The 57671-nt window shown below is 43.4% G+C and carries 49 protein-coding genes, 1 other RNA gene and 2 other annotated features (1 of these 52 only partly in view); of the genes, 48 read left to right on the top strand and 2 right to left on the bottom strand.

The genetic code is table 11. The features are described 5' to 3' along the window. The 23 genes from AB5170_RS03520 to pgeF form a co-directional block, all read left to right on the top strand. Positions 1–2078, top strand: partial view of a phage tail tape measure protein gene (locus AB5170_RS03520; protein WP_173769088.1) — the 3' end only. Its footprint begins 7150 nt before the window's first position; only the last 2078 of its 9228 coding nucleotides appear in the window; the start codon falls outside the window, past its left edge; its stop codon occupies positions 2076–2078. 134 nt (positions 2079–2212) lie between these two features. Continuing rightward, entirely contained in the window at positions 2213–3499 is a 1287-nt protein-coding gene (locus AB5170_RS03515; protein ID WP_173769089.1) for a tyrosine-type recombinase/integrase, read from the top strand. A gap of 184 nt (positions 3500–3683) precedes the next feature. Further along, positions 3684–3952: a binding site (T-box leader), on the top strand. A gap of 168 nt (positions 3953–4120) precedes the next feature. After that, a complete protein-coding gene (locus tag AB5170_RS03510) occupies positions 4121–5776 on the top strand; it encodes a 2-isopropylmalate synthase (RefSeq protein WP_368361614.1) in 1656 nt (551 codons plus the stop codon). 466 nt (positions 5777–6242) lie between these two features. Further along, the gene (locus AB5170_RS03505) at positions 6243–7172 is read left to right on the top strand and encodes a cell wall hydrolase (RefSeq protein WP_173715514.1); all 930 of its coding nucleotides are present in this window, start codon (positions 6243–6245) and stop codon (positions 7170–7172) included. A 218-nt stretch (positions 7173–7390) separates the two neighbouring features. Next, the gene (thrC, locus tag AB5170_RS03500; RefSeq protein ID WP_368361613.1) at positions 7391–8881 is read left to right on the top strand and encodes a threonine synthase; all 1491 of its coding nucleotides are present in this window, start codon (positions 7391–7393) and stop codon (positions 8879–8881) included. A gap of 74 nt (positions 8882–8955) precedes the next feature. Then, a non-coding RNA gene (gene ssrS, locus AB5170_RS03495) (6S RNA) lies at positions 8956–9133 on the top strand. A gap of 21 nt (positions 9134–9154) precedes the next feature. Next, positions 9155–10213, top strand: coding sequence for an aldose epimerase family protein (locus AB5170_RS03490; RefSeq protein WP_368361612.1), 1059 nt, complete (start codon positions 9155–9157; stop codon positions 10211–10213). Between the two features lie 132 nt (positions 10214–10345). Next, positions 10346–11527, top strand: coding sequence for a SpoIID/LytB domain-containing protein (locus tag AB5170_RS03485; protein WP_294423207.1), 1182 nt, complete (start codon positions 10346–10348; stop codon positions 11525–11527). A gap of 255 nt (positions 11528–11782) precedes the next feature. Next, positions 11783–12778, top strand: a complete 996-nt coding sequence (locus AB5170_RS03480) for a YihY/virulence factor BrkB family protein (protein WP_173719473.1) — start codon at positions 11783–11785, stop codon at positions 12776–12778. Positions 12779–12820: 42 nt separating this feature from the next. Further along, positions 12821–13040 (top strand) — a binding site (T-box leader). 249 nt (positions 13041–13289) lie between these two features. After that, positions 13290–14309, top strand: a complete 1020-nt coding sequence (gene pheS, locus AB5170_RS03475; protein ID WP_173719482.1) for a phenylalanine--tRNA ligase subunit alpha — start codon at positions 13290–13292, stop codon at positions 14307–14309. 90 nt (positions 14310–14399) lie between these two features. After that, the gene (gene pheT, locus AB5170_RS03470) at positions 14400–16817 is read left to right on the top strand and encodes a phenylalanine--tRNA ligase subunit beta (RefSeq protein ID WP_368361611.1); all 2418 of its coding nucleotides are present in this window, start codon (positions 14400–14402) and stop codon (positions 16815–16817) included. After that, a complete protein-coding gene (locus AB5170_RS03465) occupies positions 16817–17428 on the top strand; it encodes a histidine phosphatase family protein (protein WP_173770862.1) in 612 nt (203 codons plus the stop codon). Before pheT ends, AB5170_RS03465 begins: the two co-directional genes overlap by 1 nt. A 115-nt stretch (positions 17429–17543) precedes the next feature. Next, the gene (locus tag AB5170_RS03460; RefSeq protein ID WP_173715519.1) at positions 17544–17702 is read left to right on the top strand and encodes a hypothetical protein; all 159 of its coding nucleotides are present in this window, start codon (positions 17544–17546) and stop codon (positions 17700–17702) included. 75 nt (positions 17703–17777) lie between these two features. After that, the gene (locus AB5170_RS03455; protein ID WP_173715520.1) at positions 17778–19400 is read left to right on the top strand and encodes a MotA/TolQ/ExbB proton channel family protein; all 1623 of its coding nucleotides are present in this window, start codon (positions 17778–17780) and stop codon (positions 19398–19400) included. A 12-nt stretch (positions 19401–19412) separates the two neighbouring features. Next, on the top strand, positions 19413–20387 hold the full coding sequence (locus AB5170_RS03450; RefSeq protein WP_368361610.1) for an OmpA family protein: 975 nt from the start codon (positions 19413–19415) through the stop codon (positions 20385–20387). 300 nt (positions 20388–20687) lie between these two features. Continuing rightward, entirely contained in the window at positions 20688–21563 is an 876-nt protein-coding gene (locus AB5170_RS03445) for a methionyl aminopeptidase (protein ID WP_173769094.1), read from the top strand. Between the two features lie 176 nt (positions 21564–21739). Beyond that, on the top strand, positions 21740–22087 hold the full coding sequence (gene rplS, locus AB5170_RS03440; RefSeq protein WP_118578454.1) for a 50S ribosomal protein L19: 348 nt from the start codon (positions 21740–21742) through the stop codon (positions 22085–22087). 252 nt (positions 22088–22339) lie between these two features. Continuing rightward, positions 22340–22978 (top strand): signal peptidase I, encoded by a 639-nt coding sequence (gene lepB / locus AB5170_RS03435; protein WP_368361609.1) that lies wholly within the window; start codon positions 22340–22342, stop codon positions 22976–22978. Positions 22979–23079: 101 nt separating this feature from the next. Beyond that, the gene (gene ylqF / locus AB5170_RS03430) at positions 23080–23934 is read left to right on the top strand and encodes a ribosome biogenesis GTPase YlqF (protein ID WP_368361608.1); all 855 of its coding nucleotides are present in this window, start codon (positions 23080–23082) and stop codon (positions 23932–23934) included. Between the two features lies 1 nt (position 23935). Further along, positions 23936–24694 (top strand): ribonuclease HII, encoded by a 759-nt coding sequence (locus AB5170_RS03425; protein ID WP_173715523.1) that lies wholly within the window; start codon positions 23936–23938, stop codon positions 24692–24694. A 96-nt stretch (positions 24695–24790) separates the two neighbouring features. Next, entirely contained in the window at positions 24791–25153 is a 363-nt protein-coding gene (locus AB5170_RS03420; RefSeq protein ID WP_368361607.1) for a YraN family protein, read from the top strand. 12 nt (positions 25154–25165) lie between these two features. Next, a complete protein-coding gene (locus AB5170_RS03415; protein WP_306467810.1) occupies positions 25166–25327 on the top strand; it encodes a DUF6783 domain-containing protein in 162 nt (53 codons plus the stop codon). 52 nt (positions 25328–25379) lie between these two features. After that, positions 25380–26237 (top strand): peptidoglycan editing factor PgeF, encoded by an 858-nt coding sequence (pgeF, locus tag AB5170_RS03410; protein WP_195477498.1) that lies wholly within the window; start codon positions 25380–25382, stop codon positions 26235–26237. A gap of 113 nt (positions 26238–26350) precedes the next feature. On the opposite strand, the gene AB5170_RS03405 is transcribed toward pgeF, so the two are convergent. Continuing rightward, positions 26351–27520 carry a ribose-phosphate pyrophosphokinase gene (locus AB5170_RS03405; RefSeq protein WP_173719481.1) on the bottom strand — a complete coding sequence of 390 codons (1170 nt, stop codon included), beginning with the start codon at positions 27518–27520 and terminating at the stop codon, positions 26351–26353. Positions 27521–27892: 372 nt separating this feature from the next. Here AB5170_RS03405 and AB5170_RS03400 point away from each other — a divergent pair, with 372 nt between their 5' ends. The 4 genes from AB5170_RS03400 to AB5170_RS03385 are packed head-to-tail and all read left to right on the top strand — an operon-like array spanning position 27893 to position 32235. Next, positions 27893–29278, top strand: a complete 1386-nt coding sequence (locus AB5170_RS03400; protein WP_368361606.1) for a DUF512 domain-containing protein — start codon at positions 27893–27895, stop codon at positions 29276–29278. Beyond that, positions 29241–30566: a ribosome biogenesis GTPase Der gene (gene der, locus AB5170_RS03395; protein ID WP_118578448.1), complete on the top strand. Its 1326-nt coding sequence runs from the start codon at positions 29241–29243 to the stop codon at positions 30564–30566. The genes AB5170_RS03400 and der overlap by 38 nt, the downstream gene beginning before the upstream one ends. 2 nt (positions 30567–30568) lie before the next feature. After that, positions 30569–31216, top strand: a complete 648-nt coding sequence (gene plsY, locus AB5170_RS03390; protein WP_118578447.1) for a glycerol-3-phosphate 1-O-acyltransferase PlsY — start codon at positions 30569–30571, stop codon at positions 31214–31216. A gap of 14 nt (positions 31217–31230) precedes the next feature. Continuing rightward, complete coding sequence (locus tag AB5170_RS03385) at positions 31231–32235, top strand: NAD(P)H-dependent glycerol-3-phosphate dehydrogenase (RefSeq protein ID WP_148462604.1); 1005 nt, start codon at positions 31231–31233, stop codon at positions 32233–32235. Positions 32236–32390: 155 nt separating this feature from the next. Here AB5170_RS03385 and AB5170_RS03380 read toward each other — a convergent pair whose 3' ends face one another. Beyond that, positions 32391–33215, bottom strand: coding sequence for an aldo/keto reductase (locus tag AB5170_RS03380; protein ID WP_118578446.1), 825 nt, complete (start codon positions 33213–33215; stop codon positions 32391–32393). A 504-nt stretch (positions 33216–33719) separates the two neighbouring features. Between AB5170_RS03380 and AB5170_RS03375 the strand changes: the two genes are divergently transcribed. The 21 genes from AB5170_RS03375 to AB5170_RS03275 form a co-directional block, all read left to right on the top strand. Continuing rightward, positions 33720–34115, top strand: a complete 396-nt coding sequence (locus AB5170_RS03375) for a cobalt transporter (RefSeq protein ID WP_148462603.1) — start codon at positions 33720–33722, stop codon at positions 34113–34115. Between the two features lie 12 nt (positions 34116–34127). Beyond that, positions 34128–34310, top strand: coding sequence for a CooT family nickel-binding protein (locus AB5170_RS03370; protein WP_118578444.1), 183 nt, complete (start codon positions 34128–34130; stop codon positions 34308–34310). A gap of 190 nt (positions 34311–34500) precedes the next feature. After that, positions 34501–35433, top strand: coding sequence for a methylenetetrahydrofolate reductase (locus AB5170_RS03365; protein WP_173718658.1), 933 nt, complete (start codon positions 34501–34503; stop codon positions 35431–35433). Positions 35434–35475: 42 nt separating this feature from the next. Continuing rightward, entirely contained in the window at positions 35476–36246 is a 771-nt protein-coding gene (locus AB5170_RS03360) for an AAA family ATPase (protein ID WP_173770869.1), read from the top strand. Positions 36247–36432: 186 nt separating this feature from the next. After that, positions 36433–38325, top strand: a complete 1893-nt coding sequence (gene cooS / locus AB5170_RS03355; RefSeq protein WP_368361605.1) for an anaerobic carbon-monoxide dehydrogenase catalytic subunit — start codon at positions 36433–36435, stop codon at positions 38323–38325. A 24-nt stretch (positions 38326–38349) separates the two neighbouring features. Then, the gene (locus tag AB5170_RS03350; RefSeq protein ID WP_118578441.1) at positions 38350–39123 is read left to right on the top strand and encodes an AAA family ATPase; all 774 of its coding nucleotides are present in this window, start codon (positions 38350–38352) and stop codon (positions 39121–39123) included. Between the two features lie 18 nt (positions 39124–39141). Further along, positions 39142–41271 (top strand): acetyl-CoA decarbonylase/synthase complex subunit alpha/beta, encoded by a 2130-nt coding sequence (gene acsB / locus AB5170_RS03345; RefSeq protein ID WP_118578440.1) that lies wholly within the window; start codon positions 39142–39144, stop codon positions 41269–41271. A 256-nt stretch (positions 41272–41527) separates the two neighbouring features. Beyond that, on the top strand, positions 41528–43654 hold the full coding sequence (acsB, locus tag AB5170_RS03340) for an acetyl-CoA decarbonylase/synthase complex subunit alpha/beta (RefSeq protein ID WP_173769101.1): 2127 nt from the start codon (positions 41528–41530) through the stop codon (positions 43652–43654). Positions 43655–43703: 49 nt separating this feature from the next. After that, positions 43704–44645, top strand: a complete 942-nt coding sequence (gene acsD / locus AB5170_RS03335) for an acetyl-CoA decarbonylase/synthase complex subunit delta (RefSeq protein ID WP_118578438.1) — start codon at positions 43704–43706, stop codon at positions 44643–44645. Between the two features lie 24 nt (positions 44646–44669). Further along, on the top strand, positions 44670–46016 hold the full coding sequence (gene acsC / locus AB5170_RS03330) for an acetyl-CoA decarbonylase/synthase complex subunit gamma (RefSeq protein ID WP_118578437.1): 1347 nt from the start codon (positions 44670–44672) through the stop codon (positions 46014–46016). 76 nt (positions 46017–46092) lie between these two features. Beyond that, positions 46093–46878, top strand: coding sequence for a carbon monoxide dehydrogenase/acetyl-CoA synthase methytransferase subunit (acsE, locus tag AB5170_RS03325; protein WP_118578436.1), 786 nt, complete (start codon positions 46093–46095; stop codon positions 46876–46878). A 143-nt stretch (positions 46879–47021) separates the two neighbouring features. Then, positions 47022–48965 carry a corrinoid activation/regeneration protein AcsV gene (acsV, locus tag AB5170_RS03320; RefSeq protein ID WP_173769102.1) on the top strand — a complete coding sequence of 648 codons (1944 nt, stop codon included), beginning with the start codon at positions 47022–47024 and terminating at the stop codon, positions 48963–48965. Positions 48966–48973: 8 nt separating this feature from the next. Next, complete coding sequence (locus AB5170_RS03315) at positions 48974–49645, top strand: DUF3786 domain-containing protein (RefSeq protein ID WP_118578435.1); 672 nt, start codon at positions 48974–48976, stop codon at positions 49643–49645. A gap of 196 nt (positions 49646–49841) precedes the next feature. Then, positions 49842–51527, top strand: coding sequence for a formate--tetrahydrofolate ligase (locus tag AB5170_RS03310; RefSeq protein WP_118578434.1), 1686 nt, complete (start codon positions 49842–49844; stop codon positions 51525–51527). Positions 51528–51627: 100 nt separating this feature from the next. Further along, positions 51628–52257 (top strand): cyclodeaminase/cyclohydrolase family protein, encoded by a 630-nt coding sequence (locus tag AB5170_RS03305; RefSeq protein WP_368361604.1) that lies wholly within the window; start codon positions 51628–51630, stop codon positions 52255–52257. Between the two features lie 131 nt (positions 52258–52388). After that, positions 52389–53243 (top strand): bifunctional 5,10-methylenetetrahydrofolate dehydrogenase/5,10-methenyltetrahydrofolate cyclohydrolase, encoded by an 855-nt coding sequence (locus tag AB5170_RS03300; RefSeq protein ID WP_173715528.1) that lies wholly within the window; start codon positions 52389–52391, stop codon positions 53241–53243. A gap of 223 nt (positions 53244–53466) precedes the next feature. Then, positions 53467–53895 carry an MOSC domain-containing protein gene (locus AB5170_RS03295; protein WP_118578431.1) on the top strand — a complete coding sequence of 143 codons (429 nt, stop codon included), beginning with the start codon at positions 53467–53469 and terminating at the stop codon, positions 53893–53895. Further along, positions 53888–54862 carry a GTP 3',8-cyclase MoaA gene (moaA, locus tag AB5170_RS03290; RefSeq protein ID WP_173773226.1) on the top strand — a complete coding sequence of 325 codons (975 nt, stop codon included), beginning with the start codon at positions 53888–53890 and terminating at the stop codon, positions 54860–54862. The genes AB5170_RS03295 and moaA overlap by 8 nt, the downstream gene beginning before the upstream one ends. A gap of 293 nt (positions 54863–55155) precedes the next feature. Then, positions 55156–55635, top strand: a complete 480-nt coding sequence (locus tag AB5170_RS03285) for an NAD(P)H-dependent oxidoreductase subunit E (RefSeq protein WP_148462597.1) — start codon at positions 55156–55158, stop codon at positions 55633–55635. Then, a complete protein-coding gene (locus AB5170_RS03280; RefSeq protein ID WP_368361603.1) occupies positions 55632–57503 on the top strand; it encodes an NADH-ubiquinone oxidoreductase-F iron-sulfur binding region domain-containing protein in 1872 nt (623 codons plus the stop codon). The genes AB5170_RS03285 and AB5170_RS03280 overlap by 4 nt, the downstream gene beginning before the upstream one ends. 12 nt (positions 57504–57515) lie before the next feature. Then, on the top strand, positions 57516–57671 hold a 156-nt coding region (locus AB5170_RS03275), incomplete at its 3' end, for a 2Fe-2S iron-sulfur cluster-binding protein (protein ID WP_368365043.1).

Below are 57671 nucleotides of genomic sequence, written 5' to 3'. Positions count from 1 at the left end.
CTACGGCGAAATCTAACTACAATTCATCCAATTCTACATATAAATCCATGAAGTCTAATGTGAATACAGCGCTTAATGCTTATGATTCCGGTAATTCTCTTTCTTACATGAATGGTCTGGTTGACGAACAAGTATCTGGGAAGAAATCAGAACAGGAAGCAAGGAAGAAAGCAGTGGAACAGGCGAATGCTAATGTTACGACAGCAAAGAATCAGAAAACTGCAGCTGATAAGAAATTAGCTAATCTACAGAAAAAGTATAAAAATAGTAAGACACTGACAGCAGCACAGAAAAAGAAAATGGCAGCTGGTAAGGCGATTGATACAACTGGAATCACGGACACGAAACAGTTGAAGATTCTGAATGCCTACAATAATGCTCTTGCTGATTCCAAGAAAAAAGCAGAGAATGTAACGATTGCTACAGATGCATTAGCTACAGCAAATGAGAATCTAATGACCGCAGAAGTAGAATCTGCACAGGCTACCGTTGAAGCGATTTCTACGAAGTTTGATAATGCTAAGACCTACTATGAAGCACTTTTATCATATCAGGAACAATTGAGCAATGCACATGAAAAGAACATTGACCTTACAAAAGCTCACGGAGATTACGAAAAATCTTCTGACTATGATACAAAAATCAGTGATAAACAGGCAGAGAGAGCTATTAAACAGAATGAAGTTAATGAACTGACGAAGCAGTTAAATGATGGCGTTGCCGCAGGAACCATTGTTGAAAATTCTCAGGAATGGTTGGACATGACTACGCAGATCAAAGAAGCCGAAAATGCTGTGGCAGATTACGATAATACCATTGAGGAATTGAAGCAACAACAGATTGGTGTCTACTACGAGGAACAGTTTGAAAGAGCTGCGGAAAAGGTTGATAGATTCCGTGATAAATTAGATGGTCTGAAAGCATTGATATCTGACGATATGAAGATTGATAAGAACACAGGACTTCTTACAGAATCAGGTGCGTTGGCAATTACATTGGATGTTGATGATATCAATGCTTCCACAGAAAATCTGAAAACCTATATAAAGGAAAGACAGCAGATTATCAACGATTACAACGCTGGGAAGTTTGGTGAAGATGAATATAACCAGAAGTTGAAAGATATTGATGAAAATATCAAGAGCACCACTGCAAATATATATTCTTCCAGAAATTCCATTTTGGAGCTGGTGAAATCCCAGTCCCAGGCAGAATTGGATGTATTAAACAAGGTCATTGATAAGAGGAAAGAAGCTTTGTCAGCTAAGAAAAGCTATTATGACTATGACAAAACACTGAAGAACAAAACCAAGGATATTGAGGTGTTGGAAAGACAAATTGCAGCGTTGGAAGGATCCACTAGTGCTGAAGACAAAGCAAGAAAAGCAAAACTGCAAGAACAGCTGCAATCCGCAAAAGATGATCTGAATGATACAATCACAGATCATGCTTATAGTATGCAGACAGACGCACTTGACAAGTTGTCTACTGATATGAGTGAAGATCTGGATAAATGGATTAATACTATAAGCTCTAATATGGAAGAAATGACTACAGCTATTAATGATGCTGTGAAGAATGCAGGACTATCCACAGCCGGAACAATCAATGCTATTTCTTCAATATTAAGACATTACGGATTATCAGATAGTGAGATTTCACAGTCTGGCTTAAGTGATATTAAAGGTTATGCTTCCGGTACTGACTATGTTCCAAAATCTGGAATGTACAGAGTGAATGAGAAGGGTATGGAGTCTGTCTTTTCAAAGCAATACGGTACGCTCACTTTTCTGAGCCAGGGAGACAAAGTGTTTACAGCAGACTTCACGAAACAATTGTTAGATAACTCAACTATTGCTACACAAAAAAACATGCCTGATTATGCTGGAATGGCAAAAGCTATAGAAAAGAATATCCAAAATATTCAAAATCTAAGTGGGAACACTTATGTAAATAACTTCTATATTGATGGTGCGCAAGATACAGATTCTATTTTGAAAGAAATTGACAAACACTTGGACAAGAAAATCCAGGCACATGACAAGAAACAGGTAAGAGATTTCAGAAGTTTGCATTGAAGTGAAATGCTTCATGAGTGATTTTTGAATGATGTAATTTTTTTAGAATTATAATAAAGAGCTTTTAAGAAGAAATTACTGCAACTGGTAATGGCTTCTTGGAAGCTCTTTTTGAATATATTGAGGTAATTTTTATGGAAATAACAAATTGTGTAACACAGGAAACAACAAATGCAGCAGTAATGGGACTTGGATCAAATGAACAGGAAATGTTGAATTTTGCAATCAAAAATGGTATCATCAACTTACCACATTTGCAGGATCAAATTGAGATGATGAAGAATGCGGAAATTTTACAAAATCATCAATATAAGATATGGCAAGGAAATAATCAAAAGTGGTATACATATTTACCAGATGGCAAAGATGGACGTAAACAGGTGAAAAGGTCTACAAAGGCAGCCATTGAAAAAGCAGTGATTCAATATTACCGCCAAAATCCAAAAAAAGAAGAACGCAAGATCAAAACTTTTAAAGATGCTTATGAGCATTGGCGTAGTGTTCAAGATACTCTGGTTTGTCACAATACCGTATGCAAATATAATACAGACCGCAAAAGATATTTTGACAATACTTCATTTGTAAAAAAGAATATTCAGGACATGACGGAAGAAGACATAAAGGTTTTTATCGTAAAAACAGTCAAAGAAAAAGCACTATGCAAAAAGGCTTGTAAGACATTATTCAGTTATATTAAAAATACAATCTACAGTGCAAGAGTAAATAAAGCCATTGTTGGTGATCCTATGGAATTCTTACAGGCAAAACAGTTCTATCAATATTGTGTAGAGAAAGAAAAGCCTTTAGAGCAGAAAATTTTTTCTGATTTGGATTTGAACAGTCTACATGAGAGATTTGATCTTGACCATGAGAAAAAACCAGATTATATCCCTACATATGCAGTACAGTTAGCTTCTTTAACAGGGATGAGGGTTGGAGAAATTGTTGCGCTTAAATGGGAAGACATTAAGATGGATTACATTGTTATTAACAAGTCTGAAAAATACGATAGGATTACAAAAGAGTATTTCATTGACAAGACTAAAAATAAGAAAGACAGAGTTTTCCCAAAAACTAAAGAGATTGAGAAGCTGTTTAACACAGTAAAATATGTTGAACAGATAAATGGATTTTTGTGCGAATGGGTGTTCGCTGATAAAGACGGTAGGATTCATGCACCAAAAGTATCTTCTTGTATTAAGAACAAATGCAAGCAGCAAGGAATAAGGAACAGAGGAATTCATTCTTTTAGAAAAACAGTAAATTCTAAATTGAAATGTAATGGAGTTTCTACAACTGTTGCTGCTTCTTTACTTGGTCATACTGAAGAAGTAAATGAAAAATATTACACTTTTGATACAACAGACTTGAAATATAAGACAAAAATTATTGAAGATATTGAGGTAAAACAACAAAAGTAATCAAGGTAATCAAAAATATTTGATTATCAAACAAATAAAACACTTGATTTTTAAGGATTTATGGAGTATATTAAGAAAGTCATTTGGGGGCCGTGAGGTCGCAGGTTCAAATCCTGTTGCCCCGATTAGTCATTGACAAGTGACTTGAAAAATGTTAAGGTAATAACCACAAAGAACATATAAGAGAAATGCTTTGATAAGGAGTAGTACACAGGTACCAGAGCACAGAGAGTCATCGGGTGGTGTGAGATGACGGAAGGAAACTGTAGAACTCGCCTTGGAGCAGCTGTCTGAAATTACTTCGAATGATTAGAAGAAGCGAGAGTAGACACAGCCGGATTCCACCGTTACAGGGAAAGGATATAAGGAGTAATCCCGTATCCGATAAGTGTATGGATTCTATTCATGAAATAAGAGTGGTACCGCGTAAGATGTATGTCTTCCGTCTCTTGCACCTGTATGTGTGCAGAGCTGGAGGACTTTTTTTATGTGATAGTAATTCCATTGGAATTTAATACCACATAAAGCTGCTTTATCAGACTGAGCTCTGACCCAGCAGACAAAGAATCCTTCCGTCACAGAAAAGAGAAAAATTAAATTTACAATATGGAGGAATAAAAAATGATGAATGTAAGCAAATACAAAAAACAGTATTATCTTCCACCAGAAACCTGTATGGACTGGGCAAAAAAGGACTATATTGATAAGGCACCTGCATGGTGTTCTGTAGACCTTCGTGACGGAAATCAGGCACTTGTCATCCCAATGAGCCTGGAACAGAAGGTTGAGTTTTTCAAACTTCTTGTACAGATTGGGTTTAAAGAGATTGAAGTAGGATTTCCAGCTGCTTCCGAGACAGAGTATACGTTCCTTCGTACCCTGATCGATCGCAAACTGATTCCTGAAGATGTTACGATCCAGGTACTGACACAGGCAAGGGAGCATATTATCCGTAAAACCTTTGAAGCCGTAAAAGGTGCGCCCAAAGCTATTGTTCACGTATACAATTCCACATCTGTTGCACAGCGTGAACAGGTATTCAAGAAATCCAAAGAAGAGATTTTAAAGATTGCCGTAGAAGGTGCGAAATTATTAAAAGAACTGGCTGAACAGACAGAAGGAAACTTCCAGTTTGAGTATAGTCCGGAGAGCTTTACAGGAACTGAGCCGGAATATGCCCTTGAGGTCTGCAATGCGGTTATCGATGTATGGCAGCCGACTCCGGACAACAAATGTATCATCAACCTTCCGGTAACAGTGGAGCATTCCATGCCGCATGTATATGCGAGTCAGGTTGAATATATGTGCAAACATATGCTTCGCCGTGAAAATGTAATCGTTTCCTTACATCCTCACAATGACAGAGGTTGTGGTGTGGCAGATTCTGAAATGGGAATTCTTGCCGGAGCAGACCGCATCGAGGGAACTCTTTTTGGAAACGGAGAGCGTACTGGTAATGTTGATATTGTAACACTTGGAATGAACATGTATTCCCAGGGAGTAGATCCGAAGCTTGACTTCTCCGATATGCCTCACATCTGTGAAGTATATGAGCGTTGCACGGGAATGACAGTTGGAGAGAGAAGTCCATACAGTGGCGCACTTGTTTTTGCAGCATTTTCTGGTTCCCATCAGGATGCAATTGCCAAAGGCATGCACTGGATCGAGGAAAAAGATCCGAATCGCTGGACAGTTCCGTATCTGCCAATTGATCCGACAGATGTTGGACGTAATTATGATGCAGATGTTATCCGTATCAACAGCCAGTCTGGTAAAGGCGGCGTAGGCTACATTCTGGAAACAAAATACGGTCTGAACCTTCCGCCAAAAATGCGTGAGGCAATGGGTTACGCAGCCAAGGGTGTTTCCGATCACCTTCATAAAGAGCTTCATCCAGATGAAATTTTTGATCTGTTCAAAAAGACTTTTGAGAATGTGGGACAGCCGTACAGCATTAATGAAGTGCACTTCCAGCAGACAGGCGAGGGAATTACAACTAAAGTAACCTCTACATTTAATGGAAAAACAATTACTACAGAGGCTGTGGGAAATGGACGTCTCGACGCAGTGAGCAATGCCCTGAAGAAAGCATACGAATTGAAGTATTCTCTGGAAGTATACCAGGAACATGCGTTAGAGCGCAGCTCCAGTTCCAAGGCTATAGCATATGTTGGAATCAAGAAGCCTGACGGAACTATGGCATGGGGAGCCGGCGTAGACCCGGATATTATCCGTGCTTCCATTGATGCACTTGTAACAGCAATCAATAACCGCTGATAGATCTGTTTAAACCTTATTTATAATAAGAAGCATATTTGATAACAAAAAGACAAACCACCGCGAATCAGTTTATAAAAAAGACTGTGCGGTGGTTTGCTGTTTTGAAAGGTGTCAGCGTTTTTTGTCAGAATTCGGCGATAAAAAAGGTTTGACGAACAGAAAAAGAAAAGCTATAATGAAATCCATAAGAAGGGGAGAAACAACCATACCTAAGAATAAAAGGGGACAAATAGAAACAGGGTAAATTTATCAAAAATATTACATGATTTTTGAATGAATCATCCTATTTCTTTCTTGTCGCCTTTCTTTTTTTACCTGTTTTTAGAGAAAAAAGCTATAGAAAGCAAAAAAAACTTGACATTTGGGAGTTTATTAAATATAATTTTCCTATAAATTACAGAAATATTACAGAATAAATAATAAAAGAAATCAAAACATAACAGAAGTGCAAGGAAAGAAGAATATGAAATTAAAAAGAAGTTTACAACATGTAACAACTTGCAAGAGCGATGCCCAGAAAAAAAAGAATGGAAATGCTCTTGTACATAATTTTGTAGCTCTTAGCGCCTGCGCCACGTTGGCAATGATTTTGGCAGTTGGAACGAAGGTGGCGGAGTTTGGTCCACGGAGCCAGGTATATGCAGCTTCGGACAAAGAGAATAGATCCGCGGATGCCTGGACTGACCTTGGAAGTGTAGAGTATGATCTGCCTACCGGAATTGCCGGTATGGTAACCAGTGTTGCAGATACTCCTTCAGCAGGAACATCTGTAACAAGAATTGGAACTTCATGCGAGAGAGTCATGGTAGGCCAGCGCGTGAAGCAGATAAAAGGAAACGTGGATGAGCTGAATGTAGGGGACTCTATGGCTGATACAGTTGCGAGCCTTGATGCAGCTGCAGTATCCATGTCTGCAAATCCGAAGATCATGTCGGACACAGATTATGATAACCTGCTTCATATAGTAGAGGCAGAGGCGGGCACAGAGGACATTAAAGGTCGTGTACTGATTGCAAATGTAATTATGAACCGCCTTTCCCATGAGGAATTTCCAGATACCATTACAGGTGTTATTCTGGATCAGAGAAATGGAATTCCTCAGTTTTCACCTGTTTACGATGGTAAGTTTTATGAAGTAACGGTAACAGATGAGACCAGGGAAGCTGTGAAACAGGCATTAGAGGGAACTGACTATTCAGAAGGAGCTCTGTTCTTTGTTCAGCGTTCTGCTGCGGACAAAAAGAACGTGTCCTGGTTTGATAAGGATTTAAAAAAATTATTTAAATATGGTGTTCACGAGTTTTACACCTACCCGGATGAAGCTAAGTCACAGAACACTGAGAATGAAACCTCAGAAGATGACACAAATGTTGTTCAGATGGTGAAAAAATAATATTTTAATAACAGTAACATTCTGTAATAAAGAGATATAAGCCGCCAGGAAATTACAATTCCAGGTGGCTTTTTCAAATTGGGTGTTGATTTAGCACGGTGAAGTATGTATAATACCTGTAAAGTTAAAATATGATAACAAAGAGAGGATGACTGTCGGAAGGTTACAGATTCCGGAATGTGTACCTCATAACAATAAGCGAAAGGCAGGAATAACAAATGCAGGTAATGTACCAGAGCACCAGAGGAAAAGGAGAACCGGTAACCGCTTCCCAGGCTATTTTAAAGGGACTTTCTGAAGATGGAGGACTGTTTGTACCAACACAGATTCCGGCACTTGATGTTTCTATGGATGAACTTTCCAGAATGACTTATCAGGAAACTGCTTATCAGGTAATGAGCCGCCTTCTTACTGACTTTACAGAAGAAGAGCTGCGCACTTGTATCAACCGAGCATATGACAAGAAGTTTGACACAGATGTGATCGCACCTCTTAAGGAAGCTGACGGGGCATATTATCTGGAACTTTTCCATGGTCCTACAATTGCATTTAAAGACATGGCACTTTCCATTTTGCCATATCTTATGACGACTGCAGCAAGAAAGAATAATGTAAAAAATGAAATCGTTATCCTGACTGCGACCTCCGGAGATACTGGAAAAGCAGCACTTGCAGGTTTTGCCGATGTTCCGGGAACCAGGATTATTGTATTCTATCCGAAACATGGCGTAAGCCCGATCCAGGAGAAGCAGATGGTAACCCAGAAAGGTGCCAATACTTACGTTGTGGGTATCACAGGTAATTTTGACGATGCCCAGACAGCTGTAAAGAAAATGTTCAATGATAAAGAACTGGCAGCAGAGCTTTCCCAGGCTGGATTCCAATTCTCTTCTGCAAACTCCATTAACATTGGACGTCTTGTTCCCCAGATCGTTTATTATGTATATGCATATGCTGCGCTGGTGCGCCAGAACAAGATCGAAGCCGGACAGCAGATCAATATAGTAGTTCCTACAGGAAATTTTGGAAACATTCTGGCAGCATTTTATGCAAAACAGATGGGACTTCCGGTGAACAAGCTGATTTGTGCTTCTAATGAGAACAAGGTTCTGTTTGATTTCTTCTCCACAGGTACATACAATAGAAAGAGAGATTTTATCCTTACCAGTTCTCCATCTATGGATATTTTGATTTCCAGCAATCTGGAGCGCCTGATCTATCGCATTACAGGCGGAAATCCTGAGGAGTGTGCAAAACTTATGGAAAATCTTTCCAAGGGTGGTGAATACACTATTACACCTGAGATGAAAGCCCAGCTGAAGGATTTCTATGGAAACTACTGCTCCGAAGAAGAGACGAAGGAAGCTATCCGCGAAGTATATAAGACAAGTGATTATGTGATTGATACACATACTGCAGTTGCTGCTGGCGTATACAAAAAATATGTGAAAGATACCGGAGATAAGATTCCGGCAGTTATTGCTTCTACAGCAAGTCCATACAAGTTTACCAGAAGTGTTATGGATGCAATCTCCGAGGGACATGAGAATCTGGATGATTTCGGGCTTGTAGACGCACTTGAGAAGCTTTCCGGGGTGGCAGTTCCGAAGGCAGTCAACGATATCCGTACTGCACCAGTACTTCATGACCGGGTAGTAGATGCAGAAGATATGCCTGCAACTGTGAAAGAGATTCTAAAAATCAGTTAAAAATCAGTAAAAAGAATTTGTGCATTTTCTGTTGAAAAACAGTATATACTAGAGTATAATTATTTTTAGAAAAATGAATCCTGGGATGTGCGAGGCCCCTTTTATTTTTGAACCTACATTGACATCAAGGGAATCCAATATCGCAGTGCGGATGTCAGACCTCTCGTTGTGGTAGGCAGAAGTCCTGTTGAGGATACCCACCTAGCGGTTAGCTAGGCGTCAAAAGAAAGGGAACGGCATTCTGGGATTTTTTAGAACAGGGAGGCAGGTAATATGGGTGTTACAGCAAAGAAATTTGGAAACTTAACCTCTGGGGAAGAGATTACTTTATACCATCTGGAGAATAAATCCGGTGCATGTGCAGAAGTGATGGATTACGGTGCCATTCTTGTGAAGCTTTGCGTTCCGGACAAAGATGGGGAGCTTACAGATGTAGTTCTTGGTTATGACGATGTTCAGCAGTACGAAGTAAATGGCTGCTTCTTTGGTGCGATCATAGGAAGAAGCGGAAACCGTATCGCAGGTGCCAGATTTTCCCTTTATGGACAGGAATACCAGCTTGACAAGAATGAGAATGACAATAATCTTCACAGCGGTCCCAATGGCTTCGAGAAGAAGATTTGGACTGTTAAGAATACAGATTCTGACAAAAATGCCATTATTTTTTCCAGAATCAGCCCGGATGGCGAGAATGGATTCCCGGGAGAATTCCAGGTGTCTGTTACATATGAATTTACAGAGGACAATACCCTGCAGATTTACTATAGCGGAATCAGTGACAAGGCGACACTGGCAAATATGACCAACCATTCCTACTTCAACCTTACAGGGGAGGGAAGCGGCAAGGTTCTTGATACATATCTTACGATCCATGCCAGAGATTATAATCCGGTGGATGAGTTCTCTATTCCTACAGGCGAATATGCAGCAGTAGAGGGTACTCCTATGGATTTTAATAAGGCGAAAAAGATTGGCCAGGAAATCGAGGCAGACTTCCAGCAGCTGAAGTACACTGGCGGATATGACCACAATTATGTGACTGACAATTACGCGAAAGGCAGTCGGAGAACGGTTGCAGTTGCTTACAATGAGACCTCTGGTATTACGATGGATGTGATTTCGGATTGTCCATGTGTGCAGTTCTATGCCGGTAATTTTGTTATTGATGAGAAGGGTAAGAATGGACATGTTTACAACAAGCGTGAAGGCTTCTGCCTTGAGACACAGGTTGAACCAAATGCAGTAAATGTGGAAGCATTCCATTCACCAGTACTTGAAGCTGGTGAGAAGTATCAGTCTTTTACCGCATATAAATTTGACGTAAGAAAATAATTACAATACAGATATTTTTGTCTGGTTTTCTTCATATACTTTTGTATGAAGAAGACCAGATTTTTTTATGGATTGAATTATTTTCTGATTGTACTGCTGGGTTGGCTGCTTTTGTTTGGAAAAGCCGCAGAAATGAACAAGAGGAGTGAAGAAAGTGCCAAAAGGGAGCAGAAAGAAAAGAAAAAGGAAACTGACGAAAACAAGGTGCAACAACGAGAGCCTTCCATTCGCGTTCTGCTCACAGACTCGTCCTGGCAATCCTGTTATCACCAGTCAGTAACCATAGAACAAAAAGGAAAAGAACATACCTACACCCCGGATTCACAGGAGCTCCAGAATGATAGTCTGCTTCTGGACGGGGGAACTGATGGCATTGCGATTCCCTCTATTGAAAGAGCTCAGAATCCTCCTGTTTATTATGGAACTCTGGAAATTAAAAAGACAGCGCAGGGGCTGCTGATTATTAATGAATTGTCCCTGGAAGCTTATCTGGAAGCTGTAGTCCCAAGTGAAATGCCTGCATCCTATGAAGAACAGGCATTGATGGCCCAGGCAGTATGTGCCAGAACCTATGCAGTTTGCCAGATACAGGAAAACAGTCTGGAAAAATATGGGGCGGATGTAGATGACAGCGTGAATTATCAGGTTTACAACAATTTTGGGGCAGATAAAAGAACAAATAAAGCAGTACAGGATACAAAAGGTCAGATCCTATGCCAGAATGGAGAACCGATCACGGCTTATTATTTTTCTACATCAGCAGGTAGGACAAGCACAGATGAGATATGGGGAGCAGACAGGTCAGCAGCTTATCTGAAAAGTGTAGAATGTGATTTTGACCAGAATATGCCATGGAGCAGCTGGAGCGTGGAAATTCCCTGGGAAACTTTAGAGAAACGATCGGGAAATCTGGAAGGCAGCGGGGAATTTATAGGGCTTCAGGTTATTAAAAAGAATATCAGTGGTGCAGTTACGGGAATGGAGATTGTGACGGAAAATAAAAGTATACAGCTGGAAGGCGAATATGAAATACGGCAATTTCTTTCCCCGGCAGGGTGTTTGATTACAGAAAAAGATGGAAGTATTGTGAACGGCAGTAATCTTCTGCCAAGCGCCTATTTTGAACTGAACGTGAAATCCGGTAAGGCAGTACAGATTCAGGGGAAAGGGTATGGACACGGTGTGGGAATGAGCCAGAACGGGGCAAATGAAATGGCCAGGGAAGGCTATGGCTGGCAGGATATCCTAAATTATTTTTTTAAGGATATTACGTTGGAAGTGGTGGGGAATAACCTGTCAAAGCGGGAAACATGACATTTTGCAAGGTATTTTTGTGAACAAAGTTCACAGAAAACCCGAGAATTAAGTTTGCGCAGCAAACGCTGCTGTTTGTGCTTGTCACAGGAAGGTTCGTCTTTTTGTGCATCGCGAAGCGTTTACTGATTATGGAGTGAACAGTAATTGTTGTTGTGAACGGAAAGAACAGTAACACCAGGAAAAAGTAGACAGAAAGCATGTTTCGTGATATGATACAAAAAATGATTACGAAAATGTAACAGGAGCAATCATATGGATAAGAAGAAAGAAAAACAGAGCGTTCTCCAGCTTCTGTTCGGTTTTATGGACAGGGCAAATGGAGACCATGTGGGAGCTTATGCGGCACAGGCAGCATATTTCCTGATTATGTCTTTTATTCCGTTTATTCTGTTTCTCACGACTATAATTCGATATACACCTTTAACATACAATATGGTCAGCGAAACCATCCGGGCATTTGTGCCCCACAATATACAGAATTTTGTGCTTACCATTGTATCAGAAGTATATGGCAGAAGCACGGCGGTAGTTCCGATTTCTGCTATCATGGCATTGTGGTCTGCAGGAAAAGCCATGCAATCCCTTACGAACGGACTGAATAGCATTTATCACGTCCATGAGACCCGTAACTGGCTGATTACCAGAATGTATGCAGTTGTTTATACATTTCTGTTCAGCATTGCAATTATTGCAAGTCTTCTGCTTCTGGTTCTTGGAAATCAGATTCAGATTATGGCAGGAAAGTACGTTCCATTCCTTGGGAGAATTATCGGAAAGATCATTGGAGCCAGGACGGCGCTTGTATTTGCCGGACTGTTTCTGATCTTTCTGATTTTGTATAAAATGCTTCCAAACCGTAAAGCTACTTTTAAAAGTCAGGTGCCGGGAGCTCTTCTGATTGCAGCAGGGTGGTCCCTGTTTTCCTATTTCTTTTCTATTTATTTTGACATGTTTCCAGGCTTCAGCAATATGTATGGAAGCCTGACTGCGTTGATCATGGTGATGCTGTGGCTGTATATCTGTATGAATCTGCTGCTGTATGGAGCAGAGATCAACGCTTATTTTGAAAAACAGTTCAGAATGGCCCAGGCATCCATGAGGGAAATGCTCAGCCGCGAGCGCGATGAGGCGGAAAAAGAGCTTAATAAAGAGAAGAAAAAATATCTGGAAAAAGAGAATGAGAGAAAGAAAAAGACTGAGATGAAAGTTTCAGCTGAGAAAAAGAAGGAAGAGCAACAGACAAATTAACCTCTTGACAGATTCACTCTGATGTGGCATAGTTATAAAAGAGAAAAAGCCAGGAAGGTGTTTTTAGGAAATTATTTTCTTTCAGAGAGAGGAAGCCACCGGCTGTAAGCTTCCTTAAGTTCAGATAGTTTCTGAGTTTCGCACCGGAGCCGCGTTTCTGAAATTTCCAGTAGGAAGCGACGTGAAGCTGCGCGTTAAGCGGCGGGAGAGCCTGTATATACAGGAATCAGGGTGGTACCGCGGAATATGCTTCGTCCCTTTTGTTGGGGACGGAGCTTTTTTATTTTCACGAGCAAGAGTCAAAGTCCACGCTTGGGTGAGAACTTGGTGACTGCCGCGAAAATGTAGGAAATACGCAAAGCGGGTTTTTCGCATTGTAAAGTCCTTGGAGCGCGAGCGCTGAACAATCCGCTTTACGAAAGAAAAAATCTGCTATGTAGATATTTTCTTACCTTCCTTCCCCCCCCTCATCTGGCAGATTATAAAAATAAAGGAGAAATGAACCATGGATATGAAAGAAAGACTTCAGGAACTGGCTGAGAACGCCAGAGTACGGATTGAAGAATCCGAAGGCCTGGATAAATTAAATGATGTGCGTGTGGCATATCTTGGAAAAAAGGGAGAGCTTACCGCAATCTTAAAAGGAATGAAAGACGTTTCCCCGGAGGAGAGACCGAAGGTTGGCCAGCTTGTAAACGAGACCAGAGCTAAGATCGAAGGTCTTCTTGAAGAGTCCAGACAGAAACTGGAAGAAGCAGTCAGAGAAGAGAAGATGAAAGCAGAAGTAATCGATGTTACCCTACCTGCAAAGAAATCCAGAATCGGTCATCGTCATCCCAACAGCATTGCGTTGGAAGAGGTTGAGCGCATTTTTATTGGAATGGGCTATGAAGTTGTAGAAGGTCCGGAAGTTGAATATGCAGATTACAACTTTACCAAGCTGAATATTCCGGAGAATCATCCGGCAAGAGACGAGCAGGATACTTTCTTTATCAATGATTCCATACTTCTTCGTTCCCAGACATCTCCGGTTCAGGCACGTGCCATGGAAAAAGGAAAGCTGCCGATCCGTATGATCGCACCTGGAAGAGTATTCCGTTCGGATGAAGTAGATGCAACTCATTCTCCATCCTTCCATCAGATTGAAGGCCTTGTAATAGATAAGAATATTACGTTCGCAGACCTGAAAGGAACTCTTGAAGTATTTGCGAAAGAGCTTTTCGGACCAGAAACCAAAACAAAATTCAGACCACATCACTTCCCGTTTACAGAGCCAAGTGCAGAGGTTGATGTTTCCTGCTTCAAATGCGGCGGAAAAGGCTGCCGTTTCTGTAAAGGATCCGGCTGGATTGAAATCCTTGGCTGTGGAACAGTTCATCCCAATGTACTTCGCATGTGTGGAATTGATCCGGAGGAGTACACTGGTTTTGCATTCGGCGTAGGTCTTGAGCGTATTGCGCTTCTGAAATATGAGATTGATGATATGCGTCTGCTTTATGAGAACGACATCCGTTTCCTGAAGCAGTTCTGATTTCTGGGCATCGCGAAGCGTGTAACTGTGAAAGTACTGAGCAGTTACCTTTCATAATATAAATATTAGAGTGAGAAGAGGATTAAATAAATGAATACTTCATTATCTTGGATGAAAATGTATGTGCCGGATCTTGACGTAACCGCACAGGAATATACAGATGCAATGACATTGTCAGGTACAAAGGTAGAAGGCTTCACCAGGCTTGATGCTGACCTTGAAAAGATTGTAATCGGACAGATTGAGAAAATTGAGAAACATCCGGATGCAGATAAGCTGATCATCTGCCAGGTGAATATCGGATCTGAGGTGATCCAGATCGTTACGGGTGCTCCAAACGTAAAAGAGGGAGACAAGGTTCCGGTTGTTCTTGACGGAGGTCGTGTAGCAGGAGGACATGATGGAAAAATGACTCCTGGCGGAATCAGGATCAAAGCCGGAAAACTTCGCGGAGTACCGTCCAACGGCATGATGTGCTCCATCGAAGAACTGGGAAGCAACCGGGATATGTATCCGGAAGCCCCAGAATATGGAATTTATATATTCCCGGAAAACGCAGTTGTAGGTGAAAGCGCTATTAAGGCTCTTGGACTTGATGACGTTGTATTTGAATATGAGATCACATCCAACCGTGTTGACTGTTACGGTGTTCTTGGAATTGCAAGAGAAGCAGCAGCTACTTTTGGTAAGAAATTTTACCCTCCGGAAGTTAAAGAGACAGGAAATGATGAAAAAGCTTCTGATTACGTAAAGGTAACTGTAGAGAAACCGGAGCTTTGCCCACGTTATTGTGCAAGAGTTGTAAAAAATGTTAAGATCGGACCATCTCCGAAATGGATGCAGCGCTGTCTGGCTTCCAATGGAATCCGCCCGATCAACAATCTGGTAGATATCACCAACTATGTAATGGAAGAGTTTGGACAGCCAATGCATGCTTACGATCTCGATACGATTGCAAACCATGAAATTGTTGTACGCTGTGCGGGTAAAGATGAGAAATTTGTCACACTGGATGGTCAGGAACGTATTATGGACGAGAACGTCCTGATGATCTGCGATGGTGAGAAACCAGTTGGAATCGCAGGTATTATGGGCGGCGAGAACTCCATGATCACAGATGACGTACACACAGTTCTGTTTGAGGCAGCCTGCTTTGATGGAACAAACATCAGACTTTCTTCCAAGAGAATCGGACTTCGTACAGATGCTTCCGGCAAGTTTGAGAAAGGTCTTGACCCGAATAATGCAAAGGCTGCAATCGACAGAGCCTGCCAGCTGATGGAAGAGCTTGGTGCCGGTGAGGTTGTTGGCGGTATGGTCGATATCTGCAATAAGGTCAGCGAGCCATCCCGTGTAAAATTTGAGCCAGACCGTATCAACGGTCTTCTTGGAACAAAGCTTTCCAAAGAAGAGATGCTTGGCTATCTTGCAAAGATCGAACTCACCTATGATGAGGAGACAAATGAAATCGTAGCACCGACTTTCCGTCAGGATATCCACTGCATGGCAGATGTTGCAGAAGAAGTTGCACGTTTCTACGGATATGACAAGATTCCTACAACTTTGCCATCTGGTGAGGCTACTACGGGAAAAATGCCATTCAAGCTTCGCATTGAAAATATCGCAAGAGATATTGCAGAGTACTGCGGATTCTCAGAAGGCATGACTTACTCATTTGAGAGCCCGAAGGTATTTGACAAACTGAGAATTCCAGAAGATAATGTACTTCGTCAGGTGATCACCATCAGCAATCCTCTTGGCGAGGACTACAGCATTATGCGTACCAGTACACTGAATGGAATGCTTTCCTCCCTTGCAACTAACTATAACAGAAGAAATAAAGACGTTCGTCTTTATGAGCTTGGAAATATATATCTTCCGAAGGCGCTTCCACTTACCGAGCTTCCAGATGAAAGAACCATGTTTACACTTGGAATGTACGGAACCGGTGATTTCTTTGACATGAAGGGCGTTTGTGAGGAGTTCTTCGAAAAAATCGGTATGAAGAAAAAAATGGAGTATGATCCGGCAAGCGGAAAATCATTTCTTCATCCTGGAAGACAGGCCGATATGGTATATGAGGGAACCGTTGTAGGTTACCTTGGAGAGGTTCATCCGCTGGTTGCAGATAATTATGGAATTGGGGAGCGCGCATATATCGCAATGATCGATATCAAGAGCGTTCTCGAATTTGCAAATTTTGACCGCAAGTTTACCGGAATTGCAAAATATCCGGCAGTAACCCGTGACATCAGTATGCTGGTTCCGAAACAGGTGCTTGCAGGTCAGATCGAGGACATTCTTGCTCAGAGAGGCGGAAAGATCCTGGAGAGTTATCAGCTGTTTGATATCTACGAAGGAAGCCAGATCAAGGGTGGCTACAAGTCTATGGCTTATGCGCTTGTATTCCGTGATCACGACAAAACTCTGGAAGAAAGCGAAATTTCTGCAGCAATGAAGAAAATTTTAAATGGTCTGGAAGGACTTGGAATCGAGTTGAGAAGCTGATGCTTTTATATATTGTAAGACATGGTCTGACGCCCTGGAACCACCTTCATAAGGCTCAGGGTTCAGCAGATATTCCTCTTGCTCAGGAGGGAATTGATCTTGCCAGAAGAACAGGTGAGGCTCTGATGGATGTAAAGTTTGATATCTGTTTTACAAGTCCCCTTACCCGTGCGAGACAGACTGCCCGGTTGGTTCTGGGCGGTCGTGATATTCCTGTGATACCGGATAAAAGGATTCAGGAAATTAATTTCGGGGCTCTGGAAGGGCACATTATGAGAAATGGAAATACTATGGAATCCAACTGCGAAGAATTTGATCTGTTTTTTAAGGATCCTCTGAAATTTCCACGTCCGGAAAACGGAGAGAATATACAGGATGTCCTGGAGCGTACCAGAGAATTCTGGCTTGAAAAAACCTCAGATCCGTCTCTGGCAGACAAGACGATTTTGGTGTCTTCTCATGGATGTGCAGTGCGGGCTCTTCTCCAGAACCTGTACAAGGATCCTGAGCATTTCTGGCATGGATGTGTGCCTCCTAACTGCAGCATTAACCTGGTAGAAGTGAAGGATGGCAAGGCCCGATTTCTGGAGGAAGATAAGGTTTACGCCTGAAAATATGAAATATGATATAATACCCCTGGCTGTGTGAAAAAGGTGTGAAACGATTACTGTTCACTGGTAACGTTTTTCAGTAACATTTTTCATTAGGCAAGGGGTATGTTTTTTCTTGTTATTATTAGAAAATTGTGATATTATGATAAAAAATGTACCATTATTAATGGAAAATTCACAAAATGCACCAATTTATTACGATGAAAGCCTTGGGCGTTCAGATTGCGGGAATGATTTTTCAAACAGCTCTGCAGATGCTATAAGCGCAGAGTAGTTGGCATTCATATATGGTGATGCCGTCGACAGACAGCATATCTATTTTGTGAAAATACAAATGGGGAGGCAGACAATGAAGAAAAAAATCACACATTCTGTATTGTTTGTTGCGGTTCTTGCAGGAACCACTGCTTTGACGTTATTTGCCGGCAGGGGGAACTTATCATCTACGATCTACAATTTCGTATTTCTGGCGGTGATCGCAGTCCTGTATCTGATCGCAATGTTTGGTGGAATGTTCCGTATGAATAATCTGAGTACGGCATTTCACAGAGCAGTAGAGGAGCTGAACAGTATGTTCAAGACTCCAGGGAAGACAGATCCCAGGAATCTTACATATTTAGGCGAGCTCTTCGATGATAAATATCTGGATCAGAAGATGGATAGCTTTACAGACAGCATTAACAATAGTAAAGAAGGTCTTGGAGATATTGAAGAATTCATTAATGAAGATGAGCTGGATATCCATGTTCATAAGAAGCTTCTGGAAATGGTTCCGGATATCTTCACCAGTCTTGGTATTTTAGGTACTTTCCTTGGTCTTGTCTGGGGCCTTCGGGATTTCCAGCCTACTGATTACAGCGCCATGACTTCTTCTGTAGAAGCGCTGGTGGAAGGTATTAAAGTGGCATTCCTTACCTCTATTTATGGTATCTCTTTTTCCATTATTTATACCTTTGGGATGAAGGGAGAGTATTCATCCATGACAGAGGAACTTCAGGGATTCCTTGAAAAGTTTCATTCTTATGTAATGCCTACTGCGGAAAATGAGTCCAGAAATCTGCTGCTTGCAAGCCAGAAGCTGCAGACAAGCGCCATGAAACAGATGGCAGAGCAGTTTTCCGTTCAGATGGCAGACAGCTTTGAGAAGGTTATCACACCTACCTTCCAGAAGATGAATGATTCTCTGGATATGCTGGTTTCTTCTGTAACCAGATGCCAGGAGGATGCTATTCGTGAAATATCGGACGAATTTTTAAAGCAGATGAACAATTCTTTCCATATGCAGTTCCGTGATTTCAATGTGGCACTGGATCAGTTGAAAAAGGCACAGAAAGAGAATACAGCTTATACTTCTGCCATGTACCAGACTATGAGCCAGAAGCTTTCTGAGACCTATGACAAGCAGGATAAAGCCATTACAGATATGGTAAGGGAGATGGGAGGCATGCAGACCCGCTACATGTCTACTGCCAATCGTATCCTTTCTGAGAATCAGGAGATCCAGAAGATGCAGCAGCAGGATTATCAGCATATTGTGGATTATCTGAAGGATGCCGAGAAATCTGCAGCTAAGTTCTGGGTTGCCTGCAACCAGGCAATGCAGAAATATGTTGAAACAGCAGCTTCTTCTATTGAGAGAGTAGGGGCTACAGGTCAGGCAAGTGCAGATCTGATCCAGGCGAACAGCAAGATGGCAGAGCAGTTTACGGCCCAGATGGAGGATTTCGCCCAGTATCAGAGACTTTCCTATAAAACAATGGAACAGGTCCGCAAGCTCCTCAGTGAGGTGACTGCAGCGAATACCAGAGATGTGTCTCTGATCGCAAGCGGAAGGAATGATTCTGTAGAGAAGCTGGGCAATCTGATTGCTCAGCAGAATGAGGGACAGCAGGCTCTTCTTGAGGAAATCAACAAGAACATGAAAGAGCTTTCCAAGGCTGCACAGAAAGGAAAATTTGGCTTATTCAGATAAGAGGAGATAGACATGCGCAAAAAAAGAAAATCAGGGGATGGAGGCTTTAATGTATGGCGCTCTTATTCCGATGTTATGGCCGGCGTTCTGCTTCTTTTCATACTGATCATGTCATTGACGCTTTTCCAGGCTCAGAAGAGTTACGACGAGAGTATTCAGGAGAGAGATGAGAAGCTGGCTCTGCAGGCAGAGTATACGGCTGATCTTCTTGCCAAGCAGAATACCATTGAAGAACAGGAAGGAACTATTAAGACCAAAGATGAGAAGCTGACTGCACTGGCACAGACACTGGCAGAGCAGGAAGCCAAGTTAAAAGAGCAGCAGGCTCTTCTGAATCAGCAGCAGACGGATCTGGATGAGAAGACCACGCAGCTTAGTGAGCAGCAGACAAAGATCGATAATATTATTGGTGTCAAGGCTGAAGTTGTGGAAGCACTTCAAAAAGAATTCCAGAAAAATAATATCAATGTAAATCTGGATTCCCAGACTGGTGCATTGACACTGGATGCCAGTGTATTGTTTGACGTTGATGAGTCGGAGCTTACAGACGCTGGTAAGGAAGCACTTCGAAACGTACTTCCAATTTACTGCAAGGTGCTGATGGAAGATACCTATAAAAATTATCTTGCTGAGATCATTATAGACGGTTATACAGATACAGATGGTGATTATGCGTATAATCTGGAGCTTTCCCAGCAGCGTTCACTTGCAGTGGCGCAGTATCTTCTTGATATTCAGGGGGAGTTTCTGACTGAGGACCAGAGCCTGGATCTGCAGGATTACCTGACTGTAAACGGACATTCCATGGCGAATCCGATTCTGGATGCAGATGGAAATGTAGATAAAGAGGCTTCCCGTCGTGTTGAGGTCAAATTCAGACTGAAGGATGACGAGATGATCGAAGAACTGAGTAAGATCATGGCGGGAAGTGAAGAGAGTGCAGCAGATACTGCCACAGAGGCAGGCACAGATGCAGCAGCTAATTAGTTACATATAATTTTCAAAAGCAAAAGAGTATTTCAAATTCTTAGATCAGAGAAAATGAAATACTCTTTTTGCGTTTGAATTTGAAACTCTTTTAGCTGTTTGCGTGGGAAAATAAAAACAGCTGAAAAATATGAACAGTAACACATGAATTGCTGGAGGTAGAGACTTCTATAGAAAATTAGTTGCAATTTATCTGTTTCAAGTATAAAATGAGAAACAGAGTGAGTTTATATCATGTTTACAAAAGAAAAAGTACTGCTGTAGCATTCGCAGCAGTCACAGATAAAAGGAGAGAGTGAAATGTCAACAAAAATCGGACGTAATGATCCATGCTGGTGCGGCAGTGGAAAGAAATATAAAAAATGCCATGAGGCTTTTGATGCGAAAGTAGAAATCCTGCGTCAGAAAGGATATCCGGTTCTGGATCATAAACTGATCAAGACTCCAGAGCAGATTGAGAAGATTAAAGAGAGCTGTCGAATCAATGTTGCAGTACTTGATTATGTGGCAGAGCATATTAAAGCTGGTGTATCAACAGAAGAAATCAATCATTGGGTACATGAGGAAACTGTGCGTCATGGAGGAATCCCGGCACCGTTGAATTATGAAGGGTTTCCAAAAAGCGTGTGTACTTCTGTGAATGAGGTGGTATGCCATGGAATTCCATCTGAGGATGAGATCCTGAAGGACGGTGATATAGTAAATGTAGACGTTTCTACAATTTACAATGGCTATTTTTCTGACTCATCCCGTATGTTCTGTATTGGAAATGTAAGTCCTGAGAAAGAAAAACTGGTCCGCGTAACCAAAGAATGTGTGGAAATCGGTATTTCCAAGGTAAAACCATGGGAACCTATTGGAAATATGGGTCACGCTGTTCATATGCATGCACTTGAAAATGGCTACACAATTGTAAAAGAAATCGGCGGACATGGCGTTGGCCTGGAATTCCATGAGGATCCCTGGGTAAGCTATACTTCCGAAGAGAACAGCGGCGTGATCATGGAGCCGGGAATGATGTTTACCATTGAGCCTATGGTAAATATGGGAAGCGATGAAGTATATACAGATGAGGAAGATGACTGGACAGTACGCACTGAGGACGGTATGCCTTCTGCCCAGTGGGAAGTAACCGTACTGGTAACAGAGGATGGCTGCGAGGTTATCTGTTGGTAATGGTTTTGGAAGGTTGTCTTTGAAAAAAATTTGTGACTTGTTTTATGGGCTTTTTATAAAAATAATGGTTGCAAACAGAAAATAATTATAGTATAATCACTTATGTTGTGAAAAAAGATGGTCCGCTGTTACCGTGATGGGTATTAAGAACATCCAGAGAATAAGGAGAGAATAAAATGAACGAAATTATTAAAAACATCGAAGCAGAACAGCTGAAAAAAGACGTACCGCAGTTTAACGTAGGTGATACCGTAAGAGTACACGCACTGATTAAAGAGGGTAACCGTGAGCGTATCCAGATCTTTGAGGGAACTGTATTAAAGAAACAGGGCGGAAGCACCAGAGCTACTTTCACAGTAAGAAAAGCTTCCAACGGCGTTGGCGTTGAGAAAACATGGCCGCTTCATTCCCCACACGTAAAAGAAGTAGAAGTTATCCGTCGTGGTAAAGTTCGCCGTGCGAAACTGAACTACTTAAGAGACCGTGTAGGTAAAGCTGCTAAGGTTAAAGAGCTTGTTAAATAATTTCAATCGAAAATTGCTGGTTGCTGTTCACTGGTGATGTTCCGCGAAGTGCTTTCGTGAACGAAGTGAATACGAACAGTGACTTTTGCTGCGCAGATGGCCGTGCTGACTGTCTGGGCAGCATTTTTTTGATTATTTTTTCTTTTTCTTTTTCGGGATATGTGATAAGATAATAAAGTATCTGGCCTGAGATGAAAAAAGTGTTTTGGAACCAGACGCAGGACATGCAATTATGACACGAATGGAGTAGATATGAGCGACAGAAGAAATAAAAGAGAAAAAGAGCAGTTGTTCAACATGCCGGAAATTGCAAAACTGGAGAAAAAATCTTTTTCTGGTGCCATAGAGAAATTAGAAGACAGTAAACTGAAAAAAGTTTTGATCTGGGTATTCGCGATCACAGTTACACTGATCTTTGCAGTGCTGACTTCTATGATGCTGTTTCAGTCTGTGACGATGCAGGAGAGCTCCATGGAGCCTACTCTGGCAGTTGGAAGCCGGTATTTTGTAAACAAGCTTGCTTATAAAGCATCCTCGCCGAAACGTGGCGATATTATTGTATTCCGCACAAATGCAAGTGATGATGCGGCTCTTCATATCCGCCGTGTGATTGGACTTCCAGGTGAGACCGTTCAGATTGTGAATGGAAGAATTCTGATCAATGGAGAGACATATAAAGAAGGCAAAGATTTTCCCACGATCAACAATCCGGGAATGGCAGCCAATGCCATTACACTGGAAGCGGGAGAGTACTTTGTCCTGGGCGATAACCGTAATAACAGCGAAGACAGCCGTTATGGCGATATCGGACGAGTGAATAAGAAATATATAACTGGTAAGCTCTGGTTCCAGATATCCCCGAAGAAAGACATAGGGCCGTTGAATAATTAAACTGTGAGACTTTTATAAAAAATAAGTGATTGTTCAGCACGTTCGCGGTTACACGCTTTGTGGAACGGTATCTGCTGAACAGCTGTAAGAATGAGGTAAATATGAACGTACAATGGTATCCTGGTCATATGACCAAAGCGAAAAGACAGATGCAGGAGGACATTAAGCTGATCGACCTGATCATTGAGCTTGTGGACTCCAGAGTTCCCCTTGCAAGCCGGAATCCGGATATTGACGAGCTTGGGAAAAATAAAGCAAGGCTGATTCTTTTGAATAAATCAGACCTTGGAGATGAACGCCAGAATGAAGCATGGAAAGCTTATTTTCAGGGGAAGGGGTTCTATGTGGTAAAAGTAGATTCCCGTAGCGGCTCTGGTATGAAAGCAATTCAGGCGGCTATTCAGGAAGCCTGCAAGGAGAAAACGGAGAGGGACAGAAGAAGAGGAATCAAAAACCGCCCGATCCGTGCTATGGTAGTAGGAATTCCTAACGTTGGTAAGTCTACTTTTATCAATACTTTTGCTGGAAGAGCATGCGCCAAGACGGGAAACAAGCCAGGTGTAACCAAGGGCAAACAGTGGATCCGCCTGAATAAGAATGTGGAGCTTCTGGATACTCCTGGGATTCTCTGGCCCAAGTTTGAAGATGAGGCAGTGGGAATGCGCCTTGCCTATATTGGTTCTATCAAGGACGATATACTGAATATGGAGGAGCTTTCCCTTACGCTTATTGATTTCCTTCGGGAAAAATATTCTGGTGCATTGGAGAAACGCTATCAGATCCAGGAGGAAGGCATAGCTGTGCAGATATTAGAAGCAATCGCGCGTTCCAGAGGATGTCTGAAGAAGGGGGAGGAGCTGGACTATGCCAAGGCCTCTCTGATTCTGTTCGATGACTTCCGCTCTGGAAAGATTGGAAAAATTACTTTGGAGTGGGTGCCGGAAGAAGGTAAATAATATGCAGAAAATCGGAGAAATAAAGTGTGAAATCCAGGCTGCTGAACCGGGAGAATATGCCACTCTTTTTGAAAAATACAAAGAGGATACAAGAAGTGGAGTCAGGAAGCTTCTGGAGCAGCTTCATAAGAAAGAAGAGGCTTACCAGAAGGAACTTCTGCGCACAGAAAAGATGAAGGAATTTGAGCGCAAATACGAAGATTTGGGCTATGTGTGCGGAATTGATGAAGTTGGAAGAGGCCCGCTGGCAGGTCCTGTTGTAGCGGGGGCTGTTATTTTGCCAAGAGACTGCAAAATCCTGTATCTGAATGATTCCAAACAGTTGAGCGCTAAAAAAAGGGATGAATTGTATGATGTGATCATGGAGAATGCGGTAGCTGTTGGAATCGGAATGGCAAGTCCCCGGAGAATTGATGAGATCAATATTCTTCAGGCTACCTATGAGGCAATGCGTGAGGCTGTCAGCAAGCTGGAGCCGGTGCCGCAGATTCTTCTCAATGACGCAGTAACCATTCCCGACGTGACCATACCTCAGGTGCCGATCATAAAAGGGGATGCCAAGAGTATTTCCATTGCAGCTGCCAGCATTGTAGCTAAGGTCACAAGAGATCGGATGATGGTAGAGTACGATAAAGTGATGCCGGAATATGGCTTTGCCTCAAATAAGGGGTATGGAGCTGCAGCACATATTGAAGCCTTGAAAAAATATGGTCCAAGTCCGATTCACAGGGCAACTTTTATAAAGAATTTTATAGGATAATGTGAAATTTTGAAAAGGCTGATGGTCCGGATATGAATATGTTTTGCGGTTATGAATACAAAAGATACCTACACAGAAGGATATATGGGAGTTTTTATGCAGAAAAACAAGCGAAAAGTAGGTGCTTTTTATGAAGAAATCGCTGCAGATTATCTGGTTTCCCAGGGCGTGATGATTCTGGAGCGAAATTACAGGAACTGGCTGGGGGAAATCGACCTGATCGGAATGACTGCTGATGGATGGTTGATTTTTGTGGAGGTTAAGTACAGAAGTTCGGAACGCTTAGGAAGTCCGCTGGCAGCAGTGAACGGCAGAAAGCAGCTGGTGATTTCCAAGGTGGCAGTGGAATATTTGAAGAATCATTACAGAAGCATGGATGTGAGATGCAGGTTTGATGTGGTGGGAATCAACGGCGATAAGATTTGTTGGATAAAAAATGCCTTTGATTTCTGTCAGTGAGCCAGAGCCTGTTTGAAAAAATATTCCTGCAATCTGTATGCCCCACTTTGCGGTATACTATGCCAGAATTCTGTTGACGTAGCTCGCTGCGGCGCCCTTATCCGGACAAAATCTCCCACAAATTGTGACGCACATCTTGCAGAAAGCCTTTTTCAAACACGCTCTAGAGAATGAATTCTTAACAGGTTCGAGAAGAACTGTGAGATCAGAAGAAGAGGAGAATCAGATGAAGATTAAATGGCATAACGAAAATAAACTTCATATGCAAGTAAAAGAAAATAATGGAGTCACCTATCTTACTTATCCCTCTTTTGAACAGTTCCCGGATATTGTGCATTGTTTCAGTACAAGACTTGGCGGTGTAAGCCAGGGAATTTTTTCATCTATGAATCTTAGCTTTACAAGAGGTGATGAAGAAAACGCGGTAAAAGACAATTATCGCAGACTTAGTGCAGCGGTAGGCTTTTCTTTGGAAGATATTGTCACATCTGATCAGACACACACTACAAACGTGCAGCTGGTGGGGGCAGAAGACAGGGGGAAAGGTGTAACGCGTCCAAGAACATATAAAGATGTGGATGGAATGATCACCAATGTTCCAGGTGTTGTTTTATGCACCTTTTATGCAGATTGTGTGCCGCTGTATTTCGTAGATCCGGTTCACAAAGCCATAGGCTTGTCTCATTCCGGATGGCGTGGGACAGTTGGGAAAATCGGTAAGGTGACTATAGAGAAAATGGCAGAGCAGTTTGGCTCAGATCCGGAGGAGATTTTTACGGCAATTGGTCCCTCCATCTGTCAGGACTGCTATGAAGTAAGCGAAGATGTGATTCTGGAATTTCAGAAAGCTTTTGAAGAGAAATACTGGGAAAAGCTTTTTTATAAAAAGAAGAATGGTAAGTACCAGCTGGATCTTTGGGAAGCAAACCACATTATTTTTCTGAAGGCAGGAATAAAAGAAGAGCATATTTCCATGCCTGGAATTTGCACCTGCTGTAATCCGGAATTCCTCTTTTCCCACAGGGCATCCCATGGAAGGAGAGGAAATCTGGCGGCTTTTCTGGGCATTCGTCGGGAAAAATAATGTTACAGACAAGTGCAGATGCGTTTTACTGCCCATGTAAATAAGTAAATATAAAGAAGCCCTGTACCACAAACGAGATAATGTGGAACAGGGCTTTGTTTGTTTATTGTCTATTACTGATTTACACGCTTCATCAGATCCATGATCTTCTCATTACTGGAACGAACCTTCTCAACAGAAACATCGTGGTTGATGATATCCATAATACTTGCAAGATATTTGCTCATATTTGCTTCCACATAGTAAGGTCTGGTAAGAAGCTCCGGAATACGGTAGTTCAGGTTGGTTGTGATAACCTTGTCAATCCAGCCTTTCTCATAGTAAGCGTCAAATTTATCCATACCTTCTGTAAACAGACCGTAAGTAGTGCAGATGAATACACGGTTGGCGTGACGTTCTTTGATCTGTTTGGCAACGTCAAGCATACTTTCTCCAGAAGAAATCATGTCGTCGATGATAACAACGTCTTTGCCTTCTACAGAGTCGCCAAGGAACTCATGAGCTACGATGGGGTTCTTGCCATTTACCACTGTGGAATAATCACGTCTCTTATAGAACATGCCCATATCAACGCCCAGAATATTGGAAAAATAGACGGCTCTGGACATAGCACCCTCATCCGGACTGATGATCATAAGATGATCATTGTCAACCTGGAAATTGTCAACGTTCTTTATCAGAGCTTTCAGGAACTGATAGGTTGGGAAAAAGTTGTCAAAACCATTTAACGGAATGGAGTTCTGCACACGCGGGTCATGAGCATCAAAAGTGATGATATTGGCTACGCCCATATCACTTAATTCACGAAGTGCCAGTGCGCAGTCAAGAGATTCTCTCTTCTTACGTCTGTGCTGACGGCCTTCATAAAGGAATGGCATGATTACATTGATACGATGTGCCTTACCTGTAGCTGCGGAAATAATTCTCTTCAGGTCCTGAAAATGGTTATCCGGAGACATGTGATTCTCGTGACCGCAGACAGTGTATGTGGAACTGTAGTTGGTAACGTCTACCATAATGTAAAGATCAGTTCCTCGGACAGATTCCTTAATGATTCCCTTACCTTCACCGGTACCGAAACGCGGACATTCGCACTCCACGATAAAAGAGTCTTCGCTGTATCCCTGTGGGATATTGTCAAGGCCCTTCTTTTCTACAAGTTCCTTACGGAATTTTACCAGGTTTCTGTCTACCTCCTCTGCAAGTTCGCGGCAGCCCTCCAGCGCAGCGATACGAATAGGTGCGACAGGCATAGATTTCTCAAGCAATTCTATGTTCGGCATGATATTCCTCCTAAGTAGTATGCTAATTATCGATTCGATTATCTGCAAAAAATGGGGACACGTGTCCTTTACCTTTGCAGACCTCTTCTTTATATTTATAACATTTGCCCTAAATGTCGTCAAGGAATTTATTGATTTTTACTTGAAAAATTACCCGGACGTGAGCAGGAAATGAAATTTTTTGTTGTGTTTTTCGGGAAAACTTGTTATATTAAAAATAATGGCTTTATTATGCTGAGCCAGAGATGGACGATCTGTGACGTTGTATTCGGGTCTCTGAATCTTAAAATGTATTTGAAAAATGATTTTTCAAACAGATTCTGGAACAGAGCTGACGCGACAGATCACATTTGACTTATAATGGAGATAAATGTGAAGAAACAAAATAAACACGTGATTGCAATTGTGCAGGATGGAAGTATTGCACAAGAACTGGAGCTTGTGCCGGGAGATATACTGCTCACTGTAAACGGTCAGCCTGTGGAAGATATATTTGACTACCGTTATCTGATAAATGAAGAATTCGTTGTTCTGGAAGTGGAAAAGGCAAACGGAGAGATCTGGGAGCTGGAGGTGGAGAAGGAATATGAAGAAGACCTTGGGATTACCTTTGAGAAGGATCTGATGGATGATTATCGTTCCTGTTCCAATCACTGCATTTTCTGTTTTATTGACCAGATGCCGCCTGGAATGAGAGATACTCTTTATTTTAAAGATGATGATTCCAGATTGTCCTTCATACAGGGAAATTATGTGACCCTGACCAATATGAGTGATCATGATATAGACCGGATCATCCGGTACCATCTGGAGCCCATTAATATTTCCATCCAGACCATGAATCCGGAACTGAGATGTAAAATGCTTCATAACCGCTTCGCCGGGGATGCATTGAAAAAGCTTCAGAAACTGTATGATGCAGGAATCACTATGAATGGGCAGATTGTTTTGTGCAAAGGAGTTAATGACGGTAAGGAACTGGATGACAGTATTCGCAAGATGTCTGCCTATGCACCAGTACTTCAGAGCGTTTCAGTAGTTCCGGTTGGTCTGACTAAGTTTCGTGAGGGGTTGTATCCGATGGAACAGTTTCAGAAGGAAGATGCATTAGAAGTTCTGGAGATTATTCATTCCTGGCAGAAGAAAATGATGGACCAGTATGGCATTCATTTTATCCATGCTTCAGATGAATGGTACATTCTGGCAGGGAAGGATCTGCCCATGGAAGAGTCCTATGATGGCTATCTTCAGCTGGAAAACGGTGTGGGAATGCTTCGGCTCCTTGGCGAAGAAGTGAAAGAAGCTGTTGCAGGCAGGGCAGGAGATGACCGAAGGATAAAGGCTGTCAGTGCTACAGGAGCTTTGGCGGCACCATTTATTAAGAAATATATGGAGATGATCCATGAGAAATTTCCAAATGTAGAAGTGGATGTGATCTCCATAAGAAACGAATTTTTCGGAGAAACGATTACGGTGTCTGGTTTGATCACGGGACAGGATCTGATCAGACAATTAAGCGGCAGAGACCTTGGAGAGAAGCTTTTGCTTCCCTGCAACATGCTGAAAAATGAAGAAGATATTTTTCTGGATGATATCTCTGTGGAAGAGCTTTCCAGGAAACTGAATGTAGAAATTGTAATTGTGGATGAAGGTGGTTCAGACCTTGTGTCTGCAGTCCTTGATCCGATTGAACATAAGAAACAGAAAAGGAGACAAATGTATGAGCAAACCGGTAGTAGCAATTGTGGGCAGGCCTAATGTAGGAAAATCCACATTGTTTAATGTACTGGCAGGGGATAAGATTTCCATTGTTAAAGATACGCCAGGTGTAACCAGAGACAGAATTTATGCAGATGTATCATGGCTGGATAATGATTTTACTATTATTGACACAGGTGGTATTGAACCGGATAGCGGCGATGTGATTCTTTCTCAGATGAGGGAGCAGGCTCAGATCGCTATTGATACTGCGGATGTCATTATCTTTATTACAGATGTACATCAGGGACTTGTGGATTCTGATGCGAAAGTTGCAGATATGCTTCGCCGCAGCGGCAAACCAGTGGTACTTGCAGTGAATAAGGTGGACAGCATTCAGAAATATATGATGGATGTTTATGAATTTTATAATCTGGGAATCGGCGAGCCATTTGCCATTTCTGCAGCTAACCGTCAGGGACTTGGAGATATGCTTGATGAGGTCGTAAAACATTTCCCGGAGGATACGGGAGAGGATGAGGATTCTGATATTCCGAAGATTGCTATTGTAGGTAAACCTAATGTTGGTAAGTCCTCTCTGATCAATAAGCTGCTGGGGGAAGACCGTGTAATCGTTTCAGATATTGCTGGAACCACTCGTGATGCAGTTGATACGAAGGTTACCTGGAACGAAAAAGATTATATTTTTATCGATACAGCCGGACTCCGCCGTAAAGCAAAAGTAAAAGAAGAAATTGAGCGCTTCAGTGTGATCCGTACTGTAACAGCTGTAGAACGTGCAGATGTTGTAGTTGTAATGATCGATGCATCAGAAGGCGTTACAGAGCAGGATGCAAAAATTGCCGGAATTGCCCATGAGAAAGGCAAGGGCGTGATCATTGCAGTGAATAAATGGGATGCTATTGAGAAAAATGACAAGACCATTTACAAACATACTAACCGTATTCGGGAGGTCCTTTCCTTTATGCCTTATGCAGAAATCGTGTTTATTTCTGCCCGAACAGGACTTCGGATTTCCAGAATGTTTGAGACACTGGATGCGGTAATTGAGAATCAGACTATGCGTATCCAGACTGGTGTGCTTAATGAGATCCTTGCAGAAGCAGTTGCCATGCAGCAGCCGCCGTCTGACAGGGGCCGCCGTCTGAAAATTTTCTACATGACACAGGTTGCGGTAAAACCGCCTACATTCGTAATCTTTGTCAATGACAAAGAACTTATGCATTTTTCCTACACCAGATATCTGGAAAATAAAATCCGGGATGCCTTTGACTTTGGCGGTACACCGCTGAAATTTATTGTAAGAGAGCGCGGAGAGAAGGAATAAAGATGGAACGTATTATTTGTCTGGCTATTGGATATTTGTTTGGAATGTTTCAGACGTCATACATTATCGGAAAAATCCATCACATGGATATCCGTCAATATGGAAGCGGCAATGCAGGAACTACCAATGCCCTTCGTACTCTTGGAAAAAAAGCGGGGGCAATGACTCTTATTGGCGATATGCTTAAATGTGTGATTGCCATTCTGATCGTGGATGCAGTATTTAAGAATCGGTATCAGGAAATTCTTCCATTGCTTGGCATGTACACGGCAGCAGGCTGCGTGCTTGGACATAATTTTCCGTTTTATCTTGGATTCAGGGGCGGCAAGGGAATTGCAGCTTCTGCGGGAATGCTGCTGGCAATGGACTGGAGAGTATTTCTGATCTGCGCGGTGATCTTTATTGGGCTGGTAGCTATTACCCGCTATGTGTCATTGGGGTCAATGGCAGCATATGTAGGTGCGCTGATTTGTTTCATTGGGTTTGGCGCTGCGGGAAGTTATGGCATGGATTTCCCTCATACATTTGAGATGGATGTGATCATGGGACTTATGACAGCACTTGCAATTTACAGACACAGGGCGAATATTTACCGCCTTTTAAATGGAACTGAGAATAAGCTTGGTGCAGCGAAAACTGCAGCCAAATAAGATGAGGTGATAAAATGGCAAAAATCAGCGTAATGGGAACCGGAAGCTGGGGAACAGCACTTGCAATACTGCTTCACAACAATGGTCATCAGGTTATGTTGTGGTCTGCACATCCGGAAAAGGCAGCCAGTCTGAATCAGACCCGGGAGGATCCGAAAAAGCTTCCCGGAATTAAAATTCCAGATGGAATTGTGATAACCGGTGATGAAAAGACAGCTTTGGATTCACCAGATATAGTTGTATTTGCCTCACCATCTGCTTATATGCGTGCTATCAGCAAACGACTTTCCCCATTGATTCGACGGGGCCAGATTATTGTAAATGTGGCGAAAGGTGTAGAAGAAAATACGCTTATGCCTGTGTGTGATATTATTAAAGAAGAGATTCCTCAGGCAGATGTTTGTGTGCTTTCAGGACCAAGCCATGCGGAAGAAGTAAGCCGCGGACTCCCTACTACGTGTGTAGTCAGTGCCCGCAAAAAAGAGACCGCTGAATATCTCCAGGGCCTTTTTATGAGCCCTGTTTTCCGGGTGTATACTACACCGGATATGCTGGGGGTAGAGCTTGGCGGTGCCCTTAAGAATGTAATCGCCCTGGCAGCAGGGACTGCTGATGGTTTAGGGTATGGAGATAATACAAAGGCTGCTTTGATCACAAGAGGAATAGCTGAGATGGCGCGGCTTGGTGTCAAGATGGGCGCTAAATTGGAGACTTTTGCCGGCCTTTCCGGAATTGGTGATCTGATTGTTACCTGTGCCAGTGTGCACAGCCGAAACAGACGCGCTGGCTATCTGATGGGACAGGGTTACACCATGAAGCAGGCTATGGACGAAGTGCAAATGGTTGTGGAGGGCGTTTATTCCGCAAAGGCAGCCAAAGCGCTGGCTGAGAAATATAATGTGGAAATGCCGATCATTATGGAAGTAAATAAGCTTCTGTTTGAAAACAAGCCTGCATCTGAAGCTGTGAAAGACCTGATGCAGAGAGAGAAACAGGGAGAAATTTCCTGGGAACTGTGAATGCTATATTCAGCAAATAAGCTGTTGCAAAATATAAAATACAGAAAATATAACTGAAAGAATAGAATCGCAAAAAACTGCCAGAGCAGTGAGCAAAAAAACGAAAGAGTATGCTCAATGTCCTGGCAGTTAATAATTTACAAAGGGTGAAAAGATTAAAAAATAACATCCTTCAGATCATCCGGCACATGGGATGTATGGAGATCTTCATTTAAAGTATCCATGATCGCCATATCTTCATCCTCAATGTTGAAATCAAAAATATTGGCGTTGGAAGCAATGCGGTCTGGATTGACGGATTTCGGAATTACAGAAATACCCTTCTGGATTGCCCAGCGAAGACCGACCTGAGCAGGAGTATGTGCATACTTGGTTCCGAGAACACACATTACATCATTGTCAAGGTAAGCACCTCTGGCAAGCGGTGCATAAGCCTGAACCTGAATTCCTTCCGACTGGCAATATTCAATCAGTTCTTTCGGATAGCAAAGCGGATGACATTCGATCTGGTTGACAGCAGGTACAATACCGGAAATTTTCTTAAGCTCTTCCAGATGATGAATCTGGAAATTGCTGACGCCGATGGAAAGTACACGGCCGGTTTCAAGAAGTTTGGCCATCTCCAGCCAGGTTCCGGTATAGCAGCCAGGCACCGGCCAGTGAATCAGATAAAGATCCAGATAATCCAGCTTCAACCGCTCCATGCTTCTGTAAAAAGCACCATCTACATCTCCAAGTCGTTGCGCATTGTTCCAGATCTTGCTGGTGATAAAAAGTTCTTTGCGTGGGACACCACATTTGGCAATTGCCTTGCCTACACTTTCTTCGTTTTTGTAAGCGGAAGCAGTGTCAATAAGACGGTAGCCCGCGTTCACTGCAGCTGTAATGGCTGTCTCTGCTTCGTTATCTGCTGTTTTATATACACCAAGCCCTAAAAGGGGCATTTCTCTGTCGGTATTCAGGAATACGGTTTCTCTCAAAGCTAATTCCTCCTCATTAAACAATAAATGCTGCTGCTCATGAAGTAATCAGCAACCAATAAATTTCATTCATTATAGCATATAATTACAAAACATTCACCTGTTTTTTGCTTAAATACGCATTCGTTAATCTTTAGACAAACTTTAGAAATAACTGGTAAAATTGTACAGAAATTAAAACATATATTTGTGTGGTAAAGCGTTGAAATTTGGTAAAATTTTATAATTATCTCCTTGCGTAATAATGAGAAAGGTTGTATAATAAAAGAAAAATTTGATAAATTTATGTCATAACTCTGCGATTTTTTAGGTAGAAGAAAGAAAATGTGTTATGCATGAAGGTATGAGGTATGCGGAATCTCATTATATTAAAAGGGAATAGAATATCTTTATATCCATTCTTACATGTTTTCTCACGTTGCCGGCGTGAGTTTTTTTCGTGCCTGGAAGAGAAACAATGTTATGATTTGTCTGCCGCATTCAAGGCGGAAAGGAGTAGTTACTATGCATTTAATCAAAGATGAAAACGGCAATCTGATCCAGCATGGTCATGAGCATACCCACCAGCATACCCATGCAGACGGAGTGAGCCATACACATGCGCATACCCATGACGGAACAGAAGGTCATGACCATACACATAATGAGGGACAGAACTGCAGTACAGACTGCGGCGGCTGCCAGGGAGGGGACTGCAGGAATGAGACAGTAGCTCTTCTTACCTATATGCTTCAGCACAATGAGCACCATGCAGCAGAACTTGACCAGATGGCGGATAATCTTGCCAAGATGGGAATGGATGCCGCTGCGAAGACCATTAAGGAAAGCGTATCCGATTTCCAGAAAGGCAACATGCGCCTTGGCCTTGCCCTGACTCTTGTGAAAGAGGAAATGAAATAAGGAGGCATTATTATGTGTTTGGCAACTGTATATAAAGAAAATGACGATTCTGTAATCTTCAAGAACGTCAGCCGTATTAATGTAGATGGAAACAAACTTGTTCTCCGCGATATTATGGGTGATGAAAGAGTGGTAGAGGGAACCATCCTTATGGTAGACCTTGCGAACAGTATCGTTAAAGTAAAATGTGACTGACATGGATTTTCTGATTACTGTTCAGTGGAAATGTTTCATAAGGTGCATTTGCAAACAAAGTGTACAGTAACGTTTTCTGCTGATACAGAAGAACAAAAGCGGATTGCTTCAGTAATCCGTGATGCTTATCAGATCTTGAGGCATTATGCCTTTAGAATAAAAATTACTTAATACGTGGAGGTATGTAATTATGAAATTGTCAGAAGCAATGAGAGAAAGAATGCTTCTGTCTTTCGAGCTATTTCCGCCGAAGACAGAAAAGGGGATGGATAACCTTCCTGGGACGATCGATCATCTGATGAAATACAAACCTGCGTACATTTCCTGTACATACGGTGCAGGCGGCGGAAACGTTGGTGCTAACAGAGAAGTATGCCAGATGATCAGGAAGGCCGGAACAACACCGGTTACCCATTTTACAGTAATCAAGAACACGAAAGAGGGAATCAAAGAGCAGCTGGATCAGTACCTTGCAGAGGGAGTAGATCATATGCTTGCACTTCGTGGAGATATTCCGCTTGGTGAGACAACAACCTGCGGTGATTTCAACTACGCAACAGATCTTGTTAAATTTGTCCGTGACGAATTTGGTGACAAATTTGAAATCGCAGTTGCAGGATCTCCGGAGGGCCACATTGCATGCCGCAGTCTTGATGCTGATATCGCAGTTCTGAGACAGAAACAGGACAATGGTGCCGATTATATCATGACTCAGCTTTGCTGGGATATGGAGCAGTTTAAATACTGGCTGGATTCAATTCGTGAGGCTGGTGTTACAATGCCTGTAGACGTAGGAGTTATGCCAATCCTTGACATGTCCGCTACAATTAATATGGCACTTTCCCGTAATGGTTGTGTGATGGATCGTGAGCTTTGCAGACTCATCTCCAGAAACTGGCTGTTCCCGAACCCATTTGCAGCAAAAGATGCTGATGGCAAGCCGTTTGATATGTTCTATGATGATAAGATCAAGAGATTCAAAGAAGAGGGAATCGAGTACACGATCAGACAGATCGACGAGTACCGTGCTCTCGGCGTAGATGGCATCCATCTGTATGCTTTGAATAAATGGAAAGATGTATCCGAGATCATTGACAGATCCGGACTTTGTACATTAATCTAATCGATTTTGACTTAAATTTTTCAGGAGGCAATTGATAGTATTATGGCACATGTAATTGCTGTCGCAGGTAAAGGCGGCGTTGGTAAAACCACATTATGCGGAATGCTGATCCAGTATCTCTGCAAGAAAGGCAAAGGACCGATCCTTGCAGTAGATGCTGACGCAAACTCAAATTTGAACGAAGTTCTTGGAGTAGAAGTGGAGACTACACTTGGTGATGTAAGGGAAGAAATTGCCCGCGCAGAGCTTGCAAGCGAGAATCCGATCCCGGCGGGAATGTCCAAGGCGGATTACGCTGAAAGACGTTTTGAGGATGCTCTGGTAGAAGATGATGATTTTGATCTTCTGGTTATGGGCAGAACCCAGGGAAAAGGCTGCTACTGTTTTGTAAATGGACTTCTTCAGACCCAGCTTGCCAAATACCAGAATAATTATCCTTATATCGTAGTTGATAACGAAGCTGGTATGGAGCACATCAGCAGGGGAGTACTTCCGTCCATGCAGACAGCGATTCTGGTCAGTGACTGTTCCAGAAGAGGTGTACAGGCTGTAGGTCGTATTGCAGAGCTTATTAAAGAATGTGATATGCACCCGGATACAGTAGGCCTTATCATTAACCGTGCTCCTGGCGGAAAGCTGAATGACGGAATCAAAGAAGAGATTGAGAAGCAGGGTCTTCATCTTCTTGGCGTAGTGCCGCAGGATGAGACTGTTTACGAGTATGACTGCGAGGGTAAACCGACCGCAGGGCTTCCGGAAGATAATCCGGTAAAGATGGCTCTTCGTGAGATCGTAGATAAGCTTGTTTTATAAGGGAAGTCCCCCTTACCCCACATGTTTATGTGATAAGAGGATAGAAATGGCATTATAATTCGCAGCAGGCAAGAACGCTGCTGCGGAATTTTTGTCAGGTATTTATCCCATGGGAGGGGATGGGTTCCGGAAAACGGAATATAAATAAATTTATCAAAAGTAACACATACTTAGAGGAGGTCAATAATGAGTGAATTCAAATTAACTACAGTGGAAGAATTCGAAGCTGCCACAGCCCGTCTTCTTGAGACTGGTGCAAAGGTAGGCGCTGATTCCTGGCAGATGCGTGTTAAGAATCAGACTCCACACTGTAAATTCGGTGAGCAGGGCGTATGTTGCCGAATCTGTTCAATGGGTCCGTGCCGTATTACACCTAAGGCACCGAGAGGTATCTGCGGATGCGATGTACATGGTATCGTAGGAAGAAACTTCCTTCGTTTCACAGCAGGCGGCGCAGCTACACACTCTGATCACGGACGTGAGATCTGTATCACACTTGGACATGCAAAAGAGGGCGGCGACTATCAGGTGAAAGATCCTGAGAAGCTGATCCGTATTGCAAAAGAGTGGGGCGTTGAGACAGAGGGTAAAGACATCTATGATCTGGCTCATGAAATGTCTGATCTGGCTCAGGAAGAATACGGAAAGATCAGAGGATATTCCAGATGGCTTAAGAGAGCACCTCAGCATACACAGGATCTGTGGCATGCAGCTGGAATTGAGCCAAGAGCAATTGACCGTGAGGTTTCCTGTGCACTTCATATGACTCATATGGGTAACACAAGTAAACCGGAGGCTCTGATCCGTCAGGCGCTTCGTAACGGTCTTTCCGATGGATGGGGCGGTTCCATGTGCGGAACTGAGTTCTCTGATGTCCTTTTCGGAACTCCAAAGCCAATCGATACCGAGGCTAACCTTGGTGTTATGAATGCAGAAAATGTAAACATCGTTGTTCATGGACATGACCCGAGTCTTTCTGAGATGATCTGTGAGTATGCAGACAGCAAAGAGATGATCGACTATGCGAAATCCATGGGTGCTAAGGGAATCACTGTTTCCGGTGTATGTTGTACATCTAATGAGGTTGCAATGCGTCGCGGTATTCCGATGGCAGGTAACTTCTTACAGCAGGAGAACGTTGTACTGACAGGTGCCTGTGAGGCAATCGTAGTTGACGTTCAGTGTATTTTCCCGGCACTTGGACCTCTTTCCAAATGCTTCCATACAAAATTCATCACAACTTCTCCAATCTGCCAGATGCCAGATTCCGATTTCATTGAATTTGATGCAGGTACAGCAGGAGAGAAAGCAAAACAGATCGTAAAACTTGCATGTGAGAACTTCAAGAACAGAAAACCAGAGCTTGTACATATCCCGGATCTGAAACATAAAGCTACTGTTGGTTACTCTGTAGAAGCAATCGTTAAGACACTTGACGACGTAACAAACTCTCAGGTAGACGAGACTGGTACCACCAAACCTCTTCTTGAGTGTATTACATCTGGTGTTATCCGTGGTGCTGTTGCTATGGTTGGATGTAACAACCCGAAGGTCAGACCTGACACAGCTCACATCGAACTTATGAAGAAACTGATCGCAAACGATATCGTGATCATCGCTTCCGGATGTTCCGCTCAGGCAGCTGCTCGTGCAGGACTTATGGACAAAGCTGCAAAAGACCTTTGCGGTGCTGGTCTGAAACGTGTTTGCGAGCTTGCAGATATCCCGCCAGTATTACATATGGGATCCTGTGTTGATATCAGCCGTATGCTGATCCTTGCTTCTGAGCTTGCCAAGGATTCCGGACTGAACATTTCCCAGCTTCCAGTAGTAGGATGTGCTCCTGAGTGGATGTCTGAGAAGGCAGTTTCCATTGGAAACTATGTAGTAGCAACTGGTCTTGATACATATCTTGGTGTAGACCCATATGTTTCCGGTTCTACAGAGGTTGCAAGCCTCCTTACAGAGGGTGTACGTGACTGGGTAGAAGCAGCATATACAGTTGAGAAAGATATTGATAAATTAGGCGATCTTATGATTGCGAGAATCGAAGAGAAACGTGACGCTCTCGGAATCTGATCGAAGGAAAGGCGCGATTAACTTATGAAAATAGCAGTAACCGGTAAAGGCGGAGTAGGAAAGACAACTTTTGCAGCAACACTTGCCAGACTATATGCAGATGAAGGGAAAAAGGTCCTTGCAGCTGATGTTGACCCGGACGCAAACCTGGGACTGGCTCTTGGATTTGATGAGGAGACTTTAGATTCCATCGTTCCCATTTCCAAGATGCGTAAGCTGGTAGAGGAGCGTACCGGAGCCAACAGCCAGAATCAGTTTTATACACTGAATCCGAAGGTAGACGACATTCCGGACACCTACGGAAAGGTTTGTAATGGTGTAAAGCTGCTTGTCCTTGGAACCGTGGAAACAGGCGGAGGCGGATGTGTCTGTCCTGAACATGTCATGTTAAAAAGAATCATCAGCAACCTTGTAGTGCACAGGGATGATGTGGTAATTATGGATATGGAAGCCGGTCTGGAGCATCTGGGCCGGGGAACCACGGAGAGCATGGACGAATTTATTGTGGTGATCGAACCAGGTGCAAGAAGTGTACAGACCTACAAAAACGTAAAACGTCTTGCAAAGGATCTTGGCATTACTCAGGTTAAGGTAGTGGCCAACAAAGTACGGAACGAAGAGGATGAAGAATTTATCCGCAACAAGATTCCGGCAGAAGATCTTCTTGGAATGATCCATTACAATGTAGAAGTTATGGACGCAGACCGCCAGGGTAAATCACCCTATGATTTCAGTGAGACAGTAACATCTGAGATCAGAAAGATTAAAGAAAAGATAGACAACGAATCAAGTCTGTAAATAATAGGAGGTACTACAGTGACTTTATTTGATAGAGTATTCAGCGGAAACGACGCTGTTTATGGATTAACAGAGGGCGCTATTGATGCAGCCATCGCACAGCATGGCGAAGACAAAGCAGTAAGCTTCCCTGATACCGCTTACAGCCTTCCTTGCTACTATTCAGTAACAGGAACCAAGGTTACAACCTTAAAAGAGTTAAAAGAGGCTCTTGGCGTTGTAAAAACTCTTATGACAAGAGAGAAAAGACTGAACGACGCATTCATGTCCGGTATTGCTACCGCACTTTGCGCAGAGTTCATCGAAGTTCTGAAATATATCGACGGAGCAACACCATATGAGGAGCCATGCTATGGCCACCTTGCAGATGCTGTGATCCGTGAGCTTGGTGTACCGCTTGTAACAGGCGATATCCCTGGTGTAGCCGTTATCCTTGGAACAGCTCCATCTGTAGAAGAGGGTGTTGCACTTGTAAAGAGCTATCAGGCACAGGGTATCCTTGTAACACTGGTTGGCGGAATCATTGACCAGGTGAAGGAAGCTGGCATGAACACTGGAGCAAACGTACGTGTTATTCCTCTTGGAAAAGACGTTACAGCAGTTATCCACGTTGTATCTGTTGCACTTCGTGCAGCTCTGATCTTCGGTAACGTAACACCTGGAGATGCAGGTACACTTATGAAATATACAATGGACCGTGTTCCGGCATTCGTTAACGCATTCGGACCTCTGGATGACGTTGTAGTTGCTTGCGGAGCTGGCGCTATCGCACTTGGCTTCCCGGTAATCACAAACGAGACAGAGAACATCTTCCGTGTACCGAAGAGCCTTATCGTTCAGGAGGACGTAAGCAAATTCAACGCTACTTCCCTTGAGGCTCGTGACATCAAGATCAAGATCACAAACATCGATATCCCGGTTGCATTCGCATCTGCATTCGAGGGCGAGATCATCCGTCGTAAAGACATGCGTGTTGAGTTCGATGGTTCCCGTGTTGACTGTGCTGAGCTTGTACATACCTGTGACGCTTCTGAGATCGAGGATCACAAGATCACAGTTGTAGGACCGGAAGTTGACGAGATGGAAGACGGAAGCAAGAACAGCATTGCATACGTTGTTAAGGTTGCCGGTAAGAACATGCAGCCTGACTTTGAGCCTGTTATCGAGCGTAAATTCCACAACTACATCAACTGTATTGAGGGTGTATATCACACCGGTCAGAGAGATATGCAGCGTATCCGTATCAGCCATGCAGCATTTGATGCAGGATTCCGTATCAAACATATCGGTGAAGTTCTTTATACTCAGGTTAAGAACGAATTTGACGCAGTTGTTGACAAGTGTGAGGTTGTGATCTACACAGATCCTGCTGAGTGTACCAGAATCCGTCATGAAGTTGCAATTCCGACATTCGAGAAACGTGATGATCGTCTTGCAAACCTCACTGACGAGTCTGTTGATGTATATTACAGCTGTATCCTCTGCCAGGCATTCTCCCCGTCTCACGTTTGTGTTGTTACACCAGAGAGACTTGGACTTTGCGGTGCCGTTTCATGGCTGGATGCAAAAGCTACCAACGAGCTTGATCCGAACGGACCTTGCCAGGTGATCACCAAAGAGCGTCCGATCAATGAAGAGCTTGGTTCTTATGAAGACGTTGATGAAGCGGTTCAGAAGTTCTCCCAGGGTGCTCTGGAGCACGTTACCCTGTACTCCATCATGCAGGATCCTATGACTTCCTGCGGATGCTTCGAGTGTATCTGCGGTATCGAGCCATTCTCCAACGGTGTAGTTATTGCTAACCGTGAGTATGCAGGTATGACACCTCTCGGAATGACCTTCTCTGAGATGGCTTCCATGACAGGTGGTGGTGTTCAGACTCCTGGATTCATGGGACATGGTAAACACTTCATCGCTTCCAAGAAATTCATGAAGGCTGAGGGCGGTATCGAGCGTATCGTATGGATGCCGAAAGAATTAAAAGAGTTCATCGCAGAGAAATTAAATGCTACTGCAAAAGAACTTTACGGAATCGATAACTTTACAGATATGATCGGTGATGAGACTGTTGCTACAGATCCTGAGACTCTGGTAGGATTCCTTACAGAGAAGGGACATCCGGCACTTGGACTTGACCCGATGATGTAATTTATCCAGCAGCTCCTGCTGCAAAATGGAGATAATTTCCCTGGAGTCTGTCTCCTTTAGACAGGCTCCGGGATTCACTATTTCCGGCAGGAATACTGATTTATAGTTTCGCTGCGGAGGGCGAACAAGCAGATCATTTTGATTGCGGAATGAAATGATCTGTATCTGATAATTTATTTAGCAGCAAACCAATGGATAGAGGCGGAGCCTTACATGGTTTGTGATAGAAGATTAACAGAAAAGGAGATGCAGAAAATTGTTAATTAACAGAATTTTCAGCGGTAATGATGCAGTATACGGTCTAACAGAAAAAGCCGTAAACGATGCTGTACAGCAGCATGGTGCAGATAAGGCAGTGGGATTTCCACACACAGCATATTGTCTTCCATGCTATTATGCAGTAACCGGTGTGAAGATCAAAACACTTGGAGAACTGCAGGCAGCCCTTGGCGTCGTAAAATCTCTTATGACAAGAGAGCATGCTCTGGATGATGCTCTTATGTCAGGTGTAGCAACAGCCCTCTGTGCGGAATTTATTGAAGCACTGAAGTATCTTGATGGGGCAGAACCCTATCAGGAGCCTTGTTATGGCCATCTTGCAGATTCCATTATCCGTGAGCTTGGTGTACCGCTTGTAACAGGAGATATCCCTGGTGTAGCCGTTATCCTTGGCAGCGCACCGACTGCACAGGAAGGTGTTGACCTGATCAAGAGCTATCAGGCACAGGGTATCCTGGTAACATTAGTTGGCGGTATCATTGACCAGGCACAGGAGCTTGGTCTTAAGATGGGCTATAATTTACGAATTGTTCCTTTGGGAAAAGACGTAACATCTGTTATCCACGTTGTATCTGTTGCACTTCGTGCAGCACTGATCTTCGGCAATGTAACACCTGGCGATGCAGCAAGCCTTCTTACATACACCAAAGACAGGGTTCCGGCATTTGTAAATGCTTTCAAACCTGTTGATGATGTAGTTCTTGCAGCCGGTGCTGGTGCGATCAAGCTTGGTTTCCCGGTAATCTCCAATGAGGATGAGAACATTGTGGAAGTACCAGGAGCCCTGATCGCGTGTCCGAACGTTGCTGACTTTAATAAGGTTTCCCTTGAAGCAAGAGGAATCAAGATCAAGATCACAAAGGTGGATATTCCGGTAGCATTTGCGTCTGCCTTTGAAGGTGAGATCATTCGTCGTAAAGATATGCGTGTGGAATTTGACGGTTCCCGTGTGGACTGCGTAGAGCTTGTGCAGACTAAGGAAATGAACGAGGTCGAGGATCACAAGATTACTGTCGTAGGTCCGGAAGTCGATAGCTTCGAACTTGGAAGCAAGCACAGCCTTGCCTACGTGGTAGAAGTAGCTGGTAAGAAGATGCAGCCGGATTTTGAACCGGTTATCGAGCGTAAATTCCACAATTATATAAACTGCATTGAAGGTGTATATCACACAGGACAGAGGGATATGTTCCGTATCCGTATCAGCAATGATGCTTTTGCAGCAGGTTTCAGAGCAAAACACTTTGGTGAAGTTCTTTACACTCAGGTAAAGAATGAGTTCGAGGCTGTTGTAGATAAGTGTCAGGTAACTGTCTATACAGATCCGGATGAGTGTACCAGAATGCGTCATGAAGTAGCAATCCCTACTTTTGACAAACGTGATGCACGTCTGGAGACATTGACTGATGAATCTGTAGATGTTTATTACAGCTGTATCCTGTGTCAGGCATTTTCTCCGTCACATGTCTGCGTAGTAACACCGGAGAGACTTGGACTTTGTGGAGCCGTTTCATGGCTGGATGCAAAAGCAACCAATGAACTGGATCCAAACGGCCCATGTCAGATCATCACCAAGGAGCGCCCGATCGATGTAAATCTGGGCTCTTACGAGGATGTTGATGAAGCAGTAAAGAAATATTCCCAGGGTGCTCTGGAGCATGTTACTCTGTACTCCATCATGCAGGATCCTATGACCTCCTGCGGATGCTTCGAGTGTATTTGCGGTATTGAGCCATTTTCTAATGGTGTGGTTATCGCAAACCGTGAGTATGCAGGCATGACACCTCTTGGAATGACGTTCTCCGAGATGGCTTCCATGACCGGCGGCGGTGTTCAGACACCAGGCTTTATGGGACATGGAAAACACTTTATTTCATCCAAGAAATTCATGAAGGCAGAGGGCGGAATTGAGCGTATCGTATGGATGCCAAAGGAATTAAAAGAGACCGTGGCGGAGCGACTCAATAAGACTGCAAAAGAACTCTATGGCATTGACAACTTCACTGATATGATCGGTGATGAGACCGTTGCCACAGATCCGGAAGTTCTTGTTGCATTTTTAACAGAACATAACCATCCTGCATTGTCAATGGATCCGATGATGTAGTATAATGGTTCTGTATAATTTTTACAAATTTTTAAGGAGGCTTTAAGAAATGCCATTTAATCAGAAACCACAGAAGTTCAACGCAAAGATCAACACTGTTACGGTTGGAACTGGCGATAAAGCGGTTACTATTGGAGGAAATTCTACATTTCCTTTCTATACATTTGACGCACCAACCGAGAACAGCCCGAAAATCGGTGTAGAGATCACGGATATGGGACTTGATGACTTTGCACCTGGAATCAAAGCATATTATGAAGGATGCACCACCATGGCTGAGATCGCTCAGAAAGCAGCAGCTATGGAAGGTGGAGATTTCGTTGTACTCAACCTGGAAGGCGGAGATCCAAACGGAGTAAACAAATCTACAGAAGAACTTATTGCAATCGTAAAAGAGGTTGCAGATGCAATCGACTGTCCATTAGTAGTTGAAGGCTGCAAAAATGTGGAGAAGGATGCGGAACTTCTTCCGAAGGTTGCAGAGGCACTTCAGGGCAGAAACGTGATCGTGATGTCTGAGAAGGAAGAAAACTACAAGGCAATCGGTGCTGCAGCAGGACTTGCTTACAACCAGATCGTAGGCGCTGAGTCCGCTGATGATATCAACCTTGCAAAACAGTTGAACGTAGTAACAACACAGTTAGGTGTTGATGCGAAGAAGATCGTTATGAACGTAGGAACAGCTACCGTTGGTTATGGTTACGAGTATGTTGTTTCCACTATGGACCGTATCAAAGGTGCAGCATTATCCCAGAATGATAACATGCTGCAGATGCCTATTATTACACCAGTTTCTTCTGAGACATGGGGCGTAAAGGAATCAGTTGCAACTGAGGAAGATATGCCAGAATGGGGCTCAGAGGATGAGCGTGGTATCGACATGGAAGTTATGACAGCAGCAGCAGACCTGGCAGCAGGATCTGACGCAGTTATCTTAAGACATCCAGAGTCTGTAAAGACCATCGCTAAGATGATCAAAGCACTTGTGTAATATTTTTAGGAGGGAAAAATTGATATGGCACTGAATGGTATTCAGATTTTTAAATTAACACCAAAGAAAAACTGTAAGGAATGTGGATGCCCGACATGTATGGCTTTCTCCATGAAAGTTGCACAGGGCGCTTTAAAGATTGAGCAGTGTCCACATATGTCTGAGGAAGCATTAGCATCTCTTTCCGAGGCAACTGCTCCGCCAATGAAGACGATCAAGATTGGTACTGGCGATGAGGAGCTTACCCTTGGTGGTGAGACCGTTCTTTTCAGACATGAGAAGACCTTTGTAAACAAGACAAGATATGCAGTAGAGCTTTGCACATGCATGGATGACGCTACTGTAGATGCAAAACTGGCTGAGATCCCGAAGGTTGATTATGACCGTATCGGTGAGAGAATGTACGCAGAGATCGTTTACGTAAACTGCGATGCAGAAGCAACAGCTGACAAATATGTAGCACTTGTACAGAAAGCAGCAGCTCTTGGACGTACCCTGATCCTTGGATGTTCTGATCCGGAGATCGCAAAAGCAGCCCTTGAGGTTTGCAAAGACAGCAAGCCGGTATTAAACGGAGCAAATGCTTCTAACTATGAGGCTATGAACGCAGTTGCAACAGCAGCTGGTGTTGTTCTTGGTGTATCTGGCAAAGATCTTAACGAGTTATATGATACTACAGCAGCAATCGAGAAACTTGGAAACAAGAATCTGGTACTTGATGTAACAGGCGCTGACATCAAAGAGACCTTCGGCAATGCCGTACAGGTACGTCGTGCAGCTCTGAAGGATCAGGACAGAACATTCGGTTATCCATCCATCGTAAACCTTGCAAAGATCGCTGGTGGTGACTATCACCTTCAGGCAGGTCTGGCAGCTATGTTTACAATGAAATACGGTTCCATCGTTGTTATGGAGCGTATGACATATGCAGAGGCACTTCCGTTATATGGTCTGCGTCAGAACGTATTTACTGACCCGCAGAAGCCAATGCGTGTAGAGCCAGGTATCTACCCGATGAACGGTGGAGATGAGAATTCTCTTGTTGTTACAACTGTTGACTTCGCTCTTACATATTTCCTTGTATCTGGAGAGCTGGAGCGTTCCGGTGTTCCGCTTAATCTTGTTATCAACGATGCCGGCGGTTTATCCGTACTGACATCCTGGGCAGCAGGAAAATTCTCCGGAAACAGTATTTCTACATTCTTCAAAGAGAAAGTAGAGCCAAATGTTAAGAGCAGACGTCTGGTAATCCCAGGTAAGGTTGCAGTCCTGAAGGGTGATCTGGAAGCAAAACTTCCAGGATGGGAAATCATCGTTGGACCAAGAGAAGCTGTACAGCTTGTGAAGTTCTTAAAGGATCTTGAAGGCTGATTTAAGCCTTTAAGACCCTAAAAGGGTATGCCGCTTATGGGCGGCACCACTATAAATGTAAAGGAGAACATTTGACATGGCAAAATTTGTTACAATTGGAGAGAGACTTTCAACAACAGCACCTTCTGTAAACAAAGCATTTACAGAGAGAGATCCTGAGCCGATCTTAAAGAGAGCAAAACAGCAGCTTGATGCTGGTGCTGTTTATCTTGATGTAAACATCGGACCAGCTGAGAACGATGGAGAAGACCTGATGAAATGGGCTGTTAAGCTTCTTCAGGAGAACTTCGACAACGTTCCGCTGTCTCTGGATACATCCAACAAAAAAGCAATTGAGGCTGGTATTTCCGTATACAACCGTTCCAAAGGAAAACCAATCGTAAACTCTGCTGATGCAGCTGGAAGAATTGAGAACATCGACCTTGCAGCAGCTAACGATGCAATCGTTATCGCTCTTTGCAACGGTGAAGGTATTGCAAAAGACAACGACGAGCGTATGATGTACTGCCAGATGCTTCTTGAAAGAGGTATGGAGCATGGTATGGACGCAAGTGATCTGTGGTTTGACCCGCTGTTCCTGGTTGTTAAAGGAATGCAGGACAAACAGATGGAAGTACTTGAGGCTATTAAAATGTTCTCCGATATGGGACTGAACTCTACAGGTGGTCTGTCCAACAACAGTAACGGTATGCCGAAGAACATCCGTCCAATCATGGATTCCGCATTAGTTGCTATGGCTATGATGCAGGGCCTTACATCCGCAATTGTTAACCCTAACGACCTTCGTCTTATGGAAACAATCAAATCCTGCGATGTATTCAAGGGCAACACCCTGTATGCTGATTCCTATCTTGAACTGTAATTATTTGTAATTCGTTTCTAAATAGGGACGTAAGATACAAAAGGGGCTGGGGCTTTGGCCTCAGTCCCTTTTTCTAACGGATAAGAATAATAATGATGTCTGTTTTGGCAGATATATGACCATATGAGAAAGGTGAGTGCCGGATGTTTAAGGTTACATTTTCTTTTGAAGATGGCAGTGTGGTAGAACATTTTGCCAATGCGGGGGACAATTTACTTGAATTAGCCAGAGAGGCCAATGTGGCCATCGACGCGCCGTGCTCCGGAAATGCTTCCTGCGGAAAGTGCCGGGTACAGTTAAAAAAAGGAGAACTGGACAGCAAGAAAACCTTACATATCAGTGAGGAAGAATATCAGGAGGGATGGCGTCTTGCCTGCACCAGCAAGATCTGTGCAGATGTGACCGTACTGGTACCTGATATTGCGTCTGCTTACAAGAGCAGAATGAAGGTTGCAGATCTCAGCTCCAAAGAGGAAATTGCCATTTTCGAGAATTCCAAAAGAGACGTAGAAATGACCGGTATTGAGCTCAGAAACAGTCTGGATGTAATTGAACTTGATATGAATGAGCCAAGTCTTGATGACACCATGCCGGATAATGAGCGCCTTACAAGAGCTTTAAAGAAATACATGAATCTGAAACAGGTAAGGATCCCTTACGCTGTATTAAGAAAATTGCCGGATGTCCTCCGGGAAAATCATTTCAAAGTAAAATGTGTAGTTCGTACTGCTCCTAATGATCTTTTTGTATACGATATTTTCGGAAAAGATGAAGAAGTGGTAGTGGGCGGACTTGCAGTGGATATTGGTACCACAACTGTTTCTGCAGTCCTGATCAACATGGAGACCGGAGAGATTCTTGCCAAGGCTTCCTCTGGAAACGGACAGATCCGTTTCGGAGCAGATGTTATCAACCGTATCATCGAACAGCAGAAGCCAGGCGGTAAGAAGAAACTGCAGGATGCAGTCATTAAAGAGACAATCAATCCAATGATCGCACAGATGTGTAAAAGTGCAGGCATTCCAGCCAGCCATATTTACAGAATGTCTGTGGGAGCAAATACAACGATGAATCATCTGTTTGCCGGGATCAACGCGGATCCGGTCCGTATGGAGCCGTATATTCCAGCATTCTTCAAAACCAATTCCCTTTTTGCTTCTGATGTGGGAATTGCTATCAATAAAGATGCGCATATTATCATTGCGCCAAATATCGGAAGCTATGTAGGCGGTGATATCACTGCCGGAACTTTAGTAAGCATGATCTGGAACAGACCAGAGTTTTCTTTATTTATCGATCTTGGAACTAACGGTGAGCTGGTATTTGGCAACTCTGATTTTATGATGAGCTGTGCATGTTCCGCTGGTCCGGCTTTTGAGGGTGGTGATATCAGCTGTGGTATGCGTGCAACTGATGGAGCTATTGAAGCTTGTACCATTGATAAGGAGACTATGGAACCAACTTATAAAGTAGTTGGAGAACCGGGAACCAAGCCGGTTGGACTTTGTGGTTCCGGAATCATTGATGTGATCAGCGAGCTTTTTATGTGCGGAATCATCAACCCTAAGGGTAAATTTGTCCGTGAGGGGGAGAGAATCCGTCACGATAAATACGGAATGGGAAGCTATGTGATCGCATTTGAAAAGGATGCAGGCTCTGTGAAGGATATTGAGATCACAGAGGTTGATATTGACAACTTTATCCGTGCCAAAGGTGCTATTTTCTCAGCTATCAGAACTATGATAAACAGTCTTGATTTTGACGTGAGCATGATCGATGATGTATACGTTGCCGGTGGTATTGGAAGCGGAATCAATATGAGAAATGCTGTAAACATCGGAATGTTCCCGGATATCCCTCTGGAGAAATTCCATTATATCGGCAACTCTTCCCTGACGGGTTCCTATCTGATGCTTCTTTCTACAGAGGCCGAGAAGAAGACCTATGAGCTTGCTGCAAACATGACATATATGGAGCTTTCTACAGTGCCAACTTATATGGACGAATTTGTAGGAGCGTGCTTTATTCCTCATACAGATACGGGAATGTTCCCTGATGTAATGAATGATTTACAGAACAGGAAGTAATTAATAAAATGCCATTTACAATTGATGACTTAAATTATGATAAAGACAGCAAGGAGAGAATGCCATGGGAGCATTATCTTGAGCTGTATGCAAAAGCTGACCCGAAGGAGATCGCATCCAGACTTTCCATTCCATATGATGAAGAGGCTAAGGAATTTACTCTGACTTTCCTGGGCTCTGAATATAAGATCACATATCCGGATTTCCAGGTAAAACATGTGGCAGATGAGAAGAAATGTTATCCTCTGGAGGATATGATCTACGCAAAGATTCTTACCATTCGTTTTCTGTTAAATGGTTCCGCCTCTGTGGGGACTGGCAGGTTTAAAACTTACCGGGAAATGCCATGGGGAGAAGTGTACCTGAGACAGTTTGACGGACGTTGTATCAAAAGGCTTGCATTTACCTATGGAAACAGACTGGATGATTTCCGGCTTGTAATGGATCATATGAAATGCACTCCGGTGAAATTCGGAGATGTGGCTTATGAGCTTTCCATTTATCCGGGATATCAGATCCAGATGATCCTGTGGGAGGGGGACGATGAGTTCCCGCCGTCTTCCCAGATCCTGTTTTCCGACAATTTCCCGGTATCCTTTGCTGCGGAAGATATGGCGGTTATGGGAGATGTGATCATTGGCTCTTTGAAGGCTTTTCTGAAAGCAGCGAAAGAGCAGTAAGGTTATTGTAAAACAGATTCTGCGTGAAAGTTAACCGAGATTTAAAGTTTTCTAAATGCATGAGCTGTATATTTTTTGATTAAAGCGGACTGGAGTGCGGGTGTTTGAGCCTGCACCAGGATCCGTTTTGATAAATCCAAATTAAGCGGAGGCGTCATGCTGTAACAGCGGTGACGTAAAAAGGAGGTAAGTTACAATGGGATACAAGAGTGACATTGAAATCGCACAGGAATGCGAAATGCTGCCGATTACCCAGATTGCAGAGAAAGCTGGTATTGATGACAAATACCTGGAGCAGTATGGAAAGTATAAGGCAAAAATCGACTACAATCTCTTAAAAGAGAGCGACAAGAAAGACGGAAAACTGATCCTTGTAACAGCAATCAACCCGACCCCGGCTGGTGAGGGAAAAACAACTACAACTGTAGGACTTGCTGATGGAATGCAGAGACTTGGAAAGAGCGCAATGGTTGCACTTCGTGAGCCATCTCTTGGACCGGTATTCGGTGTTAAGGGCGGCGCTGCAGGCGGCGGATACGCACAGGTTGTTCCAATGGAGGATATCAACCTTCATTTCACAGGTGACTTCCATGCAATCGGAGCTGCAAACAACCTTCTTGCAGCAATGATCGACAACCACATTTTCCAGGGCAATGCACTGAACATTGACCCACGTAAGATCACATGGAAGAGATGCGTGGACATGAACGACCGTCAGCTTCGTAACGTGATCGATGGTCTTGGAGGAAGAACAAACGGTATGCCTCGTGAAGACGGTTATGACATCACAGTTGCTTCCGAGATCATGGCAGTTCTCTGTCTTGCAAGCGACATCACAGACCTGAAGAATAGACTTTCCAAGATGATCATTGGTTATACATATGGCAAAGTATCTGAGCAGAAACCGGTAACAGCTGGTGATCTTCACGCAGAAGGTGCTATGACAGCTCTTCTGAAAGACGCTCTGAAACCAAACCTGGTTCAGACTCTGGAGCATGTACCTGCAATCGTTCACGGTGGACCATTTGCAAACATCGCTCATGGATGTAACTCTGTAACAGCTACTAAGATGGCTATGAAGCTGGCTGATTATGCCATCACAGAGGCTGGATTCGGTGCTGACCTTGGTGCAGAGAAATTCCTTGACATCAAATGCCGTATGGCAGGTCTTCATCCAAATGCAGTTGTGATCGTTGCTACTGTACGTGCCCTTAAATACAACGGCGGTGTTGCAAAAGCAGACCTTAACAATGAGAACCTTGAGGCTCTTGAGAAAGGTATCCCGAACCTTTTAAGACATGTAAACACGATCAAAAATGTTTACAAACTTCCATGTGTTGTTGCAATCAACGCATTCCCGACCGATACCAAGGCAGAGCTTGATCTTGTTGAAGCAAAATGTAAAGAGCTTGGTGTTAACGTTGCACTTTCCGAAGTATGGGCAAAAGGCGGTGAAGGCGGCCTGAAGCTTGCTGAGGAAGTAATCCGTCTCTGCGAAGAGCCAAATGACTTCTCTTATTCCTATGAGCTTGACGGTTCTATAGAGGATAAGCTGAACCAGATCGTTCAGAAAGTATACGGCGGAAAGAAAGTTGTTCTCACAGCAAACGCTCAGAAACAGGCAAAACAGTTAGAAGCTCTTGGCTTTGGCAACTGCCCGATCTGTGTTGCAAAGACTCAGTACAGCTTAACAGATGACCAGACAAAACTCGGTGCACCGACAGATTTCGAGATCACAGTTCGTAACCTGAAGGTTTCCGCAGGTGCTGGATTTGTTGTTGCACTGACTGGTGAGATCATGACCATGCCAGGTCTTCCGAAAGTTCCGGCAGCTGAGAGAATCGACGTTGACGAGACTGGTAAGATCACAGGTCTGTTCTAATCAAAGAAAAAAGAAACATCAGGCGGATATACCTGTCCGCCTGGCGTTATAAAAAGGTCATGGCTTACATGATGACTAAGAACAATAAGGAGACAACGAAATGGGATTTTCAACAAGTACATGTACAGAATTTGTAGAAGTTCTTGCTTCTAAAGCCCCGGTTCCAGGCGGCGGCGGAGCATCTGCACTGGTAGGTGCTGTGGGAACTGCACTTGGAAACATGGTAGGAAGCCTTACTGTTGGTAAGAAGAAATATGCTGATGTTGAGGAAGAAATGTGGGAGCTGAAAGGTAAATGCGACCAGCTTCAGAAAGATTTCCTTCGTCTGATCGAGTGTGACGCCGAAGTATTCGAGCCACTTTCCAAAGCATATGGAATGCCGAAAGAAACAGAAGAAGAGAAAGCTGAAAAAGCAAGAGTTATGGCAATCGTATTAAAAGATGCCTGCTCTGTTCCTATGGAAATCATGGAGAAATGCTGTGAGGCACTTGACCTGATCAAGGAATTTGCTGCAAAAGGCTCCAAGCTTGCCATCAGTGACGCTGGTGTAGCTGCAACCTTCTGCAAAGCTGCATTAAAAGGTGCAAGCCTGAACGTTTATATCAACACAAAGTCCATGGCAGACAGAGAGTATGCAGAAGAATTAAATGCAAAGGCTGATGCAATGCTTGAAAAATACTGCAAGCTTGCAGACGAGACATTTGACAGCGTACTTGGAAGACTGAAATAAAGATAAAAAAAGAAAAGAACTGGCAGGAGCAAAATCCTGCAAGTCCTTTTGGCGGTCTCAAAATGCTGTATTACCATGAAACTGGTATGAGCATGACTGGATTTATCATAATATAAGGAGATTACTAAAAAATGGCAAAACAGTTATTAGGTAAAGAAGTAACTGCTGCATTAAACGAGCGTATCAAAGGAAATGTGGCAGCTCTTCAGGAAAAAGGCGTTAACCCCACACTTTGCATTATCCGTGTAGGAGAGAATCCAAGTGATATTTCCTATGAGAAGGGTGCAACAAAGCGTTGTGAGACATTAGGCGTTGCATGTGAGAAAATTCTTCTTCCGGAGGATGTTGCTCAGGAAGAACTTCTTACAGTTATTGATAAGGTAAACAAAGACGATCATATCCATGGTGTACTTCTGTTCCGTCCGCTTCCGAAACATCTGGATCAGGCTGTGATCGAGAATGCACTTGCTCCTGAGAAAGATGTTGACTGTATGACAGACCTTTCCATGTCTGGTGTTTTTACAGGCAAGAAGATCGGTTTCCCGCCATGTACACCACAGGCATGTATGGAAATCCTTGATCATTACGGAATCGACTGCACAGGTAAGAAGGCAGTAGTAATCGGAAGAAGCCTTGTTGTAGGTAAACCGGCAGCTATGATGCTTGTTAAGAAAAACGCAACTGTAACCATCTGCCACACAAGAACAGTGGATATGCCGTCTGTGGCACGCGAAGCGGATATTATTATCGTAGCAGCAGGCCGTGCTGGCGTTGTTGGCGCTGATTATGTAAAAGCAGGACAGGTGGTTATTGATGTAGGAATCAACGTAAATGCAGAAGGAAAGCTTTGCGGAGACGTTGACTACGCAGCAGTAGAGCCAATCGTAGATGCTATTACACCAGTTCCAGGCGGAGTTGGAAGCGTTACAACATCTGTCCTGGTTGGACATGTTGTAGAGGCTGCTATGCGCAAAGTGAACGCTTAATAGTTAATTGGTTTAGAGTTAATAGAACGATGTACCTGAAGTACATCATGTGTACAAGCGGAAGAAAAACTCTTCAGGGTAAAAACTGGAGAGTTTTTTTGTTGCAGAAAATTTTATTGAAATCCTTATTGCAGCAAAAGTTTGTTTTGCTATTACAAAAAATTTGCTTTTCTCAGTAAGATATTGTACTATAGAGGGTACAGATATATGGAGGTAACTCACTATGGGAAAAGTGATGGCAGTGAACATCAGTGTTAAAAGAGGAACTCAGAAGGTCAATGTGCACACTGTAAAACTGATTGAAAATTATGGACTGGAGAATGACGCCCACGCAGGAAACTGGCACCGTCAGGTCAGCCTTCTGTCTTATGAAAAAATAGAAGAATTTAAGGCAAAAGGCGCACCGGTAAAGGATGGTGCTTTCGGGGAAAATCTGATCGTACAGGGATTTGACTTTAAGACCCTTCCAGTAGGAACCCGTCTGAAATGCAACGATGTGATTCTTGAAATCACGCAGATTGGAAAGCAGTGTCACAACGGTTGCGAGATTTTCAAGATCATGGGAGATTGCATTATGCCCCGCGAAGGTGTTTTTGCCAGAGTAATCAAAGGCGGTGTGATCTCTGAGGGAGATGAAATGGTTTATGCTTGACAGATACGGAAGAAATATTGATTATCTGCGGATATCTTTGACAGACAGGTGCAATCTCCGCTGTATCTACTGTATGCCGGAAGAGGGAATCCGTCAGATTCCAAGGACAGAACTTCTTGATACAGATGAAATCGTGAGAATCTGTAAGGCGGCCAGTGAACTTGGGATTTCCAGAATCAAACTGACAGGAGGAGAGCCTCTTGTCCGCAGAATCTGCACCCCATTAGTAAAAGAGCTGAAAGCCATTCCCGGGATCTGCCAGGTTACACTGACCACCAACGGAATCCTTTTGGGAGAACAGCTTCCGGGCCTGATGGAGGCCGGTCTGGATGCCGTAAACATCAGTCTGGATACTTTAGAAGAAACCACATTTCGCAAAATCACCCGCAGGGACGATTTTCACCAGGTTTTAAAGGGACTTAGGGCAGCACTTTCCTACCCTTCCCTGAAAGTGAAATTGAACTGTGTCCCCACTTTTCAGTCGGACGAGGAACTTTTACAGGTGGCAGCTCTTGCAAGGGAGAATCCTCTTCATGTGCGTTTCATTGAAATGATGCCAATTGGTCTGGGCAAGGAGTTTGCAGCCAGGGGAGAGGAACAGATAAAGTCTGTTCTGGAAAAGGAATATGGGTCAATGACACCAACGGAAGAAAAGCTTGGAAATGGTCCCTGTCATTATTATACCCTGGAGGAGTTTACAGGCAGGATCGGATTTATCAGTGCCCTGTCCCACAAATTCTGTGACAGCTGCAACCGTGTAAGGCTTACTTCTACCGGATTTCTGAAAGGCTGCCTGCAATTTGAGGACGGAGCAGATCTGAAGGTTTTGCTTCGAAGTGGTTGTTCTGATGGGATGCTTAAAGAAACGATAGAAAAAGTCATTTATGAAAAGCCTGTAGGCCACAATTTTCAGGAACATAAGAAGGGAAACGAAGAATCCCACATCATGGCTCAAATCGGTGGATGATTTTGAAAAATAAAAGAAAACACAATTTAGAAAAGTCGGATTTGCTGTTGTATCATTTGTACAACTTAAGCAATCCGGCTTTTTGTATATTTCAATATAATTCCAGATACAAAATTGTGCAAAAATATTGTTAATAAATAAACTTATTCATATTTGCTTGCCAAAATGAACAAAAAAATATATAATTTCATTACAAAAATAGTCATGTCTGTTAAAAAATACGCAAAGCCGGAAGCTTTGGAGGACGGGGACAAAAGACCTGGAGGCATCTGGCAAGTAAGGAGGTTAACAAAATGGTAGATCAGTCATATTACAAGAAAGCAGATGAGATTATTGAGCATTATGAGCGGTGTGCTGCCTCATTAATCCCCATCATGCAGGATATCCAGGCGGAATATCGGTACCTGCCTGCAGAACTTCTGACCTACGTAGCCGGACAGATCGGCGTTACTGAAGCGAAGGCCTTCAGTGTTGCAACCTTTTATGAGAACTTTTCTTTTGAACCTAAAGGAAAATACATTATCAAGGTATGCGATGGCACAGCTTGTCATGTAAGAAAGTCAATCCCGGTTAAAGAAGCATTCATGAAAGAACTGGGATTAAGCAATAAGAAGCATACCACAGATGACATGATGTTCACTGTGGAGACTGTATCCTGTCTTGGTGCCTGCGGGCTTGCTCCCACCTGTATGGTGAATGAAGAAGTGCATGCCAAGATGACACCGGAGAAGGTAGTAGAGCTTATTAACAGATTGAGAGGTGAGAACGGATGAGGATTAACAGTAAAGAAGAGCTGCAAAGCAAAAAAGCTGAGATCGAACAGAATATCCAGAGCTTCACATGCCGTGTTCTTGTCTGTTCCGGTACCGGATGTATGGCTTCCGGTGCTCAGAAAATCTATGATGAGATGGTAAGACTCTGTGAAGGTATTGATGGTGTAGAGATTGAAATGCAGAAAGATATCCCTCACGTAGGCGTTATCAAGACTGGCTGCCAGGGTCTTTGCGAGCTGGGACCTCTTGTAAGGATTGAACCATACGGATATCAGTATGTACATGTTCAGGAGGAGGACTGCCTGGAGATCGTGGAGCGAACTGTACGCCTTGGACATCCTGTAGATCGTCTGTTTTACCGCCATGGAGATGAAATCTGTCCGAAGCCTGAGGATATCCCGTTCCTTAACCGTCAGACCAGGATCGTTCTTGAAAACTGTGGTAAGATTGACGCGGAATCCATTGACGAATATATTGCAGCAGGCGGTTTTTCTGCTCTTGCCAAGGCAGTTACAGAGATGACTCCCCAGGATGTAATTGATGAAGTTACCAGATCTGGTCTTCGTGGACGCGGAGGCGCCGGCTTCCCGGCAGGTAAGAAGTGGTCACAGGTAGCCAGACAGGCTGAGAAAACCCGATATGTAGTATGTAACGGTGATGAGGGTGACCCGGGAGCATTTATGGATGGTTCCGTTATGGAAGGCGATCCGTATAAGATGATCGAGGGCATGATCATTGCCGCTTACGCAGTTGGCGCTGAGAACGGATACATATATGTTCGTGCAGAGTATCCTCTTTCCGTAGCCAGACTTCGTCTTGCTATTTCCCAGGCTGAGAAATATGGTCTCCTTGGAAATCATATCCTTGGCAGCGGTGTGAATTTCCATCTGCATATTAATCGTGGTGCAGGAGCTTTCGTATGTGGTGAAGGTTCTGCCCTTACCTCTTCCATTGAGGGAAACAGAGGTATGCCTCGTGTAAAACCACCTCGTACTGTTGAGAAAGGTCTGTGGGGCAAGCCAACTGTATTAAATAACGTTGAGACTTACGCAAATGTTCCGAAGATTATCATACAGGGTGCTGACTGGTTCCATACCATCGGAACAGAGGGAAGCCCGGGAACCAAGACCTTCTCACTGACCGGAGCAATTGAGAATACAGGTCTTATTGAAGTTCCAATGGGAACAACACTTCGTGAGATTATTTATGATATTGGCGGCGGTCTGAAGAGCGGTGCTGCATTTAAAGGCGTTCAGATTGGCGGACCATCTGGCGGATGTCTTGTAGAAGACCAGCTGGATGCTCCTCTTGATTTTGATTCTGTAAAGAAGCTTGATGCTATTATGGGATCAGGCGGTCTTGTTGTCATGGATGAGAATACCTGTATGGTAGAAGTTGCCCGTTTCTTCATGAGCTTTACCCAGCGGGAGAGCTGTGGAAAATGCGTTCCATGCCGTGAGGGTACCAAGCGTATGCTGGAGATCCTGGAGAAGATTGTAGCAGGCAATGGGGAGATGTCTGATCTTGACGAGCTGGAAGAGCTTGCCAAAATGGTTCAGAGCATGGCTCTTTGCGGACTTGGAAAGAGTGCACCTCTTCCTGTCCTCAGTACCATGAAGCGTTTTCGCGAGGAATACGAAGAGCATATCCGGGACAAGAAGTGCCGGGCAAAGGTCTGCACAGCACTCCGTCAGTTCCACATTAATCCGGAATTCTGTATCGGCTGCGGAAAATGTGCCAAGAACTGTCCTGCCGGGGCAATTTCCGGCAAGATTAAATCACCTTATCATATTAATAATGATGTATGCATCAAGTGCGGCAGCTGTAAGGATAACTGTAACTTTGATGCAATATATGTGGAAATGTAGGGAGGACAGATTATGGGTACAATGACGATTGACGGCAGAAAAGTCGAATTTACAGATGAAAAAAATGTCCTGACCGTAATCCGCAAGGCAGGCATTAATATTCCTACACTTTGTTATCACTCAGAGGTTTCCACTTTTGGAGCCTGTCGTCTGTGCACAGTAGAGGAT

Origin of the sequence: Ruminococcus sp. RTP21484sp1_RTP21281st1_A8_RTP21281_210402, assembly GCF_040914025.1 — a bacterium.
Classification (GTDB): domain Bacteria; phylum Bacillota; class Clostridia; order Lachnospirales; family Lachnospiraceae; genus Blautia_A; species Blautia_A faecis.
This window is presented reverse-complemented; position numbering and strand designations above follow the sequence as displayed.

What these genes read in the sequence shown, in the direction of transcription:
- AB5170_RS03515 (WP_173769089.1), top strand. Translation starts at nt 2,213, where the DNA reads ATGGAAATAACAAATTGTGTAACACAGGAAACAACAAATGCAGCAGTA.
- AB5170_RS03510 (WP_368361614.1), top strand. Translation starts at nt 4,121, where the DNA reads ATGATGAATGTAAGCAAATACAAAAAACAGTATTATCTTCCACCAGAA.
- AB5170_RS03505 (WP_173715514.1), top strand. Translation starts at nt 6,243, where the DNA reads ATGAAATTAAAAAGAAGTTTACAACATGTAACAACTTGCAAGAGCGAT.
- thrC (WP_368361613.1), top strand. Translation starts at nt 7,391, where the DNA reads ATGCAGGTAATGTACCAGAGCACCAGAGGAAAAGGAGAACCGGTAACC.
- AB5170_RS03490 (WP_368361612.1), top strand. Translation starts at nt 9,155, where the DNA reads ATGGGTGTTACAGCAAAGAAATTTGGAAACTTAACCTCTGGGGAAGAG.
- AB5170_RS03485 (WP_294423207.1), top strand. Translation starts at nt 10,346, where the DNA reads ATGAACAAGAGGAGTGAAGAAAGTGCCAAAAGGGAGCAGAAAGAAAAG.
- AB5170_RS03480 (WP_173719473.1), top strand. Translation starts at nt 11,783, where the DNA reads ATGGATAAGAAGAAAGAAAAACAGAGCGTTCTCCAGCTTCTGTTCGGT.
- pheS (WP_173719482.1), top strand. Translation starts at nt 13,290, where the DNA reads ATGAAAGAAAGACTTCAGGAACTGGCTGAGAACGCCAGAGTACGGATT.
- pheT (WP_368361611.1), top strand. Translation starts at nt 14,400, where the DNA reads ATGAATACTTCATTATCTTGGATGAAAATGTATGTGCCGGATCTTGAC.
- AB5170_RS03465 (WP_173770862.1), top strand. Translation starts at nt 16,817, where the DNA reads ATGCTTTTATATATTGTAAGACATGGTCTGACGCCCTGGAACCACCTT.
- AB5170_RS03455 (WP_173715520.1), top strand. Translation starts at nt 17,778, where the DNA reads ATGAAGAAAAAAATCACACATTCTGTATTGTTTGTTGCGGTTCTTGCA.
- AB5170_RS03450 (WP_368361610.1), top strand. Translation starts at nt 19,413, where the DNA reads ATGCGCAAAAAAAGAAAATCAGGGGATGGAGGCTTTAATGTATGGCGC.
- AB5170_RS03445 (WP_173769094.1), top strand. Translation starts at nt 20,688, where the DNA reads ATGTCAACAAAAATCGGACGTAATGATCCATGCTGGTGCGGCAGTGGA.
- rplS (WP_118578454.1), top strand. Translation starts at nt 21,740, where the DNA reads ATGAACGAAATTATTAAAAACATCGAAGCAGAACAGCTGAAAAAAGAC.
- lepB (WP_368361609.1), top strand. Translation starts at nt 22,340, where the DNA reads ATGAGCGACAGAAGAAATAAAAGAGAAAAAGAGCAGTTGTTCAACATG.
- ylqF (WP_368361608.1), top strand. Translation starts at nt 23,080, where the DNA reads ATGAACGTACAATGGTATCCTGGTCATATGACCAAAGCGAAAAGACAG.
- AB5170_RS03425 (WP_173715523.1), top strand. Translation starts at nt 23,936, where the DNA reads ATGCAGAAAATCGGAGAAATAAAGTGTGAAATCCAGGCTGCTGAACCG.
- AB5170_RS03420 (WP_368361607.1), top strand. Translation starts at nt 24,791, where the DNA reads ATGCAGAAAAACAAGCGAAAAGTAGGTGCTTTTTATGAAGAAATCGCT.
- pgeF (WP_195477498.1), top strand. Translation starts at nt 25,380, where the DNA reads ATGAAGATTAAATGGCATAACGAAAATAAACTTCATATGCAAGTAAAA.
- AB5170_RS03405 (WP_173719481.1), bottom strand. Translation starts at nt 27,520, where the DNA reads ATGCCGAACATAGAATTGCTTGAGAAATCTATGCCTGTCGCACCTATT.
- der (WP_118578448.1), top strand. Translation starts at nt 29,241, where the DNA reads ATGAGCAAACCGGTAGTAGCAATTGTGGGCAGGCCTAATGTAGGAAAA.
- plsY (WP_118578447.1), top strand. Translation starts at nt 30,569, where the DNA reads ATGGAACGTATTATTTGTCTGGCTATTGGATATTTGTTTGGAATGTTT.
- AB5170_RS03385 (WP_148462604.1), top strand. Translation starts at nt 31,231, where the DNA reads ATGGCAAAAATCAGCGTAATGGGAACCGGAAGCTGGGGAACAGCACTT.
- AB5170_RS03375 (WP_148462603.1), top strand. Translation starts at nt 33,720, where the DNA reads ATGCATTTAATCAAAGATGAAAACGGCAATCTGATCCAGCATGGTCAT.
- AB5170_RS03370 (WP_118578444.1), top strand. Translation starts at nt 34,128, where the DNA reads ATGTGTTTGGCAACTGTATATAAAGAAAATGACGATTCTGTAATCTTC.
- AB5170_RS03365 (WP_173718658.1), top strand. Translation starts at nt 34,501, where the DNA reads ATGAAATTGTCAGAAGCAATGAGAGAAAGAATGCTTCTGTCTTTCGAG.
- AB5170_RS03360 (WP_173770869.1), top strand. Translation starts at nt 35,476, where the DNA reads ATGGCACATGTAATTGCTGTCGCAGGTAAAGGCGGCGTTGGTAAAACC.
- cooS (WP_368361605.1), top strand. Translation starts at nt 36,433, where the DNA reads ATGAGTGAATTCAAATTAACTACAGTGGAAGAATTCGAAGCTGCCACA.
- AB5170_RS03350 (WP_118578441.1), top strand. Translation starts at nt 38,350, where the DNA reads ATGAAAATAGCAGTAACCGGTAAAGGCGGAGTAGGAAAGACAACTTTT.
- acsD (WP_118578438.1), top strand. Translation starts at nt 43,704, where the DNA reads ATGCCATTTAATCAGAAACCACAGAAGTTCAACGCAAAGATCAACACT.
- acsC (WP_118578437.1), top strand. Translation starts at nt 44,670, where the DNA reads ATGGCACTGAATGGTATTCAGATTTTTAAATTAACACCAAAGAAAAAC.
- acsE (WP_118578436.1), top strand. Translation starts at nt 46,093, where the DNA reads ATGGCAAAATTTGTTACAATTGGAGAGAGACTTTCAACAACAGCACCT.
- acsV (WP_173769102.1), top strand. Translation starts at nt 47,022, where the DNA reads ATGTTTAAGGTTACATTTTCTTTTGAAGATGGCAGTGTGGTAGAACAT.
- AB5170_RS03315 (WP_118578435.1), top strand. Translation starts at nt 48,974, where the DNA reads ATGCCATTTACAATTGATGACTTAAATTATGATAAAGACAGCAAGGAG.
- AB5170_RS03310 (WP_118578434.1), top strand. Translation starts at nt 49,842, where the DNA reads ATGGGATACAAGAGTGACATTGAAATCGCACAGGAATGCGAAATGCTG.
- AB5170_RS03305 (WP_368361604.1), top strand. Translation starts at nt 51,628, where the DNA reads ATGGGATTTTCAACAAGTACATGTACAGAATTTGTAGAAGTTCTTGCT.
- AB5170_RS03300 (WP_173715528.1), top strand. Translation starts at nt 52,389, where the DNA reads ATGGCAAAACAGTTATTAGGTAAAGAAGTAACTGCTGCATTAAACGAG.
- AB5170_RS03295 (WP_118578431.1), top strand. Translation starts at nt 53,467, where the DNA reads ATGGGAAAAGTGATGGCAGTGAACATCAGTGTTAAAAGAGGAACTCAG.
- moaA (WP_173773226.1), top strand. Translation starts at nt 53,888, where the DNA reads ATGCTTGACAGATACGGAAGAAATATTGATTATCTGCGGATATCTTTG.
- AB5170_RS03285 (WP_148462597.1), top strand. Translation starts at nt 55,156, where the DNA reads ATGGTAGATCAGTCATATTACAAGAAAGCAGATGAGATTATTGAGCAT.
- AB5170_RS03280 (WP_368361603.1), top strand. Translation starts at nt 55,632, where the DNA reads ATGAGGATTAACAGTAAAGAAGAGCTGCAAAGCAAAAAAGCTGAGATC.